Below are 57,671 nucleotides of genomic sequence, written 5' to 3' on the forward strand. Positions count from 1 at the left end.
ACCAACATATCCTGCATGGAGATACTTGCTGCCTCACCTAGAGCTAATGCAGCCAAAGCATTAGATAAATTATGTGTTCCAGAAATTTTTAATGACTTCTCAGGAACTAACTGATGACCGCCCTTACATAACCAGATTTCACCATTAAACTCACGCAAGCCAAAATCACCATGCGCAGGCTCATTCAATGTAAAACCAGAAATAAAATTTTGCCCTGTCTGCATTTCAGTTACGCGTTTATCATCTCTGTTAACGACAGCAACTTTACACGCGTTGTATACTCGTTTTTTAGTTTCAATATACTCATCATAACTTTCATACCTGTCCATATGATCAGGGCTAACATTCAAAACAGCTGCAGCTACAGGTTTCAAACTATGCAAACTTTCCAACTGAAAACTCGATAATTCAAGAATATATAAATCGGCATTTGTATTAATTATTTCCAGTGCAGGTACGCCTATATTTCCACCGACAACAGCATTTATACCTGCGCTACGCGCCATCTCACCGAGCAAACTTATTACGGTGCTTTTACCATTCGAACCTGTCACGGCTATTACCGGTGCACTCACCTGCTGCGCAAAAAGCTCTATATCACCAACTACATCTACACCCTGTGTAATTGCATGCTGTATAACCGGTTCTTTTAATGTCACACCCGGGCTTACAACTATTTGCGTTGCTCCCATAAATACGGCTTCATCAAATTCACCCAGATACACACTCACATCTGGAAATTCATTTTCTAGTTCATTTAGGCCAGGCGGGTTATTTCTACTATCAATAACCACAATGTTTTTCTGCTGTTTATGTAAAAAGCGCACAACAGAAAGCCCCGTCACACCTAAGCCGACGACCAGAATATATTCTGAATTTTGACTATCATCTGTGACCATAGCTGTTACCAATGCTGCTACTGAAATACTCGACAATGTATCTGCAGTTACGCCCATAAACCCTTTAAACCCCAGCCCTTAACTTGAGCCCTGTGTTTACCCTATCTAACTTTTAATGAAGCCAGACCAATAAGTACTAATACAACCGTTATTATCCAGAACCGCACAATTACTCTGGGTTCCGGCCACCCTTTTAATTCAAAATGATGATGTAGTGGCGCCATTCTAAAAATACGTCTTCCTGTTAATTTAAACGATGCAACCTGCAAAATAACTGATACTGTTTCCATCACAAAAACGCCACCCATAATTAATAACACCAGCTCCTGCCTAACCAGAACAGCGACAACACCTAACGCCGCACCTAGCGCTAACGCGCCCACATCCCCCATAAACACCTGAGCGGGATATGTGTTAAACCATAAAAAACCTAAACCTGCACCAACTAATGCTCCACAAAATACAACCAGCTCACCAACACCACTGACATATGGAATACTTAAATAATTAGCAAAATTTATATTTCCGGTTAAATAGGCAAACACACCTAACGCACCAGCCACCATAACGGTGGGCAAAATTGCCAGGCCATCAAGACCATCTGTTAAATTAACTGAATTACTGGTACCCACAATAACCAGATAAGCTAGAACAACAAATCCCATGCCCAGTGGTATCATCGCGTCCTTCATAAACGGAATGATTAATGTTGTTTCTATGGGCTGCTGAGCTGTCTGATAAATATAAATTGCTGCACCCAAACCAAATACCGTTTGCCATATGTATTTAGCTTTTGCAGACAAACCTTGACTGCATCCACCCTTTAATTTTTTAAAATCATCAATAAAACCAATACCACCAAACAACAAAGTCACAACGAGTGCGACAACAACCTGTCTATTATTTAAATCCATCCACAAAATCGTACTGATTGCTACCGCAACCAAAATCAACGCACCACCCATCGTGGGAGTACCAGCCTTAGATAAATGTGCTTGCGGACCATCATCACGAATATTCTGACCGATTTTATACATTGTTAATTTACGAATCATTGAGGGGCCAATAATCAATGAAATACTCAATGCGGTTAACGTGCCTAAAATTGCACGCAAGGTTAGATAACGAAAAACATTAAACCCACTATGATATTGAGTTAAATAATCAGCAAGCCAGAGCAGCATCAGGTCGACCCCTTTATTAATAAATCCACTATTTGCTCCATATGCATAAATCTCGAACCTTTTACTAATATTCCCAGCTCTTCTGTCTGGTGTTTTTGTATAAATGAAACAAGTTCATCTTTACTATTAAAATTTTCTGCATTATCACCAAATGCATCAACTGCATGACGACTAGCCTCTCCAACCGTTAGCAAACGCGTCACACCAGCAGTACGTGCTTTTAAACCCGCATCAAAATGAATTCTTCTTTCGTCATCACCCAGCTCACCCATATCTCCCAGAACAAGCCAATGTTTTCCAGGCAGCTCACATAACACCTCAATACCCGCAGATAATGAAGCAGGATTTGCGTTATACGTATCATCAATTACCGTTAGTGTTTTACCGACCCTGTGAAAGTTCAAACGACCTTTTACTGCTGAAAATTCATTTAGTGCCTGAGTTATAAATTCATGCTTAATATCTAACGCTTTAGCAACTGTAATCGCTGCTAGTGCATTCATTGCATTATGTAATCCATATACCTTCAAACTTATATTTAACTCTTTACCACTCAGCTGAACACTTAAATTTCCACCTGTCCCTGTTTGCTGCCATTCACCATACACTTCTGCAGTTTTATCCTGCATTGAGAAGCCCATGATTTTTTTATTTACTGACAATTCACGCCAGTAATCAGCAAAGCCATCATCACAGTTAATAATTGCAATACCATCATCAGCTAACCCTTGATATATTTCACCTTTTGCCTGTGCTACGCCTTTTAAAGAACCAAAACCTTCAAGGTGTGCCTGACCCGCATTATTAATTAACGCCACATCGGGTTGTGTTATTGACGTTAAGTTTGAGATTTCGCCAAGGTGATTAGCACCCATTTCTATCACAGCAAAATCTTCCTGTTCCATGCGCAACAAAGTGAGTGGCAACCCAATATCATTATTAAAATTACCCCGAGTTGCCAAAACCTCACCCTGTTTCGCTACTATGGCAGACACCATTTCTTTTACAGTGGTTTTTCCATTACTTCCCGTAATTGCTACAACTTTGCCACCGAATGATTGTCGCCAGGCTGCCGCCAGCCCCCCTAAAGCTTTTCTTGTATCTTCAACTTTTATAACTGGTAAACTCGTTTCTACATCTTTATGAACAATTGCAGCGACTGCTCCAGCTTGCTGCGCCTGCACAATATAATCATGCCCGTCAAACAACTCACCATGCAGTGCAATATATAAATCACCTGCCTGCAAACTCCGCGTATCTGTAGATACTGAAGAAAAATTAACATTCTCGCCGGTCATAATCCCGTTAAGTATTTTTGTCGCCCGCTCAAGTGCCATCATTGATGCACCCCTAACGTTAACAATGCGATTTTTCTATCACTAAAAGCTATTTTTTCATTTCCTATAACCTGATATAACTCATGACCTTTACCCGCTATCAAAACAAGATCATCACTCGTAGCCATTTCAATCGCATGCTGTATAGCTTTTTCCCTGTCCAGCTCAACAATAAGCTTCAATTCATTAATTATGCCCTGCTTGATATCGTCAATTATTTTTTCAGGACTTTCTGTACGCGGATTGTCATTTGTTATGATAACCAGATCAGATAATTTCTCTGCAGCCTGCGCCATAAGAGGTCGCTTACCTGTATCTCTATCTCCTCCACAGCCAAACACGCAAATAACTTTACCCGCCACATGCTTTCGAACATTAATTAACGCCTGCGATAAAGCCTCCGGTGTATGAGCATAATCAATTACCACTGATGGTTTATTTTCATTTACAAATAATTCCATCCGACCCGGTACGGTATGCAGATTTTCAATATATTTAATTGCATGATTAAAGTTAATACCGTTTTCCAGCAACACACAGAAACAGGCTAACGCATTATAAACGTTAAATTCACCTATTAATTTAATACTAACTTGCGAAGCACCCTCCGAGCTTTTCAGCATAAAGCTGATTCCATTCATCTCATTTTGAATACCTGTTGCATAAACATATAACTTGCTTTGCTTTACTCTTTTTTCATCTAAACCATACAACCAGATAGGATTTATATTTTTTCTTTCTGCATACAACTCAGCACCAAAACTATCATCGATATTTAATACCAGCGCCTTCTCATTACTCTCTGTAAAAAGCTTTTTCTTTGCCTGTTTATACGATTCAACATCACCATGATAATCCAGATGATCTCTTGATAAATTTGTTAAAACGGCAACATCAAAATCAATACCAGCCGATCTTTTTTGATCAAGACCATGAGATGAAACCTCCATTGCAACATGCTCTACGCCACGAAGACAAAAGTCAGACATCATTTGATGGAGACTAATCACATCCGGCGTCGTATGACTTGACTCCTGCAGATTATTAATCAAACCATTACCTAATGTTCCCACTACCGCAGCCGAGCCATAAGCCTGATTCATCGCCTGTGCAATAAAATGACTTACAGATGTTTTCCCATCCGTACCGGTAACACCACATACAAAAATTTTCTCAGATGGTTCACCATAAAACTTACCTGCCATTTCACCCAGCTTATTCTGTAAATCACGCACAGGAACACAAATAGCTCTCGACATCAGCTTTGATAATATTTGCTGACAATACTGATCAAATTTCGCATCACATAAAACAGCAACAGCACCCCTGCTTATTGCTGCTTCAGCATAAGCAAGACCATGGTCAAACTGACCCTCAAGTGCAACAAACACATAACCCTGCTCAACTTTTCTGCTATCCAGAGCCAGACCTTTAACTTCAAGCTCCGGCAAATAGTCAGACACAGACAGTCCACTTAATAGCTGCTTCAAAGTTATTGCGGAATGATTGTTTTTTAATGCAGCCATCATGCGCTCTTTCCTTTTTTCTCAAGCGACTCTTTTTGCGCATACTTCAAATCATCTGGTGGCACATCTAGCAAACGCAATGCACCCGATATAACCCTTGAGAAAACCGGTGCCGCTACCTGCCCACCAAAATATTTACCATTACGAGGCTCATTTAGCATAACCACCATAACCAGCCTTGGATCAGACGCAGGAGCCATTCCCGCAAAAACAGAAAGGTAACGATCTTTAGCGTAACCACCAGAAATAAACTTATGCACTGTTCCTGTTTTTCCTGCCACACGATAATTTGCAATTGAGGCCTTGTTTGCAGTCCCTTCAGGACTAACTACCCTTTCCATCATATGACGAACTTTTTTAGCCGTTGCCAAACTCATTACCTGCTCGCCTTCAACCTCCTTATCTCTACGCAAAAACGACACAGGATAAATGACCCCGTCTGCTGCAATTGAAGAATAAGCTCTGGCCAACTGTAAAGGCGTTACCGACAAACTATACCCAAACGACATGGTTGCACGCTCAAACTCACTTAAATGCCCCGTTCGTAAATTACCATTTCTCTCACCTGGAAAACCACTTCCACTATTAATACCAAAGCCCAGTTTCATATACATACCAAGCTGTTGTTCCTGATCAAGCGATAACGCAACTTTACTTACTCCGACATTGCTTGATTTCAAAATAATCTCTTCCAGATTAATTTTTCCATAATTGCGCATATCTTTTATCGTGCTGCCCTGCACTTTGTAATAACCGGGTGACGTCTTCACATTATCTTTTGGATGCCATCGCCCTGTTTCAAGTGCCGCCGCAATCGTAAAAGGTTTCATTGTAGAACCAGGCTCAAAAACATCAGTAACCGATCGATTTCTATAAACACCCGGTTTTAACTGACTTCGGTCATTCGCATTAAAAGACGGCTGATTTACCATTGCTAAAACCTCACCCGTATGAACGTCTAAAACCACTGCAGATCCTGCAATGGCTTTATGTTCTTTAACAGCGGACTTTAACGATTGATAAGCCAGATACTGTATTCGCCGATCAATACTCAGCCTCACCGACTTACCCGGCTCAGCCGTCTTTATCCTTTCCACATCATCTATCACCTGTCCGAGGCGATCACGTATGACTCGCTTTGAACCCGGTTCACCGCTAAGCCACTCATCATACGCCAGCTCCAGACCTTCCTGACCAATATCATCTACATCTGAAAAACCAATTACATGTGATGTAACTTCTCCTGCCGGATAATAACGCTTGTATTCTCGTTGCAAATACACCCCGGGAATACCAAGTGCTTTAATTTTTTCGCCTGTATCAGGTGATACCTGTCTGAGTATATAAACGAATTCTCTATTTGAATTTTTAACTAATTTATTTCTCAGATGCTGCGCATTAATTTTTAATGTTTTTGCAATTTCAGTTACACGATGCAGATCATTTTTAATTTCTTTAGGATTAACCCAGACAGAATCCACCGGTGTACTAATCGCTAATGGCTCACCATTTCTGTCATAAATATCACCGCGATGCGCAGATATAGGCACAACTCTTAAATGTCGCGCATCACCTTGCTGCTGGAAAAAGGCCTGATTAATAACTTGCATATCCAGCGCACGCAAAAACAAACCCACTATCGCTAACGCGAACACAGATAACACAACAATGCGCCTGAACTGATAATGTGGTTTTTTGTTTTTATTTTTCATTGTTTTATATATAAAATTTCATTTGCCCGAGGCAATGTCATTTGTAGTTTTTTACGTGCAACTTTCTCAATTCTTCCATGAGATGACCAGGCGCTTTGCTCCAACTGCAACTGCCCCCACTCAACATCCAGCTCATCAATCTGCTTATGAAGCTTTTGCAAATTAACAAATATCTTTCTTGTTTGGTGTTTACTATAAATTACACCTATTGCAGACCCCATAATCGCCACCACTAATAATGCGATTAATATCCACACCACCTTCACTTAACTCTCTCTATTACACGCAAGACTGAACTACGTGAACGAGGATTTTCCTGCACTTCCTTTTTTCCCGGTTTAATAGCTTTACCAATTAACCTGTATGGCTGCTCTAAATCTTTTGCTAATACCGGGATGTCTTTAGGAATTTGCGGTCCCCGTGACATTTTTCTAAAAAACCTTTTTACCATTCTGTCTTCTAATGAATGAAAACTAATGACCGCAAGTCGCCCGCCAACAGCCAGAACATTCAAGCTTGCACGCAGCGCATTTTCAAGCACCTCAAGTTCACGGTTTATATGAATTCTAATTGCCTGAAAACTTTTAGTAGCAGGGTGTTTATTTTTTGGTTTAACAGGAATCGCTGCTTCAATTATATTAGCCAACTGAACCGTATCATCTATAACCGTTTCTTTTCTTGTTTCAACAATGGCATTTGCAATTCGTCGAGCAAACTTTTCTTCACCGAAATGCATTAACACTGTAGTCAGATCATACTCTTCCACAGTGGCTAACCATTCTGCTGCTGACTGACCTACATGTGGATTCATGCGCATATCTAACGGCCCCGGCTTTATAAAACTAAAACCCCTTGTTGCATCATCTAGCTGCGGAGAAGAAACACCTATATCAAGTAAAACCCCGTCAACCCGTTGCGCCATTCCGTGACTCGACACTACTTCTTCCAGACTTTCAAAGTTATTCCGTACTATTTCAAATCTTAAGTCATCCGCAAATTTAAGCTCCGCCACTTCAATTGCCAACGGATCCTGATCCATTGCCAGCAACTTTCCCGTCTTTCCTAATTTTTTTAGAATTTCAGCTGAATGCCCACCTCGACCAAATGTCCCGTCAAGATAAAAACCATCCTGTTTTATAGCTAGCGCCTCGACGGCCTCACTAAGAAGAACCGGTCGGTGCTGGCCGTGTAGTTCTTCCATTAGAACGAAAGATTTTCCAAAGCTTCTGGCAAATCACCTTCATCATTTTCCGCTTCATCCAGCCATACTTGCTGATTTTCCGTCCAAAGCTGTTCATCCCATATTTCAAACTTATTTCCCTGGCCAATTAAAATGCATTTTTTATCTAAGCCAGCATATTCACGCAACAAAGTCGGTAACAAAATACGCCCCTGACTATCCAACTCAGCTTCTGTCGCATGACCAATCAATAACCTCTTCATCAAACGAGTTCGCTTATTGGTACTGGAAAGAGCAGCAAGTTTAGCCTCTACAACTTCCCATTCATGCAATGGATACACCATCAAACAACGATCTTGATCAACTGTAACAATCAATCGCCCACCACAAGACTCCATGATCTTGTCACGGTAACGCGAGGGAATAGCCATTCGGCCCTTTGCATCCAGCGTTAGATTGTTAATACCACGAAAAATCATTGTTATAGTTTTAGTTCGCCATTTTTATATAAGCCGCCCCACCTGATACTCAGGTAGCCTTGTGTTGAAAAATGCACTTTCACCCACATTGATCCACATTTCTCCACATATCCGAACTATAGGTACCACTACCCACCACTGTCAAGCAAAAACACAGGATAAATAAGGAATTTTTTCCTTATATGACAACAACTTAGAGCTATTTCACATAATTAACACGGAGACAAACGGAATAAGAAAAGGCAAGTCAACAAGTTGGGCAGATAACTTAATAAACTACTTTAAGTTACAGTTCTATTTGATTTTTTTTAATGTTTATTTATGACCAAGCAGATAAAAAATATGACCTGTCATTTGTGGCGACTTTAATCTATATAAGGTAAGACAACACAACCCAACAAATTAAGAGAAAACTATGCTTAAAAGCACCCTGTACGCACTTTTCACCTCGCTCATACTCAATACAACCGTATTAGCAGAAGATAAACCCAAAAAAATAATGATAAGCCCCGATATTTACAGCATAGACGTGGAGCACAAAGGACAAATTATTACGATTAAGAGGAATCAAAATCGTGAAAACATCATTAGCAAATACTACCAAAAAACACATCGAGGTAAAATACAGGCCATAAACCCGTTTAAACCCCATGCAGTCGAAACAATTGGCACGCTTGAGATGATTCATTACCTGAAACAAAAAACCGGGGGTGATAACAAATTAAAGATTATAGACTCACGCACAAAAGTATGGGTAAAACGTGGCACCATACCTGGCACAGCCAATATCCCATTCACAGAATTTAAAAACGAAGAACGCGCATTAGAAATAATGGAAGACGAACTTGATGTACTCAATACAGGTAGCGCCCTGAATTTTGCGAACGCAAAAACCATTGTAATGTATTGCAATGGCATTTGGTGCGGACAGTCACCTGCCGCTATCCGTACATTATTAAAATTTGGCTATCCCGCTGCAAAAATTAAATACTACCGCGGTGGCATGCAAAACTGGGAATCACTAGGATTAACAATTGTAAAACCATAAATACAAACAGGGTCCTCAGTCAAAGCCAGAGAACAGGTAAAAACATCGCAGGAGAGCGATAGCTCAGATTGCTTCTGACTGACTGCAGGGCAAGGCAAGACGGAAAATGTAAGTTTACAAATGTAAATGTCCATTTTCCAACGAAGCCATGCGGCCTGTCAGAGGCAAGCTGAGTTATCAGCGGAAACTAGGGAAGCTGGCCTATAAGCCGGGTTCTGTACAACCGAAGTTGTGACAATCATTCATCTAGGACGCACATCGCTATGCGCCTCAAGCAACCTACCCAGAAGCAGCGCGGGCCACGCCTCAGCTTCTCTATTTGGTCTTGCTCCAGGTGGGGTTTACCTAGCCGCCACTGTTACCAGTAAACGCGGTGCGCTCTTACCGCACCATTTCACCCTTACCCCAAAATACTAAATTAGCAAATTAAGGCGGTATCTTTCTGCTGCACTAGCCGTAGGTTCTTACACCCCCCAGGCGTTACCTGGCACCCTGCCCTTTGGAGCCCGGACTTTCCTCTCTACGATAAAATCATACAGCGATTGTCCAGCCAACTTCGGCGGTGACTATAGCATAAATCAGCGCTAATAATCGTCCGGTTTTGCACTGAATAAAATGTAGTTTAGGCACATATCCATCGGGGACAGAGCATCTTTCCCGCTCTGTCCCCAGTAGTGATGCCATCAAGAGCACTACGAAGTCGACTATCTACACTGTCATATCTTGCCGGTATCACGACAGGAGACAGGGCGCAAAAAAGCAGCTACCTTTCCCCGATGGAGAAATATCAAAACAATGCACACTCTCACCAGTTTAATAGCCTGAAAAACATCCGCTATTGGCCATAAACACCATCACCGCAACTTTCGCATTCGCTTACCCAATGCAACACTGACTGGATTATTTCTGGAAATAAACGGTATAGGTTTACGTTTACGCACACCTAGCTTAACTTTAAGCTTTTGCAGCCCTTCATGATTTTCCGAATAACGCAGTCCGGTACGAATCACATCCAGAGCCGCACTACGATTATTTAAAATTATTTCAGCTCTTGCCAGATTCATGCAAATATCACCATCAAAGGGGTAAGACCTGACAGCATTACGACAAATTTTTATCGCCTCATGCTTACCATTTAACAGGCATGAAAAACCATAAAAGGAATGGTATTTAGAAAAAAGCTCATGATCAACCGAAATAGACTGGCATGCACGCTGAAACAATTCAACCGCATCACTAAGCGAGCACCGCTCAAGCAATTCAATGCCTTTTATAAAATCTTCATTACACCGATTTAAATCAAGATAAACCGCTTTAATATATGACACAACAACCTCCTTGTTCCTGCTAACATTATGTTTAATATTACATGCTACTCATCTACTACCTTTTTAAATTTAGTTACACTTAAAAAACACTACCCTGACTAAGACCCGTACCCCGGATAACAAGCCAGCCTTGATATTGCTTTATAAATTTCTTAGAGAAAGACTAATCTATTTTCTAAATAGTTTTCCCAGCTTATTATTTAACGCATGATTTCTGGGTAAAAAACCAATGGGTGTTTTTTTACGCATATTTATTTTTTTACGCAAATCGCGCATTCCCGGATGCATATAATCCACCTCCATCCCCTGAAGCAGAACATCAACGGTGCGTTTACGATCATTAAAATGCCATTCTGATTTAGCCAGATTATAAAACACATCACCGTCATACAGCTCATTGCGAGCCACTTCACGGCAGATAGACAGACCCCCTCTATCACCATTCAATACACGCGTATAACCACAAAATGATGCATATTTATTATAATGCATATCAGTATATGAAGTTTTTTCATAAGCCATCTCAAAACAATGACACGCCTGAGAAAACATCCCTCTCTTAAGAAATTCAATTCCATTAATAAAATTAGGATTACAAAGGCTATAATCTTTATATGTGACACTTTCGATACTCATACTCACTTCCTTTTCGAAATTCTTTAAACAAAAAGCTATTCACATTTATTTAAAAATTTTTTTGAAAAAAAAAGCCACAGATGAAACACCTGTGGCCAACCACGCTAATACTCTTTACTCTTCGCAAATATATTTTTGCTTTACTTATTTGACCACAACTTAAACTGCTACTGCATGCCTCATTAACTTACCTAACGCATGATTTAGAGGATGCGTACGAGGTAAAAACGGTAATGGACTACGCTGTCTAATTCCTAACTGCTCTCGCATCTGACGTAATCCGGGATGACGGTTATCTACTTGTAAACCTTTTTTAAGTGCAATAATCACAGCCTTACGGTTTTCATAAAACCACTCAGCTCGAGCAAGATTTAAATACACATCACCATCATGTAATTCACTTTTTGAAGCATGTCGACACATCTCCAGACCCGTCGCATCTCCAGATAAAACACGTGCCAGACCACAATATGAACCATATTTATTATGGTAAACATCTGCACGACCGACTGACTCATAAGCCTGCTGAAAACGGTTAACAGCTTTTGGCATCGCACGATCTTTGAGGTAACTAACTCCCTCAACAAACTCATCGCAACATGCACTGAAATCTTCATATACTGCTTGTAGTGGTGCCATCTTGAACTCCATCTATAAATATCTAAATGTATTTGATCGATTAATATCTAACTCAAACACGAGTCTATTTAACTTTTTTTTCATTTAGATGCTTCACAGTCCAGTCTTTTATGGCAACTTACTTTAAATTTAGTTTTATTTTTTGCCTTGGCTGTAAGCCTTGATGAGTTATATTGCACAGGCCATACCCATTTTTATATTTCCATATTAAACAATGAGTTATGAAAAAGCAGTCATTTATCATTACAGAAAAATGACAATATCTGTAAACTTAATCGACATGGTTTTGTTGTATTTTTGATAGTTTTTTTGATGATTTGATAATTTAAATAAATATCAAACACTTAGAGATAACAACAAGTGGCAACTTTACCGACAAAGATGTCATGACACTTTGGTCATTATAGCGTTATTTACTGTTTTTTCAATCACTTACCTGATAGTTCAAGCGCTAGCTTATACACCTGATTTTTTTTCATTCCGGTAATTTTTGCAGCCATCTTACTTGCCTGCTTTACCGGTAATTCCTCTAGTAAAATCTTCAACACCTGCTCCAGCTCAGCAGATTGAGGGCTCATTTGCACTTCGACCCCATCAACAACAAGAACAAACTCCCCTTTTTGCTGATTATTATCTGCCTGCAACCACTCAGGTAGTTCACCTAAAGTAGAACTATGCACCGTTTCAAAGAGCTTGGTAATCTCTCTGGCCAGCACCACTTTACGCTCAGCGCCAAACACCAGCTGCATATCTTTAACCGAGGCCACAATTCGATGACTAGACTCATAAAAAACCAGAGTAGCTGCCTGATGCTCAAATTCCTGATAAAAACTCTGCCTGGCTCCCTGCTTATGAGGCGGAAAGCCCGCAAACATAAAACGATCTGTCGCAATACCGGATACAGACAACGCTGCAATAGCCGCGCATGCACCGGGAATCGGGCTAACTTTAATAGACTCCTCATGTGCAGTTTTAACCAGCCGATAACCCGGATCGCTTAATAATGGTGTACCCGCATCAGATATCAACGCTATATTGTCACCCGCTAATAAGCGTTGTATTAATTTAGGCGTCATCTGCTCTTCATTATGATCATGATAAGCCAGCATTGACGAATCTATATTATAATGTTGCAGTAATATTTTGCTGTGACGGGTATCCTCCGCAGCAATTAGATCAACCTGCTTTAATACAGAAATGGCGCGTTCACCCATATCAGCACGATTGCCTATTGGGGTAGCGATTACATAAAGTGTGCCCTGATTCATTGACAGTTGGGACTCCAAAACAGATACTCTCGTTTGCCATAATAACATCAGCTGACATACATTAGATAATGACTTTATTTTTACGCACAACCACACTACTACTCATCGGCATCAGTCTTTTTGGCTGCACACCAAAAGACAGCATAATTACAGATAAAACACAGGCACCTACAGATCTGGTAACCACAGATGACGAAACCCAGCTGGAGCCTACAGAGTCCGCAGGTGAACACATGGAACTGGCTGCTTTATCCACCGGAGTTGACCGCAATAAACACTTACTAAAAGCAGCTCAAATACTGGTTCACCAAAAACAGTTTGAACTAGCGGAAAAACAGATATCTGAGATAAATCAGGAATTAACCAGTAGTGAAGAGCAGGTTGAGTTACAACTACTCACAGCCGAAATAGAGATTAACCGGGGTAATGCACGATATGCACTAAAGTTGTTAAATATAGCCAGAATACTACCTACAGAACAACAAATCAGACTCATGCAACTGCGTGCCAGAGCATTCCTGGATTCTAGTTACCCCCTTGAGTCGGCCAAAACCCGTGTACAGATGGATAAACTGTTAACGGATCAATTTGATCAGGAGCTAAACCATCAGGCCATCTGGGAGGCACTTTCTTTATTACCAACTACCAGCCTGCAACAAATTAGCAATGCACCACTTAATACTGATTTTCTTGGCTGGGTTGAACTGGCTAAAATTGCCAAACGGGGTCAGGTCGACTGGCAATATCTACAGGATGGCATCCACCTATGGCGCCAGGAATACCCGGAGCACCCGGCTGCAAAAGTTTTCATTAGAGAACTTGGTAACAAACAAATAGAATTAATTGACCAGCCCAGACATATTGCCATATTACTCCCCCTGAACGGCAAATACGCCCAGGTGGCTGGCGCCATTCGCGACGGCATTATGTCTTCTTACTATCAGCACCCGGATAAAACGTTTCAACCTAAAATTAGCTTTATTGACACCAGCGACAATCAGGCAGCCATCTGGAATTACTATAAAAAAGCAGCTGATCAGGGAGCAGACTTCATCATTGGCCCGTTCCTTAAATCCGCTGTCGACATACTTACCCGCGCAGAACAAATGGACATCCCGACACTTACCCTCAACTACGCCAGCACGCAAACCAAAAACAGCCCTAACCTGTTTCAGTTTGGCTTGTTACCAGAAGATGAAGCACGCCAGTCTGCAGAGCTCGCTTTTCGTCAGGCACACACTCATGCCGCAGTACTCGTACCTGAAGGCGCATGGGGTGAACGCCTACGTAACGCATTTCAACAACGCTTTGAAGAGTTAGGCGGTACAGTTATTAGCGCTCAAACCTATACCCCTAATAAAAATGATTTTAAGCAACCAATACAAAGCATGTTAAATATCAAACAGAGTTATAGTCGTTATCGCGCCATTCAAAATGTAACGCGAACAAAAATGAAATTTACACCTTACCGTCGACAGGATGTAGATATGATTTTTATGGCGGCCACACCCAAGGATGCCCGCCAGTTAAAACCCCAGTTCAAGTTTCATTATGCGGGTGAAATTCCAGTATATGCCACGTCTCATGCATTTACAGGGCAACTTAACAAACAGGCAGATCGTGACATTGATGATCTGAATTTTCTGGATATGCCATGGATCCTGAATGCACCGAGCCAGTCAAAACAGTCTCTTATCAAGTACTGGCCAGAACAACAACGCTACACCCGATTTTTTGCACTTGGCGTTGACGCCTATAATTTAATTCCTTTTCTTGGGCGTCTTCAGGGTAAAACCTATGAGCGCTTCTCCGGTCAGACTGGCAACCTTTACCTTGACCCGTTTAACCGCATACACCGTGAACTATTATCCGCTCAGTTTAAACGCGGCATACCTAAACTGATTGACATAAATACACTGCCAGTAAATTTAGTAATTGATGATACCACCCCTATTCAACAGCCGATCAATTAAAGGTAAGGCTTGCGAAAAGCTTGCCTGTGATTATTTGAAAAAAAATGGTCTAAAATTAATTGATAAGAATTTTCATAGCCGATATGGTGAAATAGACCTTATTATGCAACATCAGGATGTGGTGGTTTTCATTGAAGTTCGTTATCGAAAAAATCAGGACTATGGCGGCGCAAAGGCAAGTGTCACTATTACTAAACAACAAAAAATTCAAAAAACAGCACTCTTTTATATGCAGAAAAAAGGCCGTGAATTAAACGCTCGTTTTGATGTTATCGCAATGACAGGAGAACACAACGACCTGTCTATTGAATGGATAAAGAATGCATTTTGATTTCACATACACAAAAATAACCTAATAAACATAAACCATATAAAATATGAACCTTATAGACATAATTGAAAAAAACTTCGCAGAAGACATCACAACTAAACAGCGCACGCTAGAAAAATCCCAAAATGCAATCGCTCTGGCCGCGCAACTTATGACGCACGGTTTATTATCCGGGGGTAAGATATTATCCTGTGGTAATGGCGGCTCCGCAGGCATAGCGCAATTATTCTCTTCAAAAATGTTAAACCGATTTCAAATGGAGCGCCCAGGGCTTCCAGCAATTGCACTTTCTACGGATACATCTATTCTTACTTCAATTGCAAATGATTATAGCTACGATCAGATTTTTTCAAGGCAGGTTGCAGCCCTGGGTCAGAATACTGATATTTTATTAATCATTACTACCAGCGGAAATTCTGGAAACATTGTTGCTGCAATTGATACCGCCCATGAACGTCATATGAAAATAATCGCATTAACAGGACAGAACGGTGGCGAAGTCAGCGCGCGTTTACAACATGACGATATTGAGATTCGGGTTGACTCAGATTCCCCCATTCGCATTCAGGAAACACACCTGCTTATTCTTCACTGCCTGGGTGATCTTGTAGATTCTCAATTAATGGGCGCCTAACCCAGAGCTTCTCTGGTTAATAAAAATATGAGCAAACCTTTTTTAAAGCAATTACAAAAAATACTTCCAACAGAAAGCATTTTAACGGATGCCAGCGAATGCCTGACCTATGGTTATGATAACAGCAGGCGTCACGCTCAGCCTTTAGCCGTAGTTTTCCCTACAACCGAGGAACATGTTCAACAAATTATTACAATTTGTAACCAGCACAATATTTCTCTGTATGCCAGAGGTCGCGGAACAGGAACGACAGGAGCAACCGTTCCGGTTAACGGTGGAATAGTTATCTCTTTTGAACATATGAATAAAATTATTCATATGGATGAAAAAAACCGGAGTATAGATGTTCAACCCGGCGTTACCAATCTGGAAGTACAGCAGTGTGCAGCTAAACACGGCTTATTCTGGGCACCTGACCCAACCAGTGCAGCCTTCTGTTCTGTTGGTGGAAATTTAGCGTATAACTCTGCCGGACCACGCGCCGTAAAATATGGCACCTGCAGGGAAAATACATTAGGGCTAAGGGCAGTCACCGGTAATGGCGATATTATACAATGCGGCACACACACAACTAAGGGTGTAGTTGGTTATGACCTGACTCGCCTGCTCATTGGCTCAGAAGGAAATCTTGCACTTATCACTCAGGCCACATTAAAACTACTCCCCCTACCCACAGCCAAGCACACATTAAAAGCAAGCTATCAAAGCATGGATGCAGCTGCTCGTGCAGTTTCAAATATAATGGCACAAGCAGTAACTCCCTGCGCTCTGGAGTTTATGGATAAAAATGCTCTGGATATGGTTCGCAGTTATTCAAGCAGCGAACTCCCCACTAATGCTGGCGCAATGTTAATGATTGAAGTTGATGGTCATGCAGATACGATACAGCGGGAATCAGAAATCATTAAATTAGCTTCTCAGGTAGAAGGCCACATACAAACTGATATTGCACAGACCAAAGAAGAGGCCCATGCTCTATGGCAAACACGTAAAGCACTTTCTCCTTGCTTACGCAAAATTGCACCCAAAAAAATCAATGAAGATGTAGTTGTACCCGTTTCAAATATACCTGCTCTCATTAATGCTCTGGATAGGCTAAGCCAGACACACGACATTAAAATCGTTAATTTTGGTCATGCAGGTAATGGCAATATTCATGTTAACTTACTGGTTAACCCGGATGATAAAAATGAGATGAAAGCAGCAGAAAACTGTCTGAATGATGTATTTGATCTGGCTTTAGAATTAAATGGAAGCCTTTCGGGAGAACATGGAGTTGGACTGGAAAAGCGTAACTTTATTACCAAAGAATTAGGTAAAACTGAAATTAAGTTAATGCATCAGATTAAACAGGTGTTTGATAAAAACAATATTTTAAACCCTGGCAAGACATTGCCTGAAATGTGATTTTTTTGCACCACAAGGCACAGAGTTTTTTAAAGTAACAGCATACCTATGTAACAAGCTATATATTTTATCTCTGCATTCTCTGTGCCTCTGTGGCAATATTTTCAATATTTAGCTCAACACTTAAAATTCATACTGCAAACCCAGCTGCATTGTTAAGTCTGTTTCTAATTGAGGTCCATCTAAATCCTGGTATACAGGTACCCCAACTTCAACACCAATCAAAGCAGCTTGAGTTAACTGGTAGTTATAACCTATTAAGGCATCTGCTCTGGTACCCGCTCGCAAATCAGGATCTGCAGTAGGCACTACAGAATTCATTAACATCATACTTAAATCAGCATCAGCACCACTAATATTACCCCAGTCTAATAATTTAAGCCTGACAGAAAGTGTACTTTTATCGCCCACACCAAAACTATACCAACTATTTAATGCAACGCTGTTTCCTAACTTATAATCACGACCATTATCATCTAGCCTTACAACAATATACGCTCACCTTCAGGGTGCATATGATGCCCCATAATACCGATAGGCGCATCAGGTACCGCATGATGCTCATGCTCAGCCAGTAAAATACCAGGTGTTACAGATAAACCAAGTATCGCGCCTATACTCAGCATTTTAATTTTATTTTTTGTCTTATTTAGCATTTAAAGTCCGTAAATCATTAAAGTAATGTCTGCGCGAAGCCTAATACTCGATCAGGCAGAACATAATGCGACACATTGTCGCAGGCGACATATTGTCATATAACCTCAATTTACAAGGATATATACTACTAATTGAAATACAGAGAGTTTAGAATTCTACGGTGCAAGTGCACAATTAAGGTAACCTGATATTTTCCATTATGATTAAACTTCCACAATTTTATAAACAAAAAAACACTCACGCACACAATCTTTACCGTCTGTTTATGTTGCGTAATTTTCTTATTATCGCTGCTTTTTTTCTAATTACATATGCATTTTCTAACAACACAACTACGCCAGTATTTTCTATTAGCGTAATTCTTAGCTCACTTCTTATAATTAATCTGGTCACTGGCTGGTGGTTACATAAAAACAAACCGGTAACTGATAAAACTCTAATTTGGCAACTCATTATTGATGTTGCCGCGTTTACCGGCGTACTTTACTTTACCGGTGGAGCGAGCAATCCATTCGGCTGGTTTTATCTGGTACCTATTTTTATTGCTGCAACCTTATTGCCCGGACGCGCGATATGGCTCATTACGGCTTTGAGTATGACCGGTTACACCATGTTAATGTTTTTCTATGAACCCATCGTAGACACCTCTTCACATGATATGCATATGCAACACAACAGCGGCTTTCATGAGCACATCATTGGCATGTGGTTAGGTTATATGGTCACCGCCCTACTGGTTGCTTATGTGGTTGCCCGCATGGCAAACAGCTTAAGGGAACGCGACCATCACCTGGCTCAGGCACGTGAAAATGCATTACGAGACGAGAGACTGGTTGCACTAGGCACACTGGCTGCTGGTACAGCCCATGAGCTAGGCACGCCCCTGTCAACAATAGCTGTTCTGGTGACAGAACTTCATGATATTTGTGATTCCAGTCAGTCTACTGAATACCTCGCTATCATTCGTCAACAGGTAGATCGCTGTAAATCTGCCTTAACAACACTGTCTCACTCAGCCGGAGAAGAGCTAATGGGCGGAGGACAGATGTTACCCGTAAATCAGTATATTTCAGATATTATCAATCAGTGGCAACAACAGCGACCCTCAACAAAACTAGAACTAAAAAGTGATTTAACAAAAATTAATGCACTTATACTCTCCGAGCAGACCATGACTCAGGCACTTTTTAATATTCTTAATAATGCAGCAGATGCCTCACCAGAAAAAATTATGCTAGAGATCAAACAGGATGGTAATCAGGTTTCAATTAAAGTAATGGATAATGGCTCCGGGCTGGACTCAATGATACAGACCCACGCAGGAAAACAGGCCTATTCCAGCAAAGAACAGGGACTAGGCCTGGGCCTGTTTCTCGCACATGCATCAATTGAACGCCTCGGGGGTGAAATTTTTCTATCCAATCAGGATCAGGGTGGAGCTATTGTCAAAATAATACTGCCCTTAACAGAGCGAAATTTAGAGATTAATCATGACGAATAATAACCATAACGAACCTGTCGATATTTTACTTGTCGATGATGACGAAACATTTTGTATGGTATTAAATAACGCCATAGAACGCAGGGGTTATACAATAGTTACCGCTACAAACTCTGCTGAAGCATTGAAGTTAGCCAGCATAAATCAACCTGCCTACGCAATTGTAGATTTACGCATTGGAGACGAGTCAGGACTTGAACTGGTTGAAAATCTGGTTTCAAATAACCCGGATATAAGTATCGTTATGCTTACGGGTTATGCCAGTATTGCCACGGCCGTACAGGCAATCAAACTGGGCGCCAAACACTATCTGACAAAACCTGCAGATGCGGATGAAATCATTGCCAGTTTCGATAATGAGTTAGACAATCAGGCGATTAAACCTGCTGAACAACCTCTATCTCCCAAACGACTGGAATGGGAGCACCTGCAAAAAGTATTAATGGATAATGACGGGAATATTTCAGCAACTGCCAGAGCACTGGGGATGCATAGAAGAACACTACAACGAAAACTGCAGAAACGACCGGTTAAAAAATAGCTTTATCTAGTTATCTGTCAAAGAACGATCTTTCCAGGCTTATAAACGAGTAGAACTATACACAACGATAAAACATATCCATCAGGGCAAAGCAATCGCACGATAACAAACAATAAGCTATTGCTCTTAGGTATTATTTAACAACCCGTAACGAAGGCTTAGGCTTATCATCTGTAGGACTGGTATCATCAGGAGGTGGCGCAGACCCGGGCTCGTCATTAAACATCATGCCCTGTCCATTTTCTCTGGCATATATAGCCAGCACTGCTTCAGTTGGTACTAACAAATTAACAGATTTACCACTAAAACGAGCACTAAAACTAATCGCATCATCTCCCAGCGTTAGCCCCTCTACCGCCATTGGCGCGATATTCAGAACAATTTTATTGTCCTGAATATGCTGTTGAGGGACATCCACACCCTGTATCAGTGCATCAACCAGAATATAAGGTGTCACACCGTTATCTACAATCCATTGATACAGCGCTCTTATTAAATAAGATCGGCTGGATGTCATTTTCTCCATTTTTCTTTCACTCTAGAAGTCAATTTTAGAGATGCATTTCTCTTTCAGTTTCAGTAAGACTTAACTGAAATGCTTCACGCTCAAAAATACGCTGCGCATAATCGGTTACCGCTTTTGCTTCATCTGGTAACTCAATACCCATAACAGATAAACGCCATAACAAAGGTGCTATGGTTGCATCAACCAGACTATAATCTTCGCTAAGGAAAAAAGGTAATACCTTAAATAACTCATTCGATGAAATAATACTTTCACGTAACATCTTACGTGCTTTAGCAGCCGTTTTTTCACCTTTAGTTAAAATATCATGCATCAATGGGAACCAGTCTTTTTCAACTCGATGCAACGCTAAACGTGTTTTTGCACGAGATACTGGATCAACCGGCATTAATGGTGGATGCGGAAAACGCTCATCTAAATATTCAACAATTACACGTGAATCATAAAGCACTAAATCACGATCAATCAGTGTTGGCACTGTATTGTATGGGTTGAGTTCAGACAGGTCTTCAGGTGGATTGCTTAAATCAACATCAATAGCTTCAAAAGTAATATCTTTTTCTGCAAGTACAATACGTGCCAGATGACAGTATGGACATGATGGAGATGTAAATAGATTCATTACTGATCTACGATTGGCGAGTGCATTAGACGCCATAATTTTTAAACCTCGATAAAAAAGTCAAAAGTCAAAAGTCAGAAGTCGCAAGTCACAGGAAAAAGGCAAAAGCAGCAATGCTGCCCCGCTTTTGACTTATGACTTACGACTTACGATTTACGACTATTTTTTAGTGAACGTCTTTCCAGTATTCTTTCTTCAGCATGTAAGCCACAATTGCGAAGATGAACAGGAAGATTAAAACCTTGATACCAAGACTTCTACGCTCTAGCTGCATTGGCTCACCCATGTAAACCATGAAGTTAACCAGATCACCAACATAAGCATCATATTCTTCAACAGACATAGTACCCGCTTGCACTATTTCCATTTTCTCAAATATATGTTTATCGTTGCCGTCTTCGCCTTTCTCTGTTTTGAAAATAGCTTTCTGCAAACCCTGCTTTTCCCATAACACGTGAGGCATACCAACATCAGCAAACGCCAGATTATTCATACCGGTAGGACGTGAATCATCCAGATAGAAAGTACGCAGATAGGTGTACAACCAGTCACCACCTTTAGCACGTGCAATTACTGTAAGACCAGGAATTTTTGTACCAAAAGCGACACTTGCATAGTCATTGTTCATCGCTATCTTCATTAACTCACCCACTTTGGTTTTTTCGCCATCGGCACCACGTGTGTTAATTAATTTTTCAGATACTTCAACATCTGTCCAGCCAAGGTCACGACCAATGCGGTTATAACGCATGTAATCTGCTGCGTGGCAGCTTAAGCAGTTATCTGCAAAAGCCTGTGCACCACGTTTTAGAGATTCTGTATCCGTTAAGTCACCCGGTGCATGATCTAAATGAACACTGCCACCAGCTGCCATAACTAAACCTGAAAGCCCCATAGATATAGACAGTAGGATTACGCTTAGTAAATTTCTCATTTCGTGATCCTCTCTGGTACGGGTTTGGTTTTCTCATTCTTAGACGTGAAGTACAGGGCAATAAAGAAGCCGAAGTAAAGCACACTGAAGATCTGAGCAAGCAATGTTAATTCAGGCGTTGCAGGCAACATACCTAAACGACCTAATGCAATAAATGAAATTACAAATACTGCTAGTAGAATCTTGAAACTAGTACCGCGATAACGAACCGATTTCACTTTACATTGATCAATCCATGGCAACAGGAACAACACAACAATTGCGCCACCCATAGCAATAACACCCATCAACTTATCTGGAACTGCGCGTAAAATCGCGTAGAACGGAGTGAAGTACCAAACCGGTGCAATATGCTCTGGTGTTTTCAATGGATCAGAAGGAATAAAGTTAGCGTGCTCTAATAAGTAACCGCCACCTTCTGGTGCAAAGAACAGAACCATACTGAAGAACATTAAGAATACGATCACACCTACTATATCTTTTACAGAGTAGTAAGGGTGGAATGGAATGCCATCTAAAGGAATGCCATTTTCATCTTTGTTCTTCTTAATTTCGATACCTTCAGGATTGTTTGAACCCACTTCATGCAATGCAATGATGTGTGCAACAACTAAACCTAAAAGAACAATCGGTAAAGCAATAACGTGTAATGCGAAGAAACGATTTAACGTTGCATCGGATATTACGAAGTCACCACGAATCCACAATGTTAATGGCTCACCAATAATAGGTAAGGCACCAAATAGTGAAATGATTACCTGTGCACCCCAGAAAGACATCTGACCCCAAGGTAGTAGGTAACCCATGAATGCTTCAGCCATCAATGCAAGGTAGATAAACATACCGAAAAGCCATACTAATTCACGAGGTTTCTTAAATGAACCGTACATCAAACCACGGAACATATGTAAGTAAACCACCACGAAGAAGGCCGTTGCACCCGTAGAATGGATGTAACGAATCAACCAGCCGTAAGGTACGTCACGCATAATGTATTCGACAGATGCGAATGCCATAGCGCCGTCAGGCTTATAGTGCATTGTTAAAAAGATACCGGAAATGATCTGGATAACCAGAACCATTAACGCGAGTGAGCCGAAGAAGTACCAAAAATTGAAGTTCTTTGGTGCATAGTATTCAGCAAGATGCTCATTCCACATTTTTGTGGCCGGGAAGCGATCATCAACCCAAGTCATTAAACTTTTAAACATTATGCCGCTCCTCCATCTTCACCAATCAGTATGGTGCGATCACTCTTATAGAAGTGAGGTGGTATTTCAAGATTCAGTGGTGCAGGTACACCAGAATAAACACGACCAGCGAGGTCAAATTTAGAACCGTGACACGGGCAGAAGAAACCGCCTTTCCAGTCAGCGCCACCTAAATCAGCTGCACCCATTTCAGGGCGGTAGGTTGGAGAACAACCAAGGTGAGTACAAATACCCACCATTATCGCAATATCAGGTTTTCTAGATCGTGTTGAATTAGTTGCGTATTCAGGCTGCTGATCATTCTCAGAAGCCGGGTCACGTAACTCACCATCAAGAGTAGGTAAATCTGTTAAGTTCTGTGCAGTACGTTTGATGATCCAAACTGGCTTACCACGCCATTCAACAGTTAACAATTGACCTTCAACTAACTTACTGATATCCACTTCTACAGGCGCACCTGCAGTTTTGGCACGCTCACTAGGAGCCCAGGAAGATAGGAAGGGTACAGCTACAAAACCAGCTCCAACAGCACCAATTACAGCAGTGGTGTTTGTCAGAAAGCGGCGTTTGGCTAAATCTGCGCCGTCTGTAGTCATGAGTACCTCTCTTAGACTAATATGATTAAAATTCTATTTACTGGCGCATCCACATACCTGTTAATCAGGTTTGCTTCATCCAGAAAACATTATTAAATTACACCCCCTTCGAATCATCAAAGCAGGCATGGAAAATTTGCCGCAGTATCATACTTCATTTCGAGTTTTTATCCAAGGACTAAATATCTTTTCTTATAAATATCAATAAGTTAGCGCAAGAAAATGCACTTTTATATACAACGGATAAATTTTGACAGGACGAAAGCGCTCATCAACGAAAATCAACACCACAAAAACACCCGTCTGCAGCCTTTAGCATTAGCAGATAACAGAACACAAATTGCAAACAAGTGAAATTTTTACACTGGATTGAGAATATCTACGAACTCAGTTGAAACTTTAAATTTTTCAGAAAGGTGCTCTGCCAGCGCCTGAACACCGTATGACTCGGTAGCATGATGCCCTGCTGCGAAATAATGAATATCCAGCTCTTTTGCCAGATGAAACGTCTGCTCTGATACTTCGCCACTGATAAAGGCATCCAGCCCCATTGCAGCGGCATCTTCAATATAATGCTGCGCACCACCGGTACACCAGCCAAGCGTTTTAATTGTTTTATTTGATGCATCAGAAAGATGCAACGGCTTTCGTTTTAACTGCTTTTCAATAAACAGCGCAAACTCAGTTGCACTGACTGCTGATTCTAACTCACCATTCCACAACAAACCTTTAGATGGCCCCTGCATAACACAGCCACCAATATTTATATCCAGCTGTTGAGCCAGTGTCGCATTGTTTCCAAATTCCTGGTGCGCATCTAGTGGCAAATGGTATGCCAGCAAACTAATTCCATGCTCAAGCAAACGCTGAATACGTTTACGTTTTATCCCTGTAATAACAGCATCTTCATTTTTCCAGAAATAACCGTGATGTACGAGCAACACATTTGCCTGCTTTTCAATAGCCGCTTCTATCAGATCCTGACACGCAGTCACACCACAAATAATTCGATTAACTTCACTAAACCCTTCAACCTGCAGACCATTTGGGCAATAATCACTGAACTCATTAACCTGTAACAGGTCATTACAATACTCTACAATTGAATTAAGTTGCGCCATTCGCACTCCATTGAGATTAAATCTTTATAAAGATAAACTGGAAAAAGCATTAAATATGAACAATTCACATTCTACACGTTTTCTTTTTGGCTGGGCTCTTATCGGCCTGTTAATTGCCGGTGTCGTTATTGCTTTTTCTACATTAGATTTCAATGTACTTCGACCTATACAGAAAAAAATAATCAGAAGCCATGACAGTTATGCCGATGCGGTAAATAAAGCAGCCATATCTGTCGTTAGCATCAATGCATACCACCTTGTAAAAGAAGAAAAAAGCTTATTACCAGACAATCAAAATTCAAACAATAATGATCAGCCAAAATTTAAAGTAAGACCCAATAAAGGCTCAGGCGTAATCATTAATTCCGCAGGGTATATTGTAACTAATAATCATGTTGTAGGAGGTGCCCAGAGAATAGAAGTCGTACTCCATAATGGCCGCCGACTGGAAGCCCAAATAATTGGACTAGATCCGGACACTGATCTTGCTGTGATCTCTACACAACTAAAACAACTACCTGCTGTTGCCATTGCTGACAGCAACAAAACACGCGTAGGCGACATTGTTCTTGCCATTGGAAACCCATTTGGCATTGGACAAACTGTCACCCAGGGAATTATCAGTGCAACAGGTCGTGATCGGGTCGGATTAAATACCTATGAAAATTTCATACAAACCGATGCCGCTATTAATAAAGGAAATTCCGGTGGTGCACTCATAAATACCCGAGGTGAAATACTTGGAATCAATTCGGCCATATACAGTCAGACAGGAAACTATCTGGGTATCAGCTTTGCAATCCCTATCAATCTCGTTACAGACGTTGTAAAACAAATCATTAATAATGGTGAAGTAATTCGTGGCTGGCTAGGAGTTGAAGGCGTTGATCTGAGCCAGCAAATGTTAGAGCGCATTGGCTTACCTGATATTCAAGGGGTTTTAATTACCGATGTATTTGATCGTGGCCCTGCGGAAATGAGCGGTTTAAGGGTTGGTGATATAATCACACATATTAATACTCATGTAATTCGAGACACTCGTGACGTATTAAACGCCATTGCTGACGGACATCCAGGAGACAGAATTCAGATTAACGGAATTCGTGAACGACAAAGCTTTAGCACCCAGGCGACACTGGAACAAAGACCTAAAGAATAAATTATCGCTATTTATAAAAACATAAAACAAAATCAAAACAGCATACTTTAATTAAAGCATGCTGTTTTTAAAAACGCTTAAATAATATCTTTAAGCGCTTTAATCAATTCCATATTTTCCTCTGGCTTTCCAACGGTAACTCGTAAACACTGAGTTAAGACACCACCAGCAGAATGTGAATTTTTAATTAAAATATTTCGCTTTTTCAATTCCTCGAAAATTTCTGAAGCATCACCTTCCAACACCCTCAATAAAATAAAATTCGCACTACTCGGAAAGACCTTAAACTGAGAAAATTCACTCAACTCATCAAATAACCATTCACGTTGTTCACGAATTGTTGCCGCTTGCTGCTCAAACACATCAGCATGTTTCAGTGCAAATTCAGCGGAGACCTGCGTAAGAATATTGATATTATATGGCAATCGAATTTTATCAAATTGTGAAATCCATTTATCAGGTCCCGCCAACAAACCTAAACGTAAACCCGCAAGCCCCATTTTTGAAACTGTGCGCATGACTAATAAATTATCAAACTCACCTAATCTGGGCATAAAACTAGTGCACGCAAAAGGATGATAGGCCTCATCTACTACGACCAAGCCTTCCGCCGCTTTTAATATCTGTACAATTTCATCATCAGCAAATAAATTTCCCGTCGGATTATTAGGATACGCGAGAAAAATTAACGCGGGCTGATACTTTTTAATCGACTCAAGCATTGCAGGCATATTTAAAGAGAAATCCTCACTTAAAGGCACACCAACATAATCCAGACCCGTAAAAGTCGCAATCATGTTATACATAACAAAACCCGGTTCAGGAGCAAGGATTTTTCTGCCCGGTTGTGCGACGGCCATTGCCATAATTTGAATTAACTCATCAGAGCCATTACCTAAGATTATCGCATTGTCACTTGAATTATTCTGAGGCACCCCCATGTACGACTTGAGAACAGCAGAAAGCTTGCTTGCTGAAGGGTCAGGGTAACGATTTATTTCTGTGTGCCTGATCAACTCCAGCCATTCATCCATCAATGCCTCCGGCATATGATAAGGATTTTCCATCGCGTCCAGTTTTATCATATCTCCTGGATCTGGCACATGATAAGCATTTAACGCTTGAATATCTTTACGAATTAAATCTTTTGATTTTGCCATTCTTTTTCTCTATTAAATTCACCTGCAAATAATAGCACAAAAACTCTTTGGCGCAGAGATACAGAGAAGAAGAGATTTTTATTTTTAAAAACTCTGCGATCATATTTGCATACAATTAAAAATAAACTTGAAAAATATTTTTCTATCTCCATCTATTATTTAAGCCAACAAATCGGCAACATATTTTAAAATTTACTGGAGAAAGAAATGAGCCTGACACAACATAACCCCTGGAATCTTTTTGATCAACTTCAACATGAATTAAATCGAACTCATTCGCACAGTCATAAACTTGCTGCCAATGGAGATATTGTAACCAGTGACTGGACTCCTGCCGTTGACATCAAAGAAGAAGATAATCAATTTCTTTTAATTGCAGATATACCAGGTGTTGATCCAGAAAATATCGATATACATATGGAAAACGGAATACTCACCATAAAAGGCGAAAGAAATTCTGAATTAAAAACTGAACATGATGGATTTAAACGAATAGAAAGAAAACACGGTGTTTTTTATCGTCGCTTCACCATGCCTGAAGGCGTTAACCCGGAAGGAATTGATGCAAAAAGTAACAATGGTGTATTAACTGTATCAATTCCAAAGCAGGAAGCAGTTAAACCAAGAAAGATAACTGTGAATTAACAACAAAGATTATTTCTACACACTGAAACAAGCGCATCTGTTTAGGCATAAATAAAAAGGCCCGAATAATTCGGGCCTTTTTATTTGGCTTCGGTTTTAAATATTCCGCAGCGCATGCATTTGTATACAGTTACTAACCTTCCCTGCTTTACATCAAACTGTTTTTCCTGATCAATTTCCCATTTATGAAAATTTCTTTTACACAACATATTTCCTTTATGCTTTTCTGAAGGTTTTGGTTTTTTGAATTTTATTACATCGCCCATTTTAAAACCCTTTTGCCACAGAGACACAGAGACACAGAGATCTCTGTGGCAATGCTTTAATCTTTAATACGATATTCAGCAGAGCGAGCATGCGCAGTTAAACCTTCGCCATGCGCTAATACAGATGCTACTTTAGCCAGTTCAGATGCACCTTCTGCAGAACAATCAATCAAACTGGAACGCTTCTGAAAATCATATACACCCAATGGTGATGAAAAACGCGCTGTCCGTGATGTCGGTAAAACGTGATTTGGGCCGGCACAATAATCACCTAACGCCTCTGCGGTATAACGACCAATAAATATGGCACCCGCATGACGAATTTCTTTTGCTCTCTCTCGAGCATTATCTATGGATAGCTCCAGATGCTCTGGCGCAATATAATTAGCAACCTTAATTGCTTCATCAATATCCTGCACTTCAATTATTACACCTCGCTCGATGAGAGATTTTTTAATAATTTCAGCACGAGGCATTTCTTTAATTAATTTTTCAATGCTGGTTTTAACCTGTTCGATATAATCTGCATCCGGGCAAACCAGAATAGACTGCGCATCTTCATCATGTTCTGCCTGAGAAAACAAATCCATGGCGATCCAGTCTGCATCTGTTTTTCCATCACACACTACACAGATTTCTGATGGTCCGGCAATCATGTCGATACCCGCCGCACCAAACACCATACGCTTAGCTGTTGCGACATAAATATTTCCCGGACCAACAATTTTATCAACCTGCGGAATGGTTTCGGTACCGTAAGCCAGAGCGGCAACAGCCTGTGCTCCACCGATCGCAAATACACGATCAACGCCGGCAATAGCAGCTGCAGCAAAAACCAGATCATTTACCTCACCATCAGGTGTTGGTACGACCATAATTAATTCGGGTACACCGGCAACTTTTGCAGGAATAGCATTCATAAGAACTGACGAAGGATACGCCGCTTTTCCACCAGGCACATAGAGACCGGCTCTATCCATAGGCGTTACCTGCTGACCTAAAAATGTACCGTCATCTTCTGTGTAATCCCAGGATTCAATTTTCTGATGTTCTGCATAGGCACGCACACGGGCTGCGGCTTTTTCAAGCGCTTCACGCTGTGCTGATGGAATTTTTTTAAGTGACTCATCTAATCTGGATTTTGGTATTTCCAGTTCAGACATCCCACCAACTGTCATTCGATCAAACTTGTTAGTGTATTCAACAACTGCAGTATCACCACGTTTTTTAACGTCATTTAAAATGCCATTAACGGTATTAAAAACCTGCTCATCAGATACAGACTCCCATGCTAATGTTTTATCCAGTTGTTGCCAGAAATCAGACTGTGATGACTTTAATTGTGCGATATCAATCATTCCAGACTCACTCATTTGTTCACGGCCTTTTTCATCTGCTCAACCATTTGCTGAATACGATCATGTTTAACTTTTAATGATGCTTTATTAACGATTAATCGGGAACTTACATCCGCTATGTGATCCATCGGTTTTAAGCCGTTAGCCTTAAGTGTATTACCCGTATCGACCACATCAACAATTAAATCAGACAGTCCTACGATTGGACCCAGCTCCATAGATCCATATAGCTTAATGACTTCAACCTGCTGGCCCTGTTCAGCAAAATACTGTCGTGCAACATTCACGAATTTTGTTGCTACTCTTAAACGTCCGCCATGCGGTTTATAATCAACCATGCCCGCTGTCATTAATTTACATTTTGCAATATGCAAATCGACCAGCTCATATAAACCATCACCACCATGCTCCATTAAAACATCTTTACCTGCTACACCTATGTCTGCTGCCCCATACTGCACATATGTTGGAACATCAGTGGCACGGATAATAACCAGTTTCACATCATCCTGATTAGTATCAAGAATTAACTTACGGCTTTTTTCCGGGTCATCTTTAGGTGTAATTCCCGCCGCTTCTAGCAACGGTAATGTTTCTTTAAATATTCTGCCTTTCGACAAGGCGATGGTTATATTTTTACTCATGATTATTACGTAACTTAGTTTTCATTAATCTTAAATTCTAAGTCGTAAGTCATAGGCTGTAAGTTATTAAGTCAAAAGCAACTCCCCGCAGGTGAGTCAACTTTGGACTTATGACTTAAGACTATAAACTTAAGACTATGTTTTACTCCGCAACCCGGTGAATTTCTGCACCAAGATACGATAGTTTTTCTTCAATCAGTTCGTATCCACGATCTATATGATAAATACGTAAAACTTCTGTTTCACCCTGTGCAACTAAACCCGCAAGAATCAAACTTGCAGATGCACGTAGATCGGTTGCCATAATTGGTGCTGCATTTAATTCATCAACACCACGAACAATAGCCGTATTACCTTCAACTTCAATATTTGCACCCATGCGCTGTAATTCCTGCACATGCATAAATCGGTTTTCGAAAATAGTTTCTACAATAGTTCCCGTACCTTCAGCAACCACATTAAGCGCCGTAAACTGTGCCTGCATATCCGTTGGAAAAGCAGGATAGGGAGCAGTTCGAACATTGACTGCTTTAGGACGATTACCCTGCATATCCAGCTCAATCCAGTCTTCACCACATTCTATAACGGCGCCGGCATCACGTAACTTAACCAGTACCGCATCCAGTAAGGTAGGGTCGGTATCTTTTACCTTCACCTTACCGCCGGTTATAGCTGCTGCAACCAGAAATGTTCCTGTTTCAATTCTATCTGGTACCACTTTATAAGTAGTACCCTGCAAGGATTCAACACCTTCAATGGTTAATGTATCCGTACCAGTACCAGAAATTTTAGCACCCATTTTATTTAAAAAGTTTGCCAGATCGGTTACTTCAGGTTCCCGTGCAGCATTTTCCAGAATGGTCGTGCCTTCTGCTAATACCGCTGCCATCATCAAATTTTCTGTGCCGGTAACCGTTACCATATCCATCACAATACGTGCACCTTTCAGGCGATCAGCGCGTGCAATGATATAACCATTTTTAACTTCTATATCAGCCCCCATCTCCTGCATACCCTTAATATGGATATTGACAGGGCGAGAACCAATAGCACAACCACCAGGCAATGAAACCTCTGCATAACCATAACGCGCAAGCAGTGGACCTAGAACCAGTATAGAGGAACGCATGGTGCGTACCAGATCATAGGGCGCAACCTGAGTTGTCATTGTAGAAACATCTACTTCGATACTCATGGTCTCATCCACAGTAACAGAAACCCCCATACTGCCCAGCAGTGCAACGGTTGTTGTTACATCATGTAAATGAGGTACATTTTGCACAATAGATGTACCCTCAGCCAGCAAGGTGGCCGCTAATATTGGCAATACCGCATTTTTTGCGCCGGAGATACGAACCTCTCCGTTTAGGGTGACGCCACCCTTGATTAACAGCTTATTCATTCAATTTTCTAATTTTAAACCTGAGTTCAGGTTGATGTTAACGGCAACTCATGATGGAAGCCATAAGCTTGCGCAATTTTCATGAGTTGTTCAGGGGCGCTATGATACTTGATTTGAAGACCTTTTTGATCAGCCATTTTCATCCATTCGATCAAAAGTGCCAAAGAAGCGCTATTAAAACGGCTAATTTGAGATAAATCGACCTCGATCTGGTCATTTTCAACACAATCGAAGTCAATTTCCGGTTTATTTAACAATCGCGACACCGTATCGAAATTGAGCTGACCGAAGAGTTTAACCTGACTTTTATTCTGTTCGAGTTTAAACATATGGTTTTCAGACCTTAAATTGGGACAAAACCTAGGCTTTATTCTGCTTATCTGAAGATTTAGCCAGTAGTTTGTTAATCAGACCATCAATGCCTACTTTTCGAATATCTGAAGCAAAACTATTGCGGTAATTGGTTACCAGACTAATGCCATCAATTTTAATATCATATACTTTCCAGATATTATTCTTAATACGCAAACTATAGATAATAGGAATATCAGGTCCTGTACCCTGGTTAATCACTGTTTTCACCTTGGTTGTTCGCTTACCCTCTGCAGGCGGACGATAAGGTAGAAATTCAATTTCCTGCCCCGCATACTCTGTTAACGACTTACTGTAGGTACGAATTAACATTGTTTTAAAGGCTTCGGTAAACCGAATCTGCTGCTCATCATTTGCCTTACGCCAGTTTTTACCCAGCGCCAGTTTACTCATGGCACGAAAATCCAGATGCGGCAATATAATGTCATTTACCAGTTTGAATATTTCTTCCGGCCGGGAATCATACTTTTCTTTATTTTGCTCCAGCGCACTAAGCACTTTTTCGGACGTTTGCTTAATCAACTCATCCGGCTGAACATTGCCTGCATAACTGTTAAAAGCAAACGAGCTAACAAATATAGCCAACAATAATTTAGATAGGTTTTTCATCATAATACTTCCCAATATACGGTTTATTCTATTCTTCCTGAGCCTTAGAATAAAGAAACTGACCAATAACCTGCTCAAGCACCAGTGCAGACTGGGTAATATCAATTTCACCACCCTGTACGAGATTCTCTTCATCTCCGCCTGGCTCAAGCCCTACATACTGCTCTCCCAGCAAACCGGCGGTTAAAATACTTGCAGATGTATCAATCGGGAACTGATAACCACCTTGAATTTGCATAGTCACAACAGCTGTAAACTCTTCGTTGTTATAATCAATAGCTGAAACCTTACCCACACGCACACCACCAGCACTAACAGGTGAACGCTCTTTTAAACCACCAATATTGTCAAACTGGGCAATTATTTCATAAGCGTCTTCATCATCACCATAACTCGCCAGATTACTGACCTTAAGTGATAACATCACCATGGCGATGACAGCCAGTACGACAAAGCCACCAACCAGAATTTCTATATTTCGAGTATTCATTATTTAATTATTCCTGTCTCGATTGTATTTTTTATACACTAAACATCAGCGCTGTTAGTATAAAATCCAGCCCTAACACCGCTAAAGAACCATGCACTACCGTACGGGTCGTTGCCTGCCCCAGACCTTCCGAGGTAGGCATACAGTCAAAACCTTCAAAAACCGCTATCCATACCACAACAAAACCAAATACCAGACTTTTAATCATGCCGTTTATTACATCGGTATAAAAATCCACATTATTCTGCATCTGCGACCAGAAAACACCTTCATAAATTCCCAGCATTTCAGTAGCTACAAAAAAACCACCTAAAATAGCGATAGCCATAAATATACTGGTCAATAAAGGCACCGCTATCACACCCGCAAGAAAACGCGGTCCGATAATATATTTCATCGGATTAACGGCCATCATTTCCATTCCGGAGAGTTGCTCGGTACTTTTCATTAAACCAATTTCGGCGGTTAATGCTGAGCCTGCTCGACCCGCAAATAGCAAACCTGTAAATACCGGGCCAAGTTCGCGCAAAATACTCAAAGAAACCATCAAACTAATCGAGTCTTCCGCACCAAAATCCACCAGTACAATATAGGCCTGCAAGGCCAGCACCATACCAACAAACAAACCTGCCACCAGAATAATTAACAGGGTTTGCACACCCACATAATATAACTGGCGAATTAATAATTTAGGCCGTTGAATCATATAGGGCAAACTTAACAGAACCTGCCACAGGAACAGGGTAGCTCTACCTACCCGGCTGAACCGGCTTAGTGTTTTGTAACCAACTTTCTGTAACATGTCACCAATCATGATTTAACACTCTTTACGCTTTCCATTAAATCATCCATTAATGTATTGGCAGCATAATGAAAAGGTACAGGCCCATCCGCGTCCCCATCGAGAAACTGCTTCACCCAGGCAGAGCTTGAATGTGCAAGTTCATCAGGGGTGCCGCTTTGCACAACTTTTCCATCTGAAATCACATAAATATAATCAGAAATGCTGGCTGTCTCATTAACGTCATGGGACACCACCACCGAGGTCATTCCCAGCGCATGATTCATATCATGGATCAGTTTTACCAACACTCCCATAGATATTGGATCCTGGCCAGTAAAGGGCTCATCAAACAGAATCATCTGCGGATCAAGCGCAATCGCACGCGCCAGAGCAACACGGCGAGCCATGCCACCTGACAGTTCAGCGGGCATCAGGTGCCGTGCTCCGCGTAAACCTACTGCTTCAAGCTTAAGTAATATTAAATGATGGATAGCTGCTTCAGGTAATGACGTATGCTCACGCAGAGGAAAAGCGACATTGTCGTATACAGACAGATCGGTTAACAGGGCACCACTTTGGAATAACATACCCATGGTACGTCGGCGTAATTCATACAATGCCGACTGACTTAACTCGTGTACGTTTTCACCATCTACAAAAACAGTGCCCGAATCGGGTTTAAGCTGCCCCCCTATTAACTTCAACAGAGTTGTTTTACCCGTGCCACTTGGGCCCATTATCGCCGTGACTTTACCTCGCACAATATCCATATCAATATTATCGAAGATTTTTTTACTGCCGCGTGAAAAACTTAAACCACGAATTTTAACTATAATATCTGATGAGTCGACGGAGATAACTTAGGTTCCTTAAACAGTATGATCTGGAATAATGCCCGTACTATATACAAGTCTGAATCACTATCAAAGAAGTCAGACGATAATTCTATGACCAGGTTCACGCTTAGTGATTCAATTATTCTACAATTGATATGTTACAAACCCATCAATTGAACCAGTGACTGAAATTCTGATAGCTGTTTAATACCTGGATTTTCATCAGTTAAAAACACGACTTTACTATCTGCTTCCTGTAACCAGCCCTTCCACTCTCGTAAACTTTTACTTTCAAAATGAATTAAATCAACCTGGTCGTTTCCTTCAGGCTGAACAAAACCGGCAAACATGTCTCCCAGATATATATTAACCAATGAGACAACACTGCCATCCTCCTCATCCGCCCGGGATGTTAAAAAGTAGAATCTGAAACCCTCAGGCACATCATCGGCCCATTGCTCAAAATCAGCCTCTTTACTGCGCCACTTACTCTCTGGCACCAGAACAGCAGAATACTCATTTGCGTAATACGTTAAACGCCAGTCGACAGGTAAGTCATCCGGATAAAAACTTCCCTGCCAATGAGCATGATCCCAGTCACATGCCCCCACTCTTATTGTTTTATCGTGTATCATTGCGCTCTTTTATAAAATAACTGAATATATCTGTGTCTATTCTAATTGATTTTACCGCTATTCTCGCGGGCTTTGCCCTGCTTATCTGGAGTGCCGACCTTTTCGTCACTGGCGCATCGGCCACTGCACGTAATCTGGGAGTTTCACCTCTGATTATAGGCCTGACCATCGTCGGCTTCGGCACATCGGCTCCTGAAATGCTGGTGGCCAGTATTGCAGCCTATGGTGGCAACCCGGGACTAGCGATAGGTAATGCAATCGGCTCCAATATCACTAATATAGCACTGGTTCTGGGCGCTACCGCAGTTATCGTACCGTTAACCGTGCACTCAAGCATACTTAAACGAGAATACCCTCTACTAATTGCTGCCACCTTATTAGCGGTTGTTTTAATGGCTACTGATAATGCATTAAGCACAATAGACGGTATTTTAATGATGCTGTTACTGTTTGTACTCATGACCTGGGTTGTTTATCAGGCATTAGAACAGAGAAAATGTGTTGCTGGAAATGAGTGTGATGTAGATCCTTTAAGCTCAGAATTTGATCAGGAAATTCCTGATGATATGCCCATGGGCAAGGCGATCTGGTTACTATTAAGCGGTATTGTGCTACTGCTTATCAGCTCCAAGATGCTGGTATGGGGAGCGATTAACGTCGCAACCGCATTTGGCGTGAGTGACTTAATTATAGGCCTGACTATTGTAGCTATTGGCACTAGCTTGCCTGAACTGGCAGCTTCAATTATGAGCGCCCGTAAAGGTGAACACGATATTGCTCTGGGCAATGTAATTGGATCAAATATGTTCAATACATTGGGTGTACTCGGCCTGGCAGCAATCATAAACCCATCAGAGCTTGCAGATGGTGTTTTAACTCGCGACCTGCCCTTAATGGTGACCCTGACCGTAATTATGTTTATTATGGCATTTGGGCGACGAAGTAGTGCGGGGGAAATCACCCGGGTAGAAGGCTCTATTTTACTTGCTATATTTATTACCTATGAAGTCGTTTTATACTTTAGTGCCACAGCATAAAAATCTTGAGGGAGCCTGTAAAATTGGATCTGGACAAAATACAATCTAAACAAATTCATCCTGAACAAATCAAAAAACTGGGTTTGGCTGTCATTGATACCGAGTTATCAGCCGTCGATGCACTCAGAGCTCAAATTGATGATAATTTTGTCAGTGCCTGTAAGTTAATGCTGGGCTGCGAAGGACGAGTTGTTGTCATCGGCATGGGCAAATCTGGGCATATCGGTAATAAAATCGCAGCGACAATGGCAAGCACCGGCACTCCGGCTTTTTTTGTTCATCCAGGAGAAGCCAGTCACGGTGATCTGGGCATGATCACCCCGAAAGACGTTGTCATTGCCCTTTCAAATTCAGGTGAAACCGGTGAAATACTCACCATTATCCCGATTCTCAAACGTTTATCTGTCCCTATGATCAGCATTACCGGTAACCGCTCATCTACCCTGTCTACAGAAGCAGATATTAATTTACATGCGGGGGTAGAGAAGGAAGCCTGCCCACTGGGGCTTGCTCCCACATCAAGCACAACCGTTGCACTGGTTCTAGGTGATGCTTTAGCCGTCGCCCTGTTAGATGCCCGTGGATTTACTGAAGAAGATTTTGCCCTGTCACACCCCGGTGGAAGCCTGGGTAGACGTTTACTGCTTCATGTAAAAGATATTATGCACACCGGTGAGCAAATACCTCAGGTACATGAAAATGACACTTTACGTGATGCCCTGTTAGTCATGACTGAAAAAGGTCTGGGCATGACCGGAATTGTAGATGATAATCAAAAAGTATTAGGCATTTACACTGATGGTGATTTGCGTCGCACACTGGATAAAAATTTCGATGTGCATAAAGCCATTATAAAAGATGTGATGACCGCAAACTGCAAAACTACGCGGGAGCACCTTCTGGCAGCTGAAGCATTAACTGAAATGCAGCAAAACAAAATAAATGCCATGTTAGTTGTTGATGAAAACGATAAATTAATTGGTGCACTGAATATGCATGATTTATTGCGTGCAGGTGTCGTGTAAAAAAATATTAATTAGCATCATAAACCAGTCGCGACCTGAAGGTCGCTCCTACAGTTATAATATATAGAATACGACTGGGGTAACAGGAAAATAAACAATGCAAGATATTTTAGAAAAAGCTAAAAAAATTAAACTGGTTATTTTTGATATTGATGGTGTACTGACAAGCGGTGCCCTTTTTATTGGCGATGACGGGCAGGAATATAAAGCATTTAACTCAAAAGATGGTCACGGTCTGCGTATGTTACAGGACGGTGGAGTAGAAGTTGCCATTATCACCGGCCGATCATCTAATGTAGTTGAACATCGTGCAAAAGATCTGGGTATTACCCGTATTTACCAGGGAAAACGTCAGAAACTTCCAGCCTACGAAGAGTTAATAAAAGAAATGGGCGTGAGCCATGAAGAAGTTGCTTACGTTGGTGATGATGTGGTTGATTTACCCGTCATGAGTAAAGTAGGTCTGGCCATTTGCGTTCAGGACGGTCACTCATTTGTAAAACAGCATTCCCACTGGATTACGGAAAGTAACGGGGGCTGTGGTGCTGGCCGTGACGTTTGTGAAATGATTCTGGATGCTCAGGGCAAGCTTCATGACATGTTGCAGTCTTATATAAGCGTCTGATATTTTAAAGAGTTATGCGAACCTATATTACGCTAGCGATATTTATTCTTATTGCCATTGGAAGTTTCTGGTTTTTACAGGATCTGACTAAAGAGCCGATTACAGAAAAAAAACCGGACTCTCAGTTTCCTGATTACTTTATGGAAAATTTCTCTGTAACCAATATGAACGCTCAGGGTCAACCTGAGTACATACTTAAAGCAAAAAAAATGCTGCATTTCTCCGATGATGACAGAGCTGAGCTTGAGCAGCCTTTTATAAATTTCCTTCAGACGAATACTAATATCACTCTTCAGTCATCCCGAGCCGTTTTCCTTGAAAAGGAAAATATTATACACCTGCACGATAAGGTCATTATTCACCGTGCGGCATCAAAAAATCAAAGTGAACTTTCTATCTATACTGACTATCTTAAAATAGACACTCAATCACATATAGCAGAAACAAATTTAGCCGCGAAGCTAAAAACACCAGAGGTCGAGCTAAATACTATCGGGCTGGTACTGGATAATAAACAGGGTACGGTCAAATTAAAATCACAGGTCAGAGGAATTTATGAAGCAACTAACTAAATTAAACCTGAAATTGATTTTTCTGTTTTTACTGTCTTTTAGCTTTAATTCCCTGGCAAAATCAACAGACAAAGATGCGCCATTACATATTGAAGCAGATCAACTTGAAATGCGAGAAAAGGACAATATAAGCATTTATAAAGGCCATGTGAAAATTTCCAAAGGCAGTATGAAAATTACCGGTGATGAAATTATTATAAAGAATAAAGACGGCAGTCTTCATAAAATACATATCATGGGAAAACCAGCCACTTTTTATCAGTTAAATGATCTGAATGAAGTTATCAGTGCTGAAGGCCATTTAATGGACTATAAAGCAAAAACAGGCATACTTGAACTGAAAGAAAAAGCACTACTGGTAAAAAATAAAAATCGATTTAGTAGTGAACATATTATTTATAATACTCTTAAAGATATTGTAAAAGCAGGTAATCACAAGACATCTACCGAAGAAGAAACACCCAGAGTAAAAATAACCATTTATCCCGAAACCAAAAACAATAAATAATCTAAATATATGAATATTCTTCGCGCCGAAAACATGGTTAAACGCTTTAATAAACGCACAGTGGTTAACAATGTTTCGATACATGTACAAAGTGGTGAAGTTGTTGGCCTGTTAGGCCCAAACGGAGCGGGCAAAACCACCAGCTTTTATATGATGGTGGGATTAATTCCCGTGAACGAAGGGCACATCACCCTTAACCAGCATGACATTACCCTTCTACCTATGCATAATCGAGCCAAACTGGGCATCGGTTATTTGCCTCAGGAAGCCTCTGTATTTCGCAAGCTAACCGTCGCTGAAAATATTCTATCCATTTTACAAATACGCCCCGAACTTAATAATGAACAACGCGATTTACTTCTACAAAATCTATTAGATGAGTTACAGATAGATCACATCCGTGACAATACGGGCATTAGCCTGTCCGGTGGTGAACGCCGTCGTGTTGAAATCGCCCGTGCCCTGGCAACTGAACCCGAGTTCATCCTGCTCGATGAACCTTTCGCCGGTGTTGACCCGATTTCTGTACTGGAAATTCAGCGCATCATTAAACAGCTCACTGAAAAAAATATAGGTGTTCTCATTACCGACCATAATGTTCGTGAAACACTGGGCATATGTGAGCGAGCTTATATTTTAAGTTCTGGCGAGGTTATAGCAGAGGGCAGCCCGCAAGTTGTATTAGAAGACCAACAGGTAAAAGATGTTTATCTGGGTCAAAATTTTAGTCTATAAACACCTCAGTATTGTTTCAGATCAAAACAAAAAAAGAAGAATTTGCAAGTATAAAACTACATATTTAGACAATAGTAACAGGCTATATTGTGATGTATTCAATAGTAACAAGATTGTACTGAATATTTAAAATATGTTGCTATACTGTTTATAACACCTTCATAAAAAAACATAATGGCACAACTTCTGCATAACGTGCAAAATTGAAGTACACTGTAGGAAAACACTAAGAAGTTTTAATCTAAAAGAATGAAGCAATCCCTACAATTACGCATTGGCCAATCACTGACCATGACTCCCCAGCTGCAACAGGCTATCCGTCTGTTGCAATTGTCGACGCTGGAACTACAGACTGAAATTCAGGAAGTGCTGGAATCCAACCCGATGCTGGAGGTTGAAGAAGACCATACAACATCCGATCCGCTTGAAGACAACAAACAAAAAACCGACGATAATAACGACAATCAACAGGATAGTACTGAAGGACTGGAAACCACTGACCTGCAAAACGATGCTGCTGCTCAGGATGTAGACCTTAACACTCAGGAAATGCCTGACGAACTGCCGGTAGATTCACAATGGGATGATGTTTATGAACCCGCAATGTCTACCAGTGCTACCCCATCAGGTGATGATGACAAAGCGCGTGAATTCCTCGAAAACCAGTCTAGCAGTGATGGTCGATTAGTTGATCACTTACTGGATCAGTTACTGGTCACTAATATGAGTGATGTAGATAGAACCATCGCACTGGCAATTATTGATGGTATTGATGAAGACGGTTATTTACAGGAATCAGCAGAAGAAATACATTCGGGCCTGGTTAATGACCTTGAAATAGAGCTCGATGAAGTTGAAGCTGTTTTACATTTAATTCAACATTTCGACCCTGTTGGTGTAGCCGCACGCGACTTAAAAGAGTGCCTGTTATTACAGATGGAGCGATTTAGTACAGAAGACTACCCTGTACTGAAAAAAGCCCGACAAATTATAAAAGATCATCTGGATCTGCTTGGTAATCACGACTATGCCAAGCTCAAGCGCTACAATCGTATTACAGATGATGAATTAGCTGATATTATTCGTTTTATCCAGTCGTTGAACCCGAAGCCTGGCGGTAATATAAGCAGGTCTTCTACACAATATGTGGTACCCGATGTATTTGTCACTAAATCAAACGGCCGATGGAATGTCAGGTTAAACGGTGAAACAGCACCTAAACTGAGAATTAATCCAACCTATGCATCTTATATACAACGCGGCAAACAGAGTGATGATAATACCTTCATGAAAAATAACATGCAGGAAGCCCGCTGGTTTATAAAAAGCTTACAAAGCCGTAACGAAACATTAATGCGTGTAGCAACATCAATAGTTGAACATCAACGCACTTTCCTCGATTATGGTGAGGAAGGTATGAAACCGCTGGTATTACGTGAGATCGCAGAAGAACTTGAACTGCATGAATCCACTATCTCCAGAGTAACAACTCAAAAATATATGCATACACCCAAGGGTGTATTTGAATTCAAATACTTCTTTTCCAGCCATGTGGGTACATCAGATGGCGGGGAATGCTCAGCTACGGCCATACGAGCCATGATCAAAAAGCTGGTAGAAGGTGAAGAACCCCGAAAACCATTAAGTGACAATAAAATTGCCAATTTACTGGTTGATCAGGGAATTAATGTGGCGCGTAGAACCGTGGCTAAGTACCGTGAAGCTATGATGATACCACCCTCAAATGAACGTAAACGCCTAGCTTAGGCACTGCACTAAGGAGTCCTTATGCAACTCAATTTAACTGGACACCACATAGAGATAACCGATTCACTTCGCAACTATGTAGATGAAAAGATGGAACGCATTGAGCGTCATTTCGACAAGGTCACTAATACCCACGTGATTCTGACAGTTGAAAATGTACGCCATAAAGCGGAAGCCACCGTTAATATGCGCGGCAATAATATCTTTGCTGAAAGCACTGAAGATAATATGTATGCAGCCATTGACAGTCTGACGGATAAGCTTGACCGGCAAGTTAAAAAACACAAAGAAAAAATAACCGACCATCATCAGAAAGAAAGTATTCCACTGGTGGATACGGAAGAAGAATAACGATGGAGATCAGCCAGCTAATTACACCTGAACGAGTTCAATGCCTTGGTGGTATTAAGAGCAAGAAACGTGCGCTTGAATCACTCAGTCAGCTGCTTGCTTCAGGTGTCATTGGCGTTGATCCAACCGATATTTTTCATCAACTTATTGAACGAGAACGCCTGGGTTCAACCGGTCTTGGTCATGGTGTAGCACTACCCCATGGGCGATTCTCTCCATCACAGGATGATTCAGATGATGCTCAGTTTGATCTGGGTATGACTCCTAAGATGACCCTGGGCTGTTTTATTAAACTGGATCAGGGCGTAGATTTTGACAGCCCGGATGCAAAACCCGCAGATTTACTATTTGGTCTGCTGGTTCCTGAACACTGCACAGATGAACATTTACAGGTTCTGGCTGCACTAGCGCAAATGTTCAGTGATACAGAATTTTGTGAGCAACTACGAAACACTAAGACCAATGAAGAGTTATACACAATGCTCTCTAGCTGGAAGCAATCTCATCAGGAAGCATCCTGATTACAGGGTAATCCAGCATGCTTGAACAGATAACGCCCCTGGATTTATTCCATTACCTACAGAAAAACATCGATATAAAGTGGCTAGCAGGTAAAGCCCACTCTACACGAGCGATTAAAAAATCTTTACACCTTAACCAGCAATCAACGCTGGTTGGGCACCTGAACTTAATTCATCCCAACAGAATTCAGGTAATTGGCAAAAAAGAATGGCACTACCTTAACAAACTCAAACAACAGTCAAACCGTTCATTAAGTGAAATTTTTTCACGGCGCACTGCTGCTATTGTTTTCACTAACGGGCAAACCGTGCCTGATGAAATGATCCAGCTTGCAGATGAAAAAATGACCCCCCTGTTTCAAAGTGATCTGTACAGTGGGGATTTTATAGATTCTATTCGTTTTTATCTATCGGATCTGCTTGCTGAAAAAATCACATTACATGGTGTCTTTATGGAGGTAATGGGTAGCGGTGTATTAATTACCGGTGAAAGCAGCATTGGAAAAAGCGAACTGGCTCTGGAGTTAATTACCCGTGGGCACCGTTTAATCGCTGATGATGCTCCCATATTCACTCGAATCGGTCCAAACTTACTCGATGGTAGCTGCCCTGAAGTGCTGAAAAATTTTATGGAAGTTAGGGGTCTGGGAGTATTGGACATTCGCGCCATGTACGGCGAAAATGCCATTAAACCAAATAAACATCTTAGACTTATTATTCATCTGGAGCGAATGACACCAGAAAACCAGCAACAACTGGACAGGCTTTACGGTTCCCGATCTATTAAAACAATACTTGAAGTGCCCGTTACTGAAATTAAACTACCGGTTGCCTCCGGTCGAAATCTGGCGGTTATGGTTGAAGCAGCCGTACGCAACCATATATTGATAGAGAACGGGCATAATGCCAGTGATGAATTTATACTAAGACAACAACAACATATGAATAACAGCAATTAATAATCATACAACTTAAAAACGAACATAAAAAAATCAATAAAATATGAAATTAATAATCATTAGCGGCCTCTCGGGTTCGGGTAAAACAGTCGCCTTGCACACGCTGGAGGACGAGGGTTTTTATTGTGTCGACAATTTCCCATTAGGTCTTTTAAACGACTTTACAGACCATATAAATAATCAGCAAATACAAATTTATCAGGAAGTGGCCGTTGGTATAGATGCACGTAGTGGCGCTAATGATTTAAAGCGATTCAATCAAATCATTAAAGCCATAAAAAATAAAAAAATTGAAGTTGAAGTAATTTATTTTCAGGCAGAAATTAATGAACTAATAAAACGCTTTAGCGACACTCGTCGTCGTCACCCTTTAACTCGAAAAGGCATTCCATTAGCAGAAGCCATTGATATAGAGCGCAACCTGTTATTGCCGATTTCACAGGATGCAGACCTTTGTCTGGACACTACACACACCAATGTTCACCAGCTCAGAGCTATTGTAAAAGACAGAGTCGTTTCCAGAAAGAACCAGGAACTATCAATCCTTTTCCAGTCATTTGGTTTCAAACATAACACACCAACTGATTCTGATTTTGTATTTGATGTTCGCTGTCTACCAAATCCTCACTGGGAACCAGCACTGCGCCAACTTACCGGACAGGACCCGGAAGTTCAGGAGTTTTTCAGAAGCCAGGATGATGTTGCTGACATGTTTAATCACATCAGAAATTTTATGGAATACTGGATACCAAAATTTGCAGAACAAAGCCGTTATTACCTGACCGTTTCAATAGGCTGCACCGGTGGTCAGCATCGTTCTGTCTATATTACAGAACAGCTAAACCATTATTTTCGTGATAAATTTACTAATGTTTCACTACGCCATCGTGAGATGGAATAATAAAATTCAGCTAAACTCATGACCATTAATTTTAAATACAGAATAAGAATATGAGTGTCGGACTACTACTTATTACACATAAAAACATTGCTTCAAGCTTGCTAGAAACAGCCAGACAAATGTTAGACACATGTCCGTTAGCAACCCGTGCGCTCGAAGTGCCACTTGATTACCCTGTTGCAGATATTTTATCCCAGGCAAAAGAACATATAGGCACACTGGACACAGGCAATGGCGTATTAATTTTGACAGACATTTATGGATCAACACCAGCCAACATAGGCAAACAACTATGCGAGGATTTTAATTGCACACTTGTTGCGGGTATTAATTTACCCATGCTTGTTCGCATATTAAATTACCCTCAACTGAACATGACAAGCATGGCACTAAAAGCGGTAAGTGGTGGACACGACGGTATCTTGTTATGTGAGTGTCAGGATGAAACAAAATAATATGGGACAGATAAATCAGGATATTGAAATCATAAATAAACTGGGCATGCATGCTCGAGCAGCAGCAAAATTTGTCAGTATTGCTTCGGGGTTTTCCAGCCATGTTGATGTAGAGAAAAACGGCCAGCGAATTAATGGAAAAAGCATTATGGGTGTCATGATGTTAGCCGCGGGGAAAGGTAGTTTTATCACCTTACATATTGATGGTGATGATTCAGAGGCATGCGTCAGTGCACTTTCTAATTTAATTAATAATCGTTTTGATGAGGACGAGTAAATAATGTCTTCTAAACTTCAGGGAATAGGTGTTTCCAAAGGCATATGCATAGGCCCTGCTTATGTATATTACCGTGAATTGCCCGAAGTTTTAGAATACTCCATTTCAAAGTATTCAGCTGATGATGAAATAAAACGCTTTGAAGATGCACGAATAGAAGCACAGCAACAATTAAATAATATTAAAAACAATATCGCCAGTGATACGCCTCACGATATAACTCTATTTATTGATACACACTTACTGATGCTTGATGATCCTGTTTTATATGAGGATACGGTCAGTCATATTCGTGCTCGTTTATGCAATGCTGAATGGGCTTTACAGGTTCAGGTTGAACGAATAGTGAAAGTATTCGATGACATGGACGATCCATATTTAAAAACACGTAAAGACGATATCATTCATGTAACCGAACGCATTCAACGCTGCCTGATGAATGAACCGGAGTTTAATCACGCTGAAGACAAACTGGATTCGGATAAACTGGGTGATCATTTAAAAGATCGAATTATTGTTGCTGATGATCTAACACCAGCCGATACATTATTAATGCAACATCAGAAAATTGCCGGATTCATAACTGAATACGGTGGTCCATTATCACACACTGCAATACTTGCGCGTAACCTGGGTATACCCGCCATTGTTGGTGTTCATGATGCAAAACACCTGATTCAGGCAAATGAATTAATTGTACTCGACGGAAATACCGGCACGATTCATATCAATCCGGCGAAAAAAGAATTAACGCATTTTAGAAGCCTGATGCGCGATGAACGTCAACGACGCAAACTTTTATTCGATTTAAAAAACAAACCTGCAAAAACAAAAGATGGTTTTAAAATAAATCTACATGGCAATATTGATCGTCCAGCAGATGTACGTGCTTTACGTCAGTATGACCACACAGGTGTAGGTTTATATCGAACCGAAATGCTCTTTATTGAACATAACCAGCTCCCCAGCGAAGAGGAACAATTTGAAACCTACCGTCGTGCACTTCGCTCATTAAAGGGGCATCCCCTTACTATTCGCACAACCGATTTAGGTGCAGATAAAGAGCTTGCCAATACCACCCAACATGGCCCACTGGTACATAACCCTGCTTTAGGGTTACGTGCAATCAGGCGATGCCTGAAAGATCCATCAATGTTTTTACCGCAAATAAAAGCTATATTACGCACTGCCGGATATGGCCCGACTCATATGATGATACCAATGATAAGTTGTGTATCAGAACTGGAACAGGCGCTTGAACTTATTGAGCAGGCAAAGTCAGAATTAAAATCCCGCCGTGTTAGGTTTGATCCTGAAATTAAAATTGGTGCCATGATTGAAGTTCCATCAGCAGCACTGGTTGCAGATAGCCTTGCCAGTAAACTTGATTTTCTATCTATAGGCACCAATGATTTAATTCAATACACGCTCGCTTTTGACCGGATTGATGATGAAGTTAGTTACCTGTACAACCCATTACATCCTGCAGTATTAAAATTAATACAAATGACACTCAATGCAGGCGAGGCACAGGGTATTCGAGTTTCAATGTGCGGAGAAATGGCTTCAGACACATTGTATACACGTTTATTACTGGGCATGGGGCTGCAATGCTTTAGTGTACAGGCTAACAGTTTACTGGATGTTAAACACATTATTAACCACAGTGAAATAACCCATCTACGCCCACTTACAGAAAAAATTATGAGTCTGTCTGATCCACGCGAAATTAAACTCGCAGTTGATGAATTAAATCAACAATTCTCGTAAAAAGATAATCATAAGTTTTAAGCTATTAGTCTTGAGTCAAAAGCGGGCTCTCCTGCGAGGAACACCTTTTACTTATGACTTAGCACTTCCAACTTTAAACTACACTTAACATCAATACTTCGTTAAACTCCAAACAATAATTAAACCATGCACCGGGCTGAGAAAACATGGTAGACAGTACTGACATCACAGAAAAAACTGAACAACAGTTACAGGCTTTATCAGAAGCACTGGAGTCTGGCACTCTGCATCACGCAAAAGGTATGCTTAATGCCCTGCATCCTGCCGAAATTGCTCACCTTTTAGAATCTTTACCTTCCCACGAACGACTCGTCATCTGGCCACTTGTTTCCAAAGACCTGGAAGCCGAGGTACTCATTAATCTGGGTGATGAAATTCGTCACGGTTTAATCAAGGACATGTCACCCGAGCAGCTCGTAGAAGTTGCTGAAGATCTGGAAGTTGATGACTCTGCCGACTTTGTGCAATCACTGCCCGACTCTGTAATTGATCAGGTTTTACACTCACTGGATAGTCAGCACCGCAAAATGCTTGAATCTGTACTTTCTTTCCCGGAAGACAGCGCCGGCGGCATGATGAATACCGACACCATTACGGTGCGACCTGAAGTCACCCTGGATGTGGTATTACGCTATTTACGCCTACTGGGTGATATCCCGAAACCAACTGATCATCTTATCGTTGTTGACAGAGATAACCGCTATCTGGGTATCCTTGCATTATCAGAGTTACTCATTAATGAACCTGAAAATACAGTCGAAGATATTATGGATGATCAGGTTACTGCCATCCCGTCTGACATGGAGGACAACGATGTCGCCATGGTTTTCGAAGATCTGGATCTGATTTCAGCACCGGTCGTGGACGGCAACAATATGCTGCTCGGTCGAATCACAGTTGATGACGTAGTTGACGTTATTCGTGAAGAAGCCGATCACTCCGTATTAAGTATGGCCGGTTTGAATGATGAAGAAGACCTGTTTTCACCCGTATTACCTAGCTCACGTCGACGAGCTATCTGGTTAGGCATTAATTTAATTACTGCTTTTATGGCATCCTGGGTAGTCAGCAACTTTGAAACCACGCTTGAAAGAGTCGTCACCGTCGCCATTTTAATGAATGTAGTGGCCAGTATGGGCGGTATAGCTGGTAGTCAGACGATTACTCTTGTTATACGCAGTATGGCGTTAGGCCAGTTTGCTAGAAATAATCGCTGGTGGGTTTTCAATAAAGAAGTAATGGTAGGGCTCTTTAACGGTCTAATATGGGCCGTGGTTGTCGCACTTATCGCTACTTTCTGGTTTGATGACTACTCTGTTGGTCTGGTCATCGCTGCAGCACTGATCATAAATCTTATTTTTGCAGCTGCATCCGGAGTCGCCATCCCTATCATTCTGAAAAAATTGCACATCGACCCGGCGATCGCAGGCAGCGTTATATTAACCACCATTACAGATATTGTAGGTTTACTGGCCTTTCTTGGGCTAGCGACCATATTCCTGCTATAAGATACCTGCATTCTCAGTCTATAATCACCGATCTGGCTGGAAGATGGGGAATAATGTAATTCCTTTATGAAATATCACGTCAATTTCGCTATAATTTGCACCTTTATAAATTTAAGCAAACTCACATCATATGAAATTTATCGAAACCCGCGGCAATGACGGACAGCGTCCAAGCCATATTAATTTTTCTGAAGCCATTCTAGGTCCTATATCTTCATTTGGCGGTATTTATTCACCCGAATCTTTGCCCGATCTAGGTGAAGATTTTTTACAGAATCATCTGGATAAAGACTACAAAACACTGGCTCGTGATTTACTCGCAGCATTTGAAATAGACATAGATCAGGATGTAATTGAAAAAGCGCTGAGCCTGTATGACGAGTTTGATGACAACAATAACCCGGTACCGGTTAATAAAGTCTATGACGACCTGTATGTAAGCGAGTTATACCACGGCCCTACCCGTGCATTTAAAGACATGGCATTACAACCTTTCGGCCTGGTTTTATCAGCACTTGCTCAGAAACGTAATGAAAATTACCTGATACTTGCAGCGACATCTGGCGACACCGGACCAGCAGCATTAGAAACATTTAAAAACCGTGAAAATGTGCAAGTTGCCTGCCTGTATCCTGAAGGCGGCACATCTGATGTACAGCGACTACAAATGGTAACAGAAGATGCGAAGAACCTTAAAGTAATCGGTATTCACGGTGATTTCGATGATGCCCAAAAAGCACTAAAACAACTTTTAGGCTCCGACACTTTCAAACAGAAATTACAGGAAAAAAACATATTTTTGTCAGCGGCTAACTCGGTAAACTTTGGCCGAATTATATTCCAGACTATTTACCATATTCATTCATATCTTGAACTGGTTCGCCAGAAAGCCATTACTTTAGGTGAAAAGGTATATTTAAATGTGCCAAGTGGTAACTTTGGAAATGCACTGGGTGGCTACTATGCAATACAAATGGGTTTACCAGTTGAGAAAATATTAATTGCATCTAACAACAATAATATTTTAACTCAACTAATTAAAACCGGTTCATACGACTTACGTAATAAATCAGTTATTGCAACTACCTCTCCTGCTATGGACATTTTAAAATCATCAAATATCGAACGTATATTATTTGATTTATTTGGTGAATCAAGAACCAGAGAACTGATGTTACAGCTGGACAAGGAAAACCACTATCAGCTCACTGATGAAGAGCTGTCAGAAATACAGAAAATTTTTGTTGCTGATTACTGTAATGATGACGAAGGGAAGAAATACATTAAAGATGCTTTTGCAAAAGGTTATTTAATGGACCCACACACAGCCACCTGTTTTAAAGCATATGAAACATGCAGAGATAAACCACTAAAAACCATTGTTTATTCAACTGCAGAGTGGACCAAGTTCTCACCAGTCATTGCTAATGCATTAACAGGTGAAGTTGATACCCATGACCTTGACGCATTAAAGTCTATCGCTAAAGAAGCCTCTATTGAGATACCTGGCGTTATCAGTGATTTATTTGAAAAAGAAATTGCGCAAAAAACAGTTATTGATAAGGAAAATATAGAAGCTGAAATACTGTCATTTCTCTAATAGTTCAGGAGCTAGTTGTATAAGCATTTATAATTAGCTCCTGAAATATCACTTCAGAATCGAAATACTTTTTTATTATCTTTTACAGTTCGGTATTGCTTTGATTAATTCACTGACAGCTCAGGTAAAACGAATACCTTATATCTGGTAGTAAGTGCTTTTAAAAATTCAACTAAATCCTCTTTTTCTTGCTGAGACAATGCAAGTGGTAACATATTAGGATCCAGCCCCTCCTTTACATCTCCACCACGATTATAATGTTCCACCACATCCATCAGGGTACTAGCCGAACCATCATGAAAATAAGGCGCTGACAACTCTATATCTCTTAATGTTGGTGTTTTAAATGCTGACTTTAACACTTTTACTTTACGTATTGCATAGCGCCCTAAATCATTACCTTCAGCATTACTTTTCAGTCCAATATTATGAAATCCATCATCGACAAAGTTAGGTGCAGAATGACAAATTTCACAGTTCCCCTTAGCCGGATCAATAAATAATTTAAAGCCTCTGATCTGTTGCCGTGACATCGCATTTCCATCACCTCGAATCCATTGATCAAAAGGTGAATCATTACTCACTACTGTTCTTTCAAATGAAGCTAGTGCTTTTGCTATTGTTTCTCGAGTTATGTTTTCATCAGGGTATGCTTTTTTAAAAGCATCACGATAGTTTGAATCGTTTTTTAAATAATCAATTGCTACTAAAAAATCAGTATGCATCTCAGCATGAGAATCAAGGGGTGCCAGAGCCTGATTTTCTAAACTTTTTATTCTACCATCCCACATTTGTAAATAATTATAAGCCGCATTCGTAATCACAGGTGAAGAACGTTTAAGAACTACCCCGTTAATACCAACACTTTTAGATAAGCCATCAGACCAGCCAAGTTCAGGATTATGACAACTTGCACATGAAATCGTTAAATCACGACTTAAATGTTTATCAAAAAATAACATCTTACCTAACGAGGCGCGCGCTTTATTCCATTTATTATTTTCTGGTGCTATGGGTGGCTTCTTAATCAACCACTTCTGAAAATACAAGTTATTATTAGATTTTGATATAACACTTTCAAAAGAACTAGATTGTCGTATCTCTTTTAAATATAAAATAAGCGATGAAACCTGTGCCGCACCGAACTCATTACCCCAGGGCGGCATATATGAGGAACGAATAATTTTTTCACCACCTTTAACAATTATTTCTCTCATATATTGATCAGAAGCAGAGCTTAGTATTAAATTAGTCGGCGAGGGGTGTTTCATGTTACCTGCAATTCGGCCATTGCCATCTGCGTTTTCACCATGACAAAGAGCACAATATTCCTGATAATACTGCTTACCACAAACAACATTTACTGACAGCTCAAAGCATTCTGAAGCAATAGAAGTAGTACTTGTTATAACAAAGAAAAATATAAATTTTATATAAAAGAGATTATTCAACATTTATCGTCATGTGCATCTTTGGGTGTATTGCACACTCCACTTCAATCACACCGGGTTTATTAAATGTCACTTTACGGGTATCGCCTTTTTTGTACGATCCCAAATCAAACTTTTTAGTGCCAGAATAGCTAAAAACATTATGATAAAAAGGGTCATTATTTGGAAAACTAACCGTATCACCTACTTTAATACTTAGTTGCTTAACTGAAAAAACTTTACCTTTTTGCTCGACAATATATTCTTCTGAAAAAGCTAGAGTTGAGAAACTCATCAATAATACGACCAGAGACATTTGTTTATACATTTCTCACTCCGAAAAATAGCAATAAAAATAAAAATAAAAACCAGGGCTACAACACTTTAAAGCATTTTATTAAAGATCCATGTGACCTCTAATCAAGCCTTGATATTACATAATATTAAAGTATAGAAAATACACAGTTATTTACAAGTCAATAAACGCATAAGAAACGCCTAATAAAGAAACTATAGATTATTTATTTAGCCACTACTCAAAAGCCAGCAACATTCTCTTATGCAAGCTCTCCAGCTCATCAAGTAACGGAACAATTGCAATTCGATTATGATTATTTAAGTGTGTTTTTATCATTACTGCAAGATCTGTTATCAACATAAAACCATAATTGCCACCGGTCGATTTAATATCATGCAATAACATTTCAAATTCACTCCCATCTGTATACTCAAATGTTTTTTTTAAATCTTGAATCATGCTGGGGTATTTTGCCGTATATTTTTTTATCAAATCCAGTAACTCAGGTTCATCATCTAACAAACTTGAACGAAGAGGAATAATTTTATCTGGAGAGGCCGCTAAATATTTCCGTAACACTTGATAAAATCGACTACGATCAATTGGTTTAGTTAAAAAACCGCGACAGCCAGCATTAATACAATCTTCTGCCATATCTTCAAATGCATTAGCCGTAAGCGCAACTATTGGTGACTTACATGCCTGCTCATTTAATAATGCTGCTGCTTCCAGACCAGACATGACTGGCATTTTCATATCCAGCAAGATTAAATCATAATTATGCTGTTTTGCCATTTCCACCGCTTGTTGACCATTGTTCGCAACATCAACTTCTGCACCTGCGGTTCTTATATATAAAGAAACCAGTTCCTGATTATCCTGATTATCCTCAGCGAGCAAAATACGTCCACTTACAATATTGCTGTATAAACCAGGATAGATAATTTCTTTAACAATTTTTTTTAAATCAACTTCATTCTTTTGATCTTCATTTTGGCGAATGTCAGAGATATTATTAACTATCTCCTGTAATTGACGACCACTTCGAATAATAGTATTAATAGAATTAATACGGTCGCTTTCTGACTGTCTGTTATCTAACAACAATTCAGAGTAACCAAGAATAGCTGTTAGCTGAGTCCTGATTTCATGTTTCAAATTATCAAGGAAAATATTTTCCATTTTATCTTCTGGCGAACTCATTACAAACGTGTTTTCACCCACTCAACCAGATCATTTTCAGCTACTGGACGACTAATAAAATAACCCTGCGCAACATCACAACCAAGAAGCCTTAATTGCTCAAGCGTTTCTTTATCCTCAACACCTTCTGCCACTACTTTCATATCAAGCTCATGCCCCAGCATAATACAGGTTTTAACAATTGCTCTTGCTTCATCATCTACTGAAATTTTTCCTACAAAACTCTGATCAATTTTTAATTCTGTGAAAGGAACCTTATGTAGTTGTGATAATGAAGAATACCCGGTACCGAAATCATCTATTGATAACTTCAGGCCTTTTAAACGTAAACGGGTTAAAATATCTAATGATGTAACCAGTTCACCCATTAATGCACTTTCAGTCACTTCTAAAACAAGGCGATTGGGGTCGAGCTTGTTGTCTTCCAGCAATTTACTCAGCTGCTCTGGCAAGGCCAAACTGGTAATGTTCTCAGCAGAAATATTTACTGATACCGTAACAGCCATTCCTTTTTCCTGCCATTGCTTCTCCTGGTTGACTACCGCCCTGATAACCCACTGAGTTAATATGCCAATTAAACCATTCTTCTCTGCAACATCAATAAAATAATTCGGGTAAATTAAACCATGCACCGGGTGCTGCCAGCGTACCAATGCTTCAACACCTGTGAGCATACCTGTTGCTACGGCAACTTGTGGCTGATAATGTATAACCAGTTCATTATTATTGATCGCTTTCTCAAGCTCAGACGGGGTTATGTTAATATTATTTGATGTTACTTTCTGACTTCCTTCTGCTGATGCTCGATTAGTATACTGATTCAATAATTTACGAATTCGATCAAGAGACAAGGGTTTTCCAAGCGAGGCAATTAATTCTAGTTTATGTGCCTCACATAATTTTTCTGCCGAATGTAATACACCAGCATCATGGCCACTCATTAAAATTAATGCTGGCGGATTATTCATGCCTGCTAACCGGCGCATTACCTCGATACCATCCATTTCAGGCATATTTAAATCAAGAATTAAAACCGAATTTTCAGCAAACACTTCGATCTGTTCAAAAAACACGCTAGCCTGAATAAAAGCCTGTGCATTTAAACCAATCATTTCTACTACTTCACTCAGTAGCTCAACCATTTCTGGCTCATCATCAATAAGGTATACTGTGGTGTGTGACATTATTTATTAATCCAATACTTCCCGTATACGCATTGCCAGGCCCTGCCTGCTATAAGGCTTACTAAGCAGTTGACTGGTAAAGCGCGCCTGTCCATTTCTTGCAATTGCCTTCTGAGTATAGCCTGAAGTAAGCAATATTTTTAACTGTTGATAGTTTTCTGTAGCCAACTCCGCAAGTTCGTAACCATTAATTCCTCCGGGCATCACTACGTCACTAAACAATAAATTAATCCTGCTATTTTCTTCAAGCATCTTCAGTGCTTTTTTACCATCATTACTGGTTAAAACGTTATAACCCAGGCTCTGCAATGTCTCTTTAGCTAATTCGAGTAGACTTTCTTCATCATCCACCACTAATATCGTTTCAGTTCCTCTAGGCAACACTTCACTCTTCAGGTTATCTCCGCCTATTTCTGTATCTGATTTTGTTTTTTCATAAACTCTGGGTAAATATATTCTGAATGTAGTCCCAATACCCTTTTCTGAATAAACTTTAATATACCCGTTAGAACGTTCTATAAATCCGAATACCATAGCAAGCCCCAAACCGGTACCACTATCCTCAGCCTTAGTTGTATAAAAAGGCTCAAATATTCGTTGCTGCTCTTCATATGACATTCCCTCACCATTATCGCTAAATATAAGCTGTACATAATCCCCTTCTTTAACCTCTGGATTATGCCTGCAATATTTTTCATCCAGATGACAGTTACCGGACTCAATGGTTAAATGACCACTTCTGTTCATAGCATCACGGGCATTTATAACAATATTAAGTACTGCGTCCTGAAAATCTCCGGTATCAATATTAGTTAACCATAAATCGCCCGCTAACTGGTACACAACTTCAATTTCAGGCGTTACCGAATGAACTATCAGGCTTTTCATATCACCAATCTGCTGATTAATATTAGCTGTAGTTAATTGATCAGATTTACGACGTGAAAATGACAGTAGCTGTTTCGTTAGCTTGGCAGCACGCTCTGCTGATTTTTTAATTGGAATTAGACGTTTATTAATTTTATCATCATCAATATCCTGCAGCTCAAGCAACTCAACATTACCCAGAATAATCCCCATAATGTTATTGAAATCATGCGCTATACCACCTGTAAGCTGACCTACCGCATCCATTTTCTGAGAACGTCTAAGTGCCTCCTCCGTATGTTTACTATGTGTAATATCATGCACTACACCAATTGACCTTAAAGCCCTTCCCGTTTCATCATAATAGGTTTCGCCCTGTTCCCTGACTATTTTAATTCGACCATCCTTCATTAATAATCGATGCTCTATCTCATATGATCGACGATTTTTCAGTGACTCCTTATAAGTTGCATTAACTTTATCTCGATCATCTGGATGAATAGTTTGTAAAAATAGCTCATATGTAGCTGAATATTTTTCAGGATCAATTTCAAAAATCCTATATATTTCATCGGACCAGCTCAATTCTTCATTTATTAAGTCTAACTCCCAACTGCCAATATGTACCATTTTTTGAGCACGAGCCAGATTTGCTTCTGCTCTGTTTTGTTTTGTAATATCAGTACGCATAGCCATATAACTTAATGGCTTTCCATTTTCTCCCATAAATGGAACGATGGTTGTTGCAACCCAATACTCTCTACCATTTTTTGATTTATTACAAATATTGCCACGCCATATTTTTCCAGAAGCAATTGTTTTATACATATCTCTAAAAAAATCATCATTATGTACGGATGACCTTAAAATACTGTGATTTTCACCTATCAGCTCTTCTTTACTATAACCACTGATTTTAACAAACATATCGTTTGCATAAGTTATTATCCCTCTCACATCCGTAATACCAACAATACTGTGCTGATCAAATGCAAACTGCTGATCCTGTAACGCTTTCTTTTCTTCCTCTATCTGATTTTGTAAATAATTAAATCCTTTAAATAAATCACCTATTTCATCGCCTCGTTTCATTGATAAAGGATGCGAATAATCGTGTGTTTCTGCTGTTTTTCGTAAAGCTGATACAAGTGTTAAAATTGGGTTTGAAAAATGCTGCTGAATCAACCATGAAAAGATAAAAGACGCTATTAATAAAACAAACAGAATAATAGCAGCTTGTTCTAATTTGCTATTAATCACTTCTTTTATTTCCTTTGTAGACAACTGAACAAACACATAACCATATGCACTGCCCTGATAATCTAAAGAGTCAAACAATAATAAAGAGCCCTTAATAAACTTATGTTTTAGAGGTGACTGTTCTGGAAGTTTAGATATTTTTTTAAACCCTTCCTGTTCATACGAATAAACAGGAATTTTTTTTTCATCATAAACAATTAAGCCCTGAACTTTATTCAGAGCACGTAACCTTGACGTAATATCTGCTGCCTTATCAACTTCACCAAGCGCCACTAGTGACACAAAATCCTGATTAAGCAACTGATTAAATACACGTGCTTCATCTATTAATTTATTATTACCATGATTTATTTCCTGTTTAATAATAAACCCAAAGCTAATAGTAATAATTACAAACAATACAATATAAACTGAAAAAATTAGTTTGTATTTAATTGGCATATTATTAAAAAAAGAGATCATATATATTATTTAATATTTTCTATAGGCAGGCTTTCATCATTTCCCCACTCATACCATGAACCATCATAATGAGCAGCATCATGACCCAGTTGACGTAAAATCGTGTAACTTAATGAAGACTGCTTGCCTTTATTACAATAGAGCAATACCTGCTTATCCTGAGCGATATCATTGTAAATAAACTGTAGCTCCTCTATTGGCTTAAGCATTTTAATACCATCTATTTCAATGAAATTTTCTGTCCAGGGTATACTCACTGCATTAGGGATATGGCCTGATCGTAATGCAATTGACTCAATTCCAGTAAATTCTTCTTTTGTCCTGGCATCAATAATCACTTTCCTCTTATCAGACAGTGCCAGATGCATACTAAGTTTTGTGACAAGTCGTTCAGGCTCAACCGCGGGAATATAAACTGTTTTTTCAGGTTTAACGATTACCTGACTTAATGACTGTCCCGAATAGACGCTCCACCCCGTTATACCTCCATCAAGTAACATTACATTTTTGTGACCATAAACCTCAAGCACCCAGAACACTCGCCCTGCATCAATATATGTATTGCCGTCATAAATCACGATTTTATGATCATTTCGTATACCCGCATTACTAAATAATGCACTGATATGACGAAGGTTACCGACTCTATCTGTATTGCTAACAGGGTTGAATGTATCACCTACTG

61 protein-coding genes and 1 other RNA gene (2 of these 62 only partly in view) are annotated in these 57,671 nt (G+C 40.3%); 25 read left to right on the forward strand and 37 right to left on the reverse strand.

Annotated features, from left to right (window positions below; all coding sequences use genetic code 11):
• From DIZ80_14645 to DIZ80_14680, 8 genes are all read right to left on the reverse strand, one after another.
• A protein-coding gene (locus tag DIZ80_14645; protein RDH81701.1) for a UDP-N-acetylmuramoyl-L-alanine--D-glutamate ligase crosses the window boundary here: on the reverse strand, positions 1 to 899 show its 5' portion. It extends 448 nt beyond the left edge of the window; 899 of the gene's 1,347 nt are visible here — the first part of the coding sequence; it begins with the start codon at positions 897 to 899; the stop codon falls past the left edge of the window.
• Between the two features lie 101 nt (positions 900 to 1,000).
• A complete protein-coding gene (locus DIZ80_14650; GenBank protein RDH81331.1) occupies positions 1,001 to 2,083 on the reverse strand; it encodes a phospho-N-acetylmuramoyl-pentapeptide-transferase in 1,083 nt (360 codons plus the stop codon).
• Positions 2,083 to 3,423 carry a hypothetical protein gene (locus tag DIZ80_14655; protein ID RDH81332.1) on the reverse strand — a complete coding sequence of 447 codons (1,341 nt, stop codon included), beginning with the start codon at positions 3,421 to 3,423 and terminating at the stop codon, positions 2,083 to 2,085. Before DIZ80_14655 ends, DIZ80_14650 begins: the two co-directional genes overlap by 1 nt.
• The gene (locus DIZ80_14660; protein ID RDH81333.1) at positions 3,420 to 4,949 is read right to left on the reverse strand and encodes a UDP-N-acetylmuramoyl-L-alanyl-D-glutamate--2,6-diaminopimelate ligase; all 1,530 of its coding nucleotides are present in this window, start codon (positions 4,947 to 4,949) and stop codon (positions 3,420 to 3,422) included. The genes DIZ80_14655 and DIZ80_14660 overlap by 4 nt, the downstream gene beginning before the upstream one ends.
• Positions 4,946 to 6,658: a cell division protein gene (locus tag DIZ80_14665; GenBank protein ID RDH81334.1), complete on the reverse strand. Its 1,713-nt coding sequence runs from the start codon at positions 6,656 to 6,658 to the stop codon at positions 4,946 to 4,948. Before DIZ80_14665 ends, DIZ80_14660 begins: the two co-directional genes overlap by 4 nt.
• On the reverse strand, positions 6,655 to 6,924 hold the full coding sequence (gene ftsL, locus DIZ80_14670) for a cell division protein FtsL (GenBank protein ID RDH81335.1): 270 nt from the start codon (positions 6,922 to 6,924) through the stop codon (positions 6,655 to 6,657). Before ftsL ends, DIZ80_14665 begins: the two co-directional genes overlap by 4 nt.
• On the reverse strand, positions 6,921 to 7,859 hold the full coding sequence (locus DIZ80_14675) for a 16S rRNA (cytosine(1402)-N(4))-methyltransferase (GenBank protein ID RDH81336.1): 939 nt from the start codon (positions 7,857 to 7,859) through the stop codon (positions 6,921 to 6,923). Before DIZ80_14675 ends, ftsL begins: the two co-directional genes overlap by 4 nt.
• The gene (locus tag DIZ80_14680) at positions 7,859 to 8,314 is read right to left on the reverse strand and encodes a cell division/cell wall cluster transcriptional repressor MraZ (GenBank protein RDH81702.1); all 456 of its coding nucleotides are present in this window, start codon (positions 8,312 to 8,314) and stop codon (positions 7,859 to 7,861) included. Before DIZ80_14680 ends, DIZ80_14675 begins: the two co-directional genes overlap by 1 nt.
• 418 nt (positions 8,315 to 8,732) lie before the next feature.
• Between DIZ80_14680 and DIZ80_14685 the strand changes: the two genes are divergently transcribed.
• Entirely contained in the window at positions 8,733 to 9,365 is a 633-nt protein-coding gene (locus DIZ80_14685) for a sulfurtransferase (GenBank protein RDH81337.1), read from the forward strand.
• 188 nt (positions 9,366 to 9,553) lie between these two features.
• On the opposite strand, the gene rnpB is transcribed toward DIZ80_14685, so the two are convergent.
• The 5 genes from rnpB to rsmI form a co-directional block, all read right to left on the reverse strand.
• Positions 9,554 to 9,923, reverse strand: an RNA gene (rnpB, locus tag DIZ80_14690) — RNase P RNA component class A.
• A 296-nt stretch (positions 9,924 to 10,219) separates the two neighbouring features.
• A complete protein-coding gene (locus tag DIZ80_14695; GenBank protein RDH81338.1) occupies positions 10,220 to 10,693 on the reverse strand; it encodes a hypothetical protein in 474 nt (157 codons plus the stop codon).
• Positions 10,694 to 10,861: 168 nt separating this feature from the next.
• Complete coding sequence (locus tag DIZ80_14700) at positions 10,862 to 11,329, reverse strand: hypothetical protein (GenBank protein ID RDH81339.1); 468 nt, start codon at positions 11,327 to 11,329, stop codon at positions 10,862 to 10,864.
• A gap of 159 nt (positions 11,330 to 11,488) precedes the next feature.
• Positions 11,489 to 11,968 (reverse strand): hypothetical protein, encoded by a 480-nt coding sequence (locus DIZ80_14705; protein RDH81340.1) that lies wholly within the window; start codon positions 11,966 to 11,968, stop codon positions 11,489 to 11,491.
• Between the two features lie 428 nt (positions 11,969 to 12,396).
• Positions 12,397 to 13,236 (reverse strand): 16S rRNA (cytidine(1402)-2'-O)-methyltransferase, encoded by an 840-nt coding sequence (gene rsmI / locus DIZ80_14710; GenBank protein ID RDH81341.1) that lies wholly within the window; start codon positions 13,234 to 13,236, stop codon positions 12,397 to 12,399.
• 68 nt (positions 13,237 to 13,304) lie between these two features.
• Here rsmI and DIZ80_14715 point away from each other — a divergent pair, with 68 nt between their 5' ends.
• Genes DIZ80_14715 through DIZ80_14730 form a run of 4 tightly spaced genes read left to right on the forward strand, consistent with a single transcriptional unit; the run spans position 13,305 to position 17,581 of the window.
• Positions 13,305 to 15,209: a hypothetical protein gene (locus tag DIZ80_14715; GenBank protein ID RDH81342.1), complete on the forward strand. Its 1,905-nt coding sequence runs from the start codon at positions 13,305 to 13,307 to the stop codon at positions 15,207 to 15,209.
• A complete protein-coding gene (locus DIZ80_14720) occupies positions 15,175 to 15,540 on the forward strand; it encodes a YraN family protein (GenBank protein RDH81343.1) in 366 nt (121 codons plus the stop codon). The genes DIZ80_14715 and DIZ80_14720 overlap by 35 nt, the downstream gene beginning before the upstream one ends.
• A gap of 46 nt (positions 15,541 to 15,586) precedes the next feature.
• On the forward strand, positions 15,587 to 16,174 hold the full coding sequence (locus tag DIZ80_14725) for a phosphoheptose isomerase (GenBank protein ID RDH81344.1): 588 nt from the start codon (positions 15,587 to 15,589) through the stop codon (positions 16,172 to 16,174).
• 27 nt (positions 16,175 to 16,201) lie between these two features.
• On the forward strand, positions 16,202 to 17,581 hold the full coding sequence (locus DIZ80_14730) for an FAD-binding oxidoreductase (GenBank protein ID RDH81345.1): 1,380 nt from the start codon (positions 16,202 to 16,204) through the stop codon (positions 17,579 to 17,581).
• Positions 17,582 to 17,704: 123 nt separating this feature from the next.
• Here the strand turns inward: DIZ80_14730 and DIZ80_14735 are convergent, their stop codons facing one another.
• A complete protein-coding gene (locus DIZ80_14735; protein RDH81346.1) occupies positions 17,705 to 17,992 on the reverse strand; it encodes a hypothetical protein in 288 nt (95 codons plus the stop codon).
• Between the two features lie 445 nt (positions 17,993 to 18,437).
• On the opposite strand from DIZ80_14735, the gene DIZ80_14740 reads away from it, so the two are divergent.
• Both DIZ80_14740 and DIZ80_14745 read left to right on the forward strand, forming a co-directional pair.
• A complete protein-coding gene (locus DIZ80_14740; GenBank protein ID RDH81347.1) occupies positions 18,438 to 19,739 on the forward strand; it encodes a histidine kinase in 1,302 nt (433 codons plus the stop codon).
• Positions 19,729 to 20,280 (forward strand): two-component system response regulator, encoded by a 552-nt coding sequence (locus DIZ80_14745; protein RDH81348.1) that lies wholly within the window; start codon positions 19,729 to 19,731, stop codon positions 20,278 to 20,280. The genes DIZ80_14740 and DIZ80_14745 overlap by 11 nt, the downstream gene beginning before the upstream one ends.
• Before the next feature lie 133 nt (positions 20,281 to 20,413).
• Here the strand turns inward: DIZ80_14745 and DIZ80_14750 are convergent, their stop codons facing one another.
• The 6 genes from DIZ80_14750 to DIZ80_14775 form a co-directional block, all read right to left on the reverse strand.
• Entirely contained in the window at positions 20,414 to 20,797 is a 384-nt protein-coding gene (locus DIZ80_14750) for a ClpXP protease specificity-enhancing factor (GenBank protein ID RDH81349.1), read from the reverse strand.
• Between the two features lie 34 nt (positions 20,798 to 20,831).
• Positions 20,832 to 21,464, reverse strand: a complete 633-nt coding sequence (locus DIZ80_14755) for a stringent starvation protein A (protein RDH81350.1) — start codon at positions 21,462 to 21,464, stop codon at positions 20,832 to 20,834.
• Positions 21,465 to 21,594: 130 nt separating this feature from the next.
• The gene (locus DIZ80_14760; GenBank protein ID RDH81351.1) at positions 21,595 to 22,362 is read right to left on the reverse strand and encodes a cytochrome c1; all 768 of its coding nucleotides are present in this window, start codon (positions 22,360 to 22,362) and stop codon (positions 21,595 to 21,597) included.
• Entirely contained in the window at positions 22,359 to 23,573 is a 1,215-nt protein-coding gene (locus DIZ80_14765; GenBank protein ID RDH81352.1) for a cytochrome b, read from the reverse strand. Before DIZ80_14765 ends, DIZ80_14760 begins: the two co-directional genes overlap by 4 nt.
• Positions 23,573 to 24,169, reverse strand: a complete 597-nt coding sequence (gene petA / locus DIZ80_14770) for a ubiquinol-cytochrome c reductase iron-sulfur subunit (GenBank protein ID RDH81353.1) — start codon at positions 24,167 to 24,169, stop codon at positions 23,573 to 23,575. Before petA ends, DIZ80_14765 begins: the two co-directional genes overlap by 1 nt.
• A gap of 359 nt (positions 24,170 to 24,528) precedes the next feature.
• Positions 24,529 to 25,290, reverse strand: coding sequence for a Nif3-like dinuclear metal center hexameric protein (locus DIZ80_14775; GenBank protein ID RDH81354.1), 762 nt, complete (start codon positions 25,288 to 25,290; stop codon positions 24,529 to 24,531).
• A gap of 55 nt (positions 25,291 to 25,345) precedes the next feature.
• On the opposite strand from DIZ80_14775, the gene DIZ80_14780 reads away from it, so the two are divergent.
• On the forward strand, positions 25,346 to 26,449 hold the full coding sequence (locus DIZ80_14780) for a transcriptional regulator (GenBank protein ID RDH81355.1): 1,104 nt from the start codon (positions 25,346 to 25,348) through the stop codon (positions 26,447 to 26,449).
• Positions 26,450 to 26,526: 77 nt separating this feature from the next.
• Here DIZ80_14780 and DIZ80_14785 read toward each other — a convergent pair whose 3' ends face one another.
• On the reverse strand, positions 26,527 to 27,609 hold the full coding sequence (locus DIZ80_14785; protein RDH81356.1) for a histidinol-phosphate transaminase: 1,083 nt from the start codon (positions 27,607 to 27,609) through the stop codon (positions 26,527 to 26,529).
• A 207-nt stretch (positions 27,610 to 27,816) separates the two neighbouring features.
• On the opposite strand from DIZ80_14785, the gene DIZ80_14790 reads away from it, so the two are divergent.
• Positions 27,817 to 28,254 (forward strand): heat-shock protein Hsp20, encoded by a 438-nt coding sequence (locus DIZ80_14790; GenBank protein ID RDH81357.1) that lies wholly within the window; start codon positions 27,817 to 27,819, stop codon positions 28,252 to 28,254.
• An 80-nt stretch (positions 28,255 to 28,334) separates the two neighbouring features.
• On the opposite strand, the gene DIZ80_14795 is transcribed toward DIZ80_14790, so the two are convergent.
• The 10 genes from DIZ80_14795 to DIZ80_14840 all read right to left on the reverse strand — a co-directional run bounded on the left by DIZ80_14795 (position 28,335) and on the right by DIZ80_14840 (position 35,650).
• Positions 28,335 to 28,520, reverse strand: a complete 186-nt coding sequence (locus DIZ80_14795) for a hypothetical protein (GenBank protein ID RDH81358.1) — start codon at positions 28,518 to 28,520, stop codon at positions 28,335 to 28,337.
• A 56-nt stretch (positions 28,521 to 28,576) separates the two neighbouring features.
• Entirely contained in the window at positions 28,577 to 29,878 is a 1,302-nt protein-coding gene (hisD, locus tag DIZ80_14800) for a histidinol dehydrogenase (protein RDH81703.1), read from the reverse strand.
• Positions 29,879 to 29,889: 11 nt separating this feature from the next.
• Positions 29,890 to 30,522 (reverse strand): ATP phosphoribosyltransferase, encoded by a 633-nt coding sequence (locus DIZ80_14805; protein RDH81359.1) that lies wholly within the window; start codon positions 30,520 to 30,522, stop codon positions 29,890 to 29,892.
• Positions 30,523 to 30,664: 142 nt separating this feature from the next.
• Positions 30,665 to 31,924, reverse strand: coding sequence for a UDP-N-acetylglucosamine 1-carboxyvinyltransferase (gene murA / locus DIZ80_14810; protein ID RDH81360.1), 1,260 nt, complete (start codon positions 31,922 to 31,924; stop codon positions 30,665 to 30,667).
• A gap of 26 nt (positions 31,925 to 31,950) precedes the next feature.
• The gene (locus tag DIZ80_14815; protein RDH81361.1) at positions 31,951 to 32,253 is read right to left on the reverse strand and encodes a hypothetical protein; all 303 of its coding nucleotides are present in this window, start codon (positions 32,251 to 32,253) and stop codon (positions 31,951 to 31,953) included.
• A 31-nt stretch (positions 32,254 to 32,284) separates the two neighbouring features.
• Entirely contained in the window at positions 32,285 to 33,040 is a 756-nt protein-coding gene (locus tag DIZ80_14820; GenBank protein ID RDH81362.1) for a toluene tolerance protein, read from the reverse strand.
• A complete protein-coding gene (mlaD, locus tag DIZ80_14825) occupies positions 32,934 to 33,395 on the reverse strand; it encodes an outer membrane lipid asymmetry maintenance protein MlaD (protein ID RDH81363.1) in 462 nt (153 codons plus the stop codon). Before mlaD ends, DIZ80_14820 begins: the two co-directional genes overlap by 107 nt.
• Before the next feature lie 31 nt (positions 33,396 to 33,426).
• Positions 33,427 to 34,206, reverse strand: a complete 780-nt coding sequence (mlaE, locus tag DIZ80_14830) for a lipid asymmetry maintenance ABC transporter permease subunit MlaE (GenBank protein RDH81704.1) — start codon at positions 34,204 to 34,206, stop codon at positions 33,427 to 33,429.
• Complete coding sequence (locus tag DIZ80_14835) at positions 34,206 to 34,949, reverse strand: phospholipid ABC transporter ATP-binding protein MlaF (GenBank protein RDH81364.1); 744 nt, start codon at positions 34,947 to 34,949, stop codon at positions 34,206 to 34,208. Before DIZ80_14835 ends, mlaE begins: the two co-directional genes overlap by 1 nt.
• A gap of 224 nt (positions 34,950 to 35,173) precedes the next feature.
• A complete protein-coding gene (locus DIZ80_14840) occupies positions 35,174 to 35,650 on the reverse strand; it encodes a hypothetical protein (GenBank protein RDH81365.1) in 477 nt (158 codons plus the stop codon).
• Between the two features lie 38 nt (positions 35,651 to 35,688).
• Here DIZ80_14840 and DIZ80_14845 point away from each other — a divergent pair, with 38 nt between their 5' ends.
• The 16 genes from DIZ80_14845 to DIZ80_14920 all read left to right on the forward strand — a co-directional run bounded on the left by DIZ80_14845 (position 35,689) and on the right by DIZ80_14920 (position 50,282).
• Positions 35,689 to 36,687, forward strand: coding sequence for a calcium/sodium antiporter (locus tag DIZ80_14845; GenBank protein ID RDH81705.1), 999 nt, complete (start codon positions 35,689 to 35,691; stop codon positions 36,685 to 36,687).
• Positions 36,688 to 36,725: 38 nt separating this feature from the next.
• Positions 36,726 to 37,712 (forward strand): D-arabinose 5-phosphate isomerase, encoded by a 987-nt coding sequence (locus DIZ80_14850; GenBank protein RDH81706.1) that lies wholly within the window; start codon positions 36,726 to 36,728, stop codon positions 37,710 to 37,712.
• 97 nt (positions 37,713 to 37,809) lie between these two features.
• The gene (gene kdsC / locus DIZ80_14855; GenBank protein ID RDH81366.1) at positions 37,810 to 38,337 is read left to right on the forward strand and encodes a 3-deoxy-manno-octulosonate-8-phosphatase KdsC; all 528 of its coding nucleotides are present in this window, start codon (positions 37,810 to 37,812) and stop codon (positions 38,335 to 38,337) included.
• A gap of 14 nt (positions 38,338 to 38,351) precedes the next feature.
• Entirely contained in the window at positions 38,352 to 38,909 is a 558-nt protein-coding gene (gene lptC, locus DIZ80_14860; protein ID RDH81367.1) for an LPS export ABC transporter periplasmic protein LptC, read from the forward strand.
• Complete coding sequence (lptA, locus tag DIZ80_14865; protein ID RDH81368.1) at positions 38,893 to 39,417, forward strand: lipopolysaccharide transport periplasmic protein LptA; 525 nt, start codon at positions 38,893 to 38,895, stop codon at positions 39,415 to 39,417. The genes lptC and lptA overlap by 17 nt, the downstream gene beginning before the upstream one ends.
• Positions 39,418 to 39,426: 9 nt before the next feature.
• Positions 39,427 to 40,152 (forward strand): LPS export ABC transporter ATP-binding protein, encoded by a 726-nt coding sequence (gene lptB / locus DIZ80_14870; protein RDH81369.1) that lies wholly within the window; start codon positions 39,427 to 39,429, stop codon positions 40,150 to 40,152.
• Positions 40,153 to 40,401: 249 nt separating this feature from the next.
• Entirely contained in the window at positions 40,402 to 41,919 is a 1,518-nt protein-coding gene (locus DIZ80_14875; GenBank protein RDH81370.1) for an RNA polymerase factor sigma-54, read from the forward strand.
• Between the two features lie 21 nt (positions 41,920 to 41,940).
• Complete coding sequence (gene raiA / locus DIZ80_14880; GenBank protein RDH81371.1) at positions 41,941 to 42,270, forward strand: ribosome-associated translation inhibitor RaiA; 330 nt, start codon at positions 41,941 to 41,943, stop codon at positions 42,268 to 42,270.
• 2 nt (positions 42,271 to 42,272) lie between these two features.
• The gene (locus tag DIZ80_14885) at positions 42,273 to 42,791 is read left to right on the forward strand and encodes a PTS sugar transporter subunit IIA (protein ID RDH81372.1); all 519 of its coding nucleotides are present in this window, start codon (positions 42,273 to 42,275) and stop codon (positions 42,789 to 42,791) included.
• 17 nt (positions 42,792 to 42,808) lie between these two features.
• Positions 42,809 to 43,750 (forward strand): HPr(Ser) kinase/phosphatase, encoded by a 942-nt coding sequence (hprK, locus tag DIZ80_14890; GenBank protein RDH81373.1) that lies wholly within the window; start codon positions 42,809 to 42,811, stop codon positions 43,748 to 43,750.
• A 43-nt stretch (positions 43,751 to 43,793) separates the two neighbouring features.
• Positions 43,794 to 44,651, forward strand: a complete 858-nt coding sequence (locus tag DIZ80_14895) for an RNase adapter RapZ (protein ID RDH81374.1) — start codon at positions 43,794 to 43,796, stop codon at positions 44,649 to 44,651.
• Between the two features lie 50 nt (positions 44,652 to 44,701).
• Positions 44,702 to 45,106, forward strand: coding sequence for a PTS fructose transporter subunit IIA (locus DIZ80_14900; GenBank protein RDH81375.1), 405 nt, complete (start codon positions 44,702 to 44,704; stop codon positions 45,104 to 45,106).
• 1 nt (position 45,107) lies between these two features.
• Entirely contained in the window at positions 45,108 to 45,383 is a 276-nt protein-coding gene (locus tag DIZ80_14905) for an HPr family phosphocarrier protein (GenBank protein RDH81707.1), read from the forward strand.
• 3 nt (positions 45,384 to 45,386) lie between these two features.
• Positions 45,387 to 47,153, forward strand: a complete 1,767-nt coding sequence (gene ptsP / locus DIZ80_14910) for a phosphoenolpyruvate--protein phosphotransferase (protein ID RDH81376.1) — start codon at positions 45,387 to 45,389, stop codon at positions 47,151 to 47,153.
• Positions 47,154 to 47,320: 167 nt separating this feature from the next.
• Positions 47,321 to 48,682: a magnesium transporter gene (mgtE, locus tag DIZ80_14915; GenBank protein RDH81377.1), complete on the forward strand. Its 1,362-nt coding sequence runs from the start codon at positions 47,321 to 47,323 to the stop codon at positions 48,680 to 48,682.
• Between the two features lie 130 nt (positions 48,683 to 48,812).
• The gene (locus DIZ80_14920; protein ID RDH81378.1) at positions 48,813 to 50,282 is read left to right on the forward strand and encodes a threonine synthase; all 1,470 of its coding nucleotides are present in this window, start codon (positions 48,813 to 48,815) and stop codon (positions 50,280 to 50,282) included.
• A 104-nt stretch (positions 50,283 to 50,386) separates the two neighbouring features.
• Here the strand turns inward: DIZ80_14920 and DIZ80_14925 are convergent, their stop codons facing one another.
• The 6 genes from DIZ80_14925 to DIZ80_14950 form a co-directional block, all read right to left on the reverse strand.
• Entirely contained in the window at positions 50,387 to 51,736 is a 1,350-nt protein-coding gene (locus DIZ80_14925; protein ID RDH81379.1) for a hypothetical protein, read from the reverse strand.
• Positions 51,726 to 52,040, reverse strand: a complete 315-nt coding sequence (locus DIZ80_14930) for a methylamine utilization protein (protein RDH81380.1) — start codon at positions 52,038 to 52,040, stop codon at positions 51,726 to 51,728. Before DIZ80_14930 ends, DIZ80_14925 begins: the two co-directional genes overlap by 11 nt.
• Positions 52,041 to 52,244: 204 nt before the next feature.
• On the reverse strand, positions 52,245 to 53,213 hold the full coding sequence (locus DIZ80_14935; GenBank protein ID RDH81381.1) for a hypothetical protein: 969 nt from the start codon (positions 53,211 to 53,213) through the stop codon (positions 52,245 to 52,247).
• Positions 53,213 to 54,397, reverse strand: coding sequence for a hypothetical protein (locus tag DIZ80_14940; GenBank protein RDH81382.1), 1,185 nt, complete (start codon positions 54,395 to 54,397; stop codon positions 53,213 to 53,215). Before DIZ80_14940 ends, DIZ80_14935 begins: the two co-directional genes overlap by 1 nt.
• Positions 54,398 to 54,403: 6 nt before the next feature.
• Positions 54,404 to 56,986, reverse strand: coding sequence for a hypothetical protein (locus DIZ80_14945; protein ID RDH81383.1), 2,583 nt, complete (start codon positions 56,984 to 56,986; stop codon positions 54,404 to 54,406).
• Between the two features lie 5 nt (positions 56,987 to 56,991).
• Positions 56,992 to 57,671 carry the 3' portion of a sulfurtransferase gene (locus tag DIZ80_14950; protein RDH81384.1) on the reverse strand. It continues 154 nt past the right edge of the window, so only the last 680 of its 834 coding nucleotides appear in the window; the start codon falls outside the window, past its right edge; the stop codon is at positions 56,992 to 56,994.

Origin of the sequence: endosymbiont of Galathealinum brachiosum (assembly GCA_003349885.1) — a bacterium.
GTDB lineage: Bacteria > Pseudomonadota > Gammaproteobacteria > SZUA-229 > SZUA-229 > SZUA-229.

What these genes read in the sequence shown, in the direction of transcription:
- DIZ80_14905 (RDH81707.1), top strand. Translation starts at nt 45,108, where the DNA reads ATGGGACAGATAAATCAGGATATTGAAATCATAAATAAACTGGGCATG.
- DIZ80_14725 (RDH81344.1), top strand. Translation starts at nt 15,587, where the DNA reads ATGAACCTTATAGACATAATTGAAAAAAACTTCGCAGAAGACATCACA.
- DIZ80_14655 (RDH81332.1), bottom strand. Translation starts at nt 3,423, where the DNA reads ATGATGGCACTTGAGCGGGCGACAAAAATACTTAACGGGATTATGACC.
- DIZ80_14705 (RDH81340.1), bottom strand. Translation starts at nt 11,968, where the DNA reads ATGGCACCACTACAAGCAGTATATGAAGATTTCAGTGCATGTTGCGAT.
- lptA (RDH81368.1), top strand. Translation starts at nt 38,893, where the DNA reads ATGAAGCAACTAACTAAATTAAACCTGAAATTGATTTTTCTGTTTTTA.
- DIZ80_14755 (RDH81350.1), bottom strand. Translation starts at nt 21,464, where the DNA reads ATGGCGTCTAATGCACTCGCCAATCGTAGATCAGTAATGAATCTATTT.
- DIZ80_14875 (RDH81370.1), top strand. Translation starts at nt 40,402, where the DNA reads ATGAAGCAATCCCTACAATTACGCATTGGCCAATCACTGACCATGACT.
- hisD (RDH81703.1), bottom strand. Translation starts at nt 29,878, where the DNA reads ATGATTGATATCGCACAATTAAAGTCATCACAGTCTGATTTCTGGCAA.
- hprK (RDH81373.1), top strand. Translation starts at nt 42,809, where the DNA reads ATGCTTGAACAGATAACGCCCCTGGATTTATTCCATTACCTACAGAAA.
- DIZ80_14900 (RDH81375.1), top strand. Translation starts at nt 44,702, where the DNA reads ATGAGTGTCGGACTACTACTTATTACACATAAAAACATTGCTTCAAGC.
- DIZ80_14935 (RDH81381.1), bottom strand. Translation starts at nt 53,213, where the DNA reads ATGAGTTCGCCAGAAGATAAAATGGAAAATATTTTCCTTGATAATTTG.
- DIZ80_14665 (RDH81334.1), bottom strand. Translation starts at nt 6,658, where the DNA reads ATGAAAAATAAAAACAAAAAACCACATTATCAGTTCAGGCGCATTGTT.
- DIZ80_14685 (RDH81337.1), top strand. Translation starts at nt 8,733, where the DNA reads ATGCTTAAAAGCACCCTGTACGCACTTTTCACCTCGCTCATACTCAAT.
- DIZ80_14730 (RDH81345.1), top strand. Translation starts at nt 16,202, where the DNA reads ATGAGCAAACCTTTTTTAAAGCAATTACAAAAAATACTTCCAACAGAA.
- petA (RDH81353.1), bottom strand. Translation starts at nt 24,169, where the DNA reads ATGACTACAGACGGCGCAGATTTAGCCAAACGCCGCTTTCTGACAAAC.
- mgtE (RDH81377.1), top strand. Translation starts at nt 47,321, where the DNA reads ATGGTAGACAGTACTGACATCACAGAAAAAACTGAACAACAGTTACAG.
- DIZ80_14920 (RDH81378.1), top strand. Translation starts at nt 48,813, where the DNA reads ATGAAATTTATCGAAACCCGCGGCAATGACGGACAGCGTCCAAGCCAT.
- DIZ80_14675 (RDH81336.1), bottom strand. Translation starts at nt 7,859, where the DNA reads ATGGAAGAACTACACGGCCAGCACCGACCGGTTCTTCTTAGTGAGGCC.
- DIZ80_14815 (RDH81361.1), bottom strand. Translation starts at nt 32,253, where the DNA reads ATGTTTAAACTCGAACAGAATAAAAGTCAGGTTAAACTCTTCGGTCAG.
- rsmI (RDH81341.1), bottom strand. Translation starts at nt 13,236, where the DNA reads ATGAATCAGGGCACACTTTATGTAATCGCTACCCCAATAGGCAATCGT.
- DIZ80_14805 (RDH81359.1), bottom strand. Translation starts at nt 30,522, where the DNA reads ATGAGTAAAAATATAACCATCGCCTTGTCGAAAGGCAGAATATTTAAA.
- DIZ80_14750 (RDH81349.1), bottom strand. Translation starts at nt 20,797, where the DNA reads ATGACATCCAGCCGATCTTATTTAATAAGAGCGCTGTATCAATGGATT.
- DIZ80_14740 (RDH81347.1), top strand. Translation starts at nt 18,438, where the DNA reads ATGATTAAACTTCCACAATTTTATAAACAAAAAAACACTCACGCACAC.
- DIZ80_14930 (RDH81380.1), bottom strand. Translation starts at nt 52,040, where the DNA reads ATGTATAAACAAATGTCTCTGGTCGTATTATTGATGAGTTTCTCAACT.
- DIZ80_14700 (RDH81339.1), bottom strand. Translation starts at nt 11,329, where the DNA reads ATGAGTATCGAAAGTGTCACATATAAAGATTATAGCCTTTGTAATCCT.
- ptsP (RDH81376.1), top strand. Translation starts at nt 45,387, where the DNA reads ATGTCTTCTAAACTTCAGGGAATAGGTGTTTCCAAAGGCATATGCATA.
- mlaD (RDH81363.1), bottom strand. Translation starts at nt 33,395, where the DNA reads ATGAATACTCGAAATATAGAAATTCTGGTTGGTGGCTTTGTCGTACTG.
- DIZ80_14945 (RDH81383.1), bottom strand. Translation starts at nt 56,986, where the DNA reads ATGATCTCTTTTTTTAATAATATGCCAATTAAATACAAACTAATTTTT.
- DIZ80_14780 (RDH81355.1), top strand. Translation starts at nt 25,346, where the DNA reads ATGAACAATTCACATTCTACACGTTTTCTTTTTGGCTGGGCTCTTATC.
- DIZ80_14795 (RDH81358.1), bottom strand. Translation starts at nt 28,520, where the DNA reads ATGGGCGATGTAATAAAATTCAAAAAACCAAAACCTTCAGAAAAGCAT.
- lptC (RDH81367.1), top strand. Translation starts at nt 38,352, where the DNA reads ATGCGAACCTATATTACGCTAGCGATATTTATTCTTATTGCCATTGGA.
- lptB (RDH81369.1), top strand. Translation starts at nt 39,427, where the DNA reads ATGAATATTCTTCGCGCCGAAAACATGGTTAAACGCTTTAATAAACGC.
- DIZ80_14940 (RDH81382.1), bottom strand. Translation starts at nt 54,397, where the DNA reads ATGTCACACACCACAGTATACCTTATTGATGATGAGCCAGAAATGGTT.
- DIZ80_14765 (RDH81352.1), bottom strand. Translation starts at nt 23,573, where the DNA reads ATGTTTAAAAGTTTAATGACTTGGGTTGATGATCGCTTCCCGGCCACA.
- DIZ80_14720 (RDH81343.1), top strand. Translation starts at nt 15,175, where the DNA reads ATGATACCACCCCTATTCAACAGCCGATCAATTAAAGGTAAGGCTTGC.
- kdsC (RDH81366.1), top strand. Translation starts at nt 37,810, where the DNA reads ATGCAAGATATTTTAGAAAAAGCTAAAAAAATTAAACTGGTTATTTTT.
- DIZ80_14760 (RDH81351.1), bottom strand. Translation starts at nt 22,362, where the DNA reads ATGAGAAATTTACTAAGCGTAATCCTACTGTCTATATCTATGGGGCTT.
- DIZ80_14650 (RDH81331.1), bottom strand. Translation starts at nt 2,083, where the DNA reads ATGCTGCTCTGGCTTGCTGATTATTTAACTCAATATCATAGTGGGTTT.
- DIZ80_14790 (RDH81357.1), top strand. Translation starts at nt 27,817, where the DNA reads ATGAGCCTGACACAACATAACCCCTGGAATCTTTTTGATCAACTTCAA.
- murA (RDH81360.1), bottom strand. Translation starts at nt 31,924, where the DNA reads ATGAATAAGCTGTTAATCAAGGGTGGCGTCACCCTAAACGGAGAGGTT.
- DIZ80_14785 (RDH81356.1), bottom strand. Translation starts at nt 27,609, where the DNA reads ATGGCAAAATCAAAAGATTTAATTCGTAAAGATATTCAAGCGTTAAAT.
- DIZ80_14775 (RDH81354.1), bottom strand. Translation starts at nt 25,290, where the DNA reads ATGGCGCAACTTAATTCAATTGTAGAGTATTGTAATGACCTGTTACAG.
- DIZ80_14660 (RDH81333.1), bottom strand. Translation starts at nt 4,949, where the DNA reads ATGATGGCTGCATTAAAAAACAATCATTCCGCAATAACTTTGAAGCAG.
- DIZ80_14885 (RDH81372.1), top strand. Translation starts at nt 42,273, where the DNA reads ATGGAGATCAGCCAGCTAATTACACCTGAACGAGTTCAATGCCTTGGT.
- DIZ80_14820 (RDH81362.1), bottom strand. Translation starts at nt 33,040, where the DNA reads ATGAAGAGAATCTCGTACAGGGTGGTGAAATTGATATTACCCAGTCTG.
- DIZ80_14715 (RDH81342.1), top strand. Translation starts at nt 13,305, where the DNA reads ATGACTTTATTTTTACGCACAACCACACTACTACTCATCGGCATCAGT.
- DIZ80_14745 (RDH81348.1), top strand. Translation starts at nt 19,729, where the DNA reads ATGACGAATAATAACCATAACGAACCTGTCGATATTTTACTTGTCGAT.
- DIZ80_14835 (RDH81364.1), bottom strand. Translation starts at nt 34,949, where the DNA reads ATGGATATTGTGCGAGGTAAAGTCACGGCGATAATGGGCCCAAGTGGC.
- DIZ80_14925 (RDH81379.1), bottom strand. Translation starts at nt 51,736, where the DNA reads ATGTTGAATAATCTCTTTTATATAAAATTTATATTTTTCTTTGTTATA.
- DIZ80_14840 (RDH81365.1), bottom strand. Translation starts at nt 35,650, where the DNA reads ATGATACACGATAAAACAATAAGAGTGGGGGCATGTGACTGGGATCAT.
- DIZ80_14895 (RDH81374.1), top strand. Translation starts at nt 43,794, where the DNA reads ATGAAATTAATAATCATTAGCGGCCTCTCGGGTTCGGGTAAAACAGTC.
- raiA (RDH81371.1), top strand. Translation starts at nt 41,941, where the DNA reads ATGCAACTCAATTTAACTGGACACCACATAGAGATAACCGATTCACTT.